Raw genomic sequence first — 42,426 nt, forward strand, 5'->3', positions numbered from 1 at the left:
AAAATGGCGGTCCGGACGGGACTCGAACCCGCGACCTCCTGCGTGACAGGCAGGCATTCTAACCAACTGAACTACCGGACCAAAGTTTTTTCGCGTTAGCGAAAATAACTATCCTTACCTTGCTTATGCAAAGAAAATGTATTTTACTCCCCTTAGATGATCTGCTAAACCAGCAATCTTTCAATTAGGAAATAAAATATGACCCATACGGGATTCGAACCCGTGTTACCGCCGTGAAAGGGCGGTGTCTTAACCGCTTGACCAATGGGCCATGACAAGAAAAATGGTGAGCCATGAAGGACTCGAACCTTCGACCCTCTGATTAAAAGTCAGATGCTCTACCAACTGAGCTAATGGCTCTCTAAGTATATATAAACACGACTCGAAGGCTTGATCAAAGCCTCTTTCGTGACAACGAAATTAATATTATCACAGTATGATTGTCGAGGGCAACAGTTTTTTTGGTTTTTTTGTCGAAAATTATTTCTCGGGGAATAATTTGGTCAATAATGGCTAATAGGGGAAATGATTTTCACTAAAATGGACGCCCACCACACAAAAAAGACCCGCCACCAAAGCAGCAGATCTCCATCCTAAACAATATCAATAAGTCAAACTAGCCGCCACAACCAATCCCACGACAATCGACGCTGAGAACAGGCTAAATCCTATGGCGATGTTTCCTTCTTCCACTTTCTTAGCAAGGCTTGTGCGTGGAGTCAGAACAAATTCGATGATCCAGTAGGCAATGACTTGGGTCGCGATTCCGATCAAGCCCCAAATAAACGCATCAAGTAAATTAAGGCTGTTCGCCCATACGGTGTAGATGACGATCGCGAGCCCGATGGCTTTTCCCCATAGTTTCAAGGCTACCGCAATGTTTCCTTCTTTAATTAACTTCGCTTCTGAGAATTTTGTGGTGAAGGCGAAGACAGTGACACCGAGGATCATTAGTCCAAGGCCTGTTCCGACGTGGGCCAGAAAGCTGAGTAGGGCTTCACTTGTTATGATTTGCATGTGTTTCTCTCCTTTTTATTTCTCCTGTATTCCTACAGACAGAAAGTATGATTCGTTATCAGTGATGGCGTTTCCGGCTCTAATCCCAATGGCGCCGGGATTGCCGTTGATGATGAAGCTTCCCACCATCAGGCTTGCTTCCTTTTCCCCTTCATCTGTTGTGATCACCGCGACAGGAAGGGGGCAGAATTGTTGATAGACAGGCAGCGTCTGTTTATACGTTTCATTTTTGTCTTCAAGTAACACCTTTCCTGACGCTTCCAGGATCTTGACTGTATCTCCTTCACGGCCGAATGCCGGTTTTTGTACGTACGTCATCCCGCTTTTCTCGAACGTTTCAGAGTCCAGATAGGTTGGAAGGAGGTAGCGGTCAATCCATTGATGTTCTTCTTCCGTGAAAAAGGTGCTTCCTTCTTCATGAAGTCCCCAGATGAGTGCCTGCACCCCTTTTGACTGCAGCAAAAAGGCCGATGGTGGGTTCAAGACAGCCAGCTTGTTGTCCAAAACCAATTGCATCAGTTCCTGTCCGACTTTTTCTTTTGTCAGTGGATCCTGATCGTCAACGAGATGCTCAATGGGATAGGTTTGCCGGTATAGGACATCGATTCGCTCCCCACCCGGTGTGAATAGTCCCTCGTCCCGTATTTGCAGCTGATCGAGGCTGACATATTCTGAAGGGACGTCGGCAAGCTTCTGGATATACTTTGTAGTGAGGTGATCTTCTTCATGATCGGCATGGGACGTAAAGACGATCTTTGCGTCGCCCTCCCTTTGAAGGGACTGCCAGGAAGATAAGAGACCGCGTTTCAATTCTTTGGATAACTGTTCTCCCATACCTGCATTCGGATTGGTGCAATCGAAATACTCACAGACCTTTTCATTTACATGATAAAGCTCTTTAATGAAAGTAGGCGTATCACTATTAAATTCTAATAGTTTTATATCTCCATTTGATACGACGAAATCAAATCTCCCAATGATACATTCTTGAGGTATGGACTTACATTTTATATATGAGAGGGATTCTTCAGGATATCCCAGTTCGAGAAGGGTTTCATCATCCAGCTCCCGAAGCAGATCTGCCGTTTTGTCAAAAATGGCGTACACACGCTTTGATGCTTCTTGTATGGCCAAAATGGTATCATGCGATGTCTGATGGATATCCAATAAAGCGTATTCTAAGTCATATAAATCATGCCAGAAATCAGGAATATCTTTATAGAATTCTCTTCTTTTATCACGGTGCATATTTACCCTCCAAATCCACCTTTAGAGCCGCTTCCTATACCTGATTTATAGCTCTTTGAGTAGGATTTATAGCTTGGTGAGCTTTTCAGCCCGGATTTATTTTTATAATACTTTCCTCCATAGAAATAGTGGCCGTAATGGGAGGATCGATCATCATCGCAGTAATAAGTCCCGCTCTCATCATCCCAATCCCAATCGTCACAGTCTACGTCCGTCGGTTCCGGCGGGAGGTCCTGGTTCCCACAGCCGCTGACAGATATCGCCATGACAGAGGCGGCCACTCCCGCCATCATTTTTTTCGTTTTGTTCATTTTCTTTCCTCCTCCAGCTTATATCCCGTTGCCTTTACATATAGTAGATACACATAGCGATCCTCATCTATCTCAGCAGAGTCGCGTTCCCATTCGACTCCGTCTATATAATAATAAACGGAACCGATGACGCTTAGAATATCAAGATGAAAATCATGATGTTCTATTTTTAGGATGGGATTATTTTTCCGTTGATTGAGCTCACGAATTTCAAGTACCAATCGTTCCGGTGGAAATAAAGGGTCATTCAGAGGTTCTTCCTCATAGGTTTCCACATAAATGACGAATACGTTGCCTTCTATGGAAGAAGAAAGCTGTCGATAGGTGACCCCTTCCTTCACAAAGAACTCACATTCCCTTCTTGCGAGAATCTGTTCAAGCTCTATATCGGGGTAGTGATAAATGGGCTCGAAGGTGTCGTTTCCTTTTCTCAATCGATATTCTAATATCGGTTCTTTCATTTCGTGGCAGCCTCCTACAATGATTTCTTTAAACTATACGAACCAGTAATGAAAAGGTTTCATTTTCCAGAAGTTCATTGGTATGATTGAACTATGATTTTTTAAAAAAGGAGGGTATGTATGATTATTTTCCAAAGGATTTGGAAGCAAATCACGAAGATGGACTTCGGGTTCATTTTTCTATTATCACTGATTATCGTCCTGATTGGAACCGTTGGCAGTCATTTTTTGGAACCTGAAACCTTTCCATCACTTTTCGACGGGTTCTGGTGGACGATGACGACCTTGACGACAGTCGGGTATGGAGATTATTTTCCCGTTTCGGTTGGAGGGCGGATGCTTGGAATTTTCCTCTTTATCTTCGGGATCGGGATCATCGGGGTATTGATCAGTAAAACCGTCGATTCAATCACCACGTTTCAGAAATTCAAAAGGGAGGGAAAATTAGTGTATACATATGAAGATCATTATATTTACATCAATTGGTCCAAGAAGACGGAAAGGGCCATTGAAGAGATTCTTGTCCATGTGCCCGATGCTGAAATTGTCCTTATCGACATGCTTCCCATCACTCCGATTGAGCATGAGCAGGTCCATTTCATCCAGGGGGATCCATCAGATGAAAATGTATTATTGAAGGCCAATATCTTTGAAGCGAAGCGGGTCGCCATCTTCTCCGATTCTAAAATCGAAGACCCTTCCCTTATAGATGGGAAGACTTTATTAATTGCTTCAGCTGTCGAAGGCTTATCCAAAACCCATGAGCGGGAGGTCCATACAATCGTAGAAGTATCGGAGGATCGGCATATTCCGAAATTCCAGCATATCGCCGTAGAGGATTTCATTCTTTCCAATGATTCAGTTTCACTTCTGATGGCGAAAGCTACCCTGCATCCCGGGACGACTGCCCTGTTCAGACAGCTCTTGAGTAAACGATACGGCAACAATATTCACGAATTCAGCGTGAAGGAAACATGGAAGACCGTCAAGCAGGCATCTGAGGAGCTACTTGAGAAAGGAGCCATTCTTCTTGCTGTAAATGACAATATGGATTTCAGCGATGCCATGAATCAGGAACTCCATCCGGAAGATACGTTGTATGTTGTCTGTCATGATCGTGTGTACGAACAATTGACACAATAAAAAAACTCTCAGCCTTGTTAGAAGGCTGAGAGTTTTTTCAAATTATTAATTCGGGCTCCATACGCTTCGAACGACATTCGTTTGAGAGCGGTCAGGACCGACTGAGAAGATGGAAAGAGGAATTCCTGTTAATTGAGAAACGCGCTCTAAGTAGTGACGTGCGTTTTCAGGAAGATCCGTCAGCGTCTTGCATCCAGTGATGTCTTCCGTCCAGCCTGGAAGCTCTTCATACACTGGCTCACATTCAGCTAAGATGTTCAGGTTAGCCGGGAATTCTTCCATGACTTCACCTTTGTATTTGTAAGCGACACAGATCTTCAATGTTTCGATACCCGTCAGGACGTCGATTGAATTTAGTGAAAGATCCGTTAGCCCGCTGACACGGCGTGCGTGGCGTACAACTACACTGTCGAACCAGCCGACACGGCGGGGACGTCCAGTCGTTGTACCGTATTCACGGCCGACTTCACGGATTTGATCTCCGATTTCGTTGTTTAATTCTGTAGGGAAAGGTCCGTCCCCAACACGGGTTGTATATGCTTTTGAAACACCAACTACGTGATTGATTTTTGTTGGGCCAACTCCAGAGCCGATGGTCACTCCACCAGCTACCGGGTTTGAAGATGTAACAAACGGGTATGTACCTTGATCGATATCAAGCATAACCCCTTGAGCCCCTTCGAATAAAACGCGACGGCCGTTATCGATGGCATCGTTTAATACAACGGATGTATCGACAACATAGTGCTTGATCTGCTGACCGTACTCATAGTACTCATCCAGGATGTCTTCAATGTTGAAGCCTTCTGTTTCATAGAACTTTTCGAAAAGGCGGTTTTTCTCTTCCAGGTTGCGTGCAAGCTTTTCTTCGAACGATTGACGATCCAGAAGATCTGCGATACGGATTCCGACACGTGCTGCTTTATCCATATAAGCAGGACCGATTCCTTTTTTCGTTGTACCGATTTTGTTGGCACCTTTACGTTCTTCGTCGATTTCATCCAGTTTCAAATGGTATGGAAGAATCACGTGTGCACGATTGCTGATTCTAAGATTGTCTGTTTTCACATCGCGATCGTGAAGATACTTCAACTCTTTCACAAGAGCTTTCGGATCGACAACCATCCCATTACCGATGACGGATGTTTTTTCGTTATAGAATATACCTGATGGAATTAAGTGTAATTTATATGTTTCACCGTCAAACTTAATCGTATGACCCGCGTTGTTCCCACCTTGGTAACGCGCGATAACTTCTGCATGTTCAGAAAGGAAGTCAGTGATCTTTCCTTTTCCTTCGTCTCCCCATTGCGTTCCTACTACTACTACTGAAGACATATTAAGCACCTCCGACGGGAATTAGTATTCCCTCTTTTATCAAACAAACTCATTTTATCAACACCCAATGTGAAAGTCAATGAAAACACGAACGTTTATTTAGTTGATTATATTTATGTTCGTATAATTTCGGGCTTTTGACCTAAAAAACCTTTGTTTGAGCAATTTGATCCTACTGGCTCTGTTCAATATGCATATTCTTGATTGTCAGGGGAATCACTCCCTTTCCGCGAACGTTCGGCAAATTTAAGTAATGTAACTCAACACAATCCAGCGAATGGATTTGTCCCGTTTAAGAAACGCATGCCATGAAAGTTGATTGTAGCGGAAGGTGCTCGACTCCTGCGGGAAACGCTGGACAGGTGAGACCCCACAGGGCGAAGCCCGAGGAGGCTCACCGCCAGCCCCGCGGAAAGCGAGTACCTGTAGCGGAGATCAACCAGCCACTTTCCTTTTTTAAATGGTATTAAGGCATGTTCAGTCAGATTTTATGGCGCAATATAAAATCTTTTGCTAATCTAAAATAAGCATTTTGAATTTTACATACAATTTAATACTGAGGTGACGATGATATGATAAAACGATTTTTCAGTTATTACCGTCCACATCGACGGCTTTTTTATATTGATTTTGCCTGTGCGGTGCTGGTTGGGCTTTTAGAACTGGGGTTTCCCATGGCGGTATCCTGGTTCATTGATTCCCTTTTGCCTGATGGAAACTGGAGTACTATTCTGGCTGTTTCGGCAGGTCTTCTGGTTCTGTATCTCTTAAGTTCCTCCATGCAGTTCGTGGTAAACTACTGGGGACATAAACTCGGGATCAATATTGAGACGGATATGAGGCGGGAATTGTTCCATCATGTACAGAGACAATCGTTCCGCTTTTTTGATAATACGAAAACAGGGCATATCATGAGCCGGGTGACAAATGACCTGATGGATATCGGGGAGCTTGCCCACCATGGTCCTGAAGACTTGTTCATCGCGGTCATGACCTTTATCGGGGCGTTTTGGATCATGCTGACGATCAATATGGAGCTTGCCCTGGTGGCGATTATCATTGTTCCATTCCTGGTGTGGCTGATTTCATATTCTAATATCAAAATGAACGCTGCCTGGACGAAGATGTATGGGAATATAGCGGACGTCAACAGCCGCGTCGAGGACAGCGTGTCCGGGGCCAGGGTGGTTCAATCGTTCACGAATGAATCCTATGAGATGGAACGATTCAACGAGAATAATCAATTTTTCCGCAAGTCCAAATTGAAAGCTTATAACGTGATGAGCGTCAATTTATCAGGGATTTATATTACGACACGTTTAATGACGTTGATCATCCTTGTATATGGAGCCTGGTTAAGCTTCTCCGGTGTCCTGTCTTACGGAGAACTTGTTGCCTTCATCCTTTATATCAATGTCCTGTTTAAACCGATCGACAAGATTTCCGCCCTTCTTGAGCTGTATCCGAAAGGAATGGCAGGATTTAAGCGTTTCACCGAGCTCATGGATATGGAGCCCGATATTGAAAATCGTCCACATGCCATTGAAGTTGCCACATTAAGAGGAGATATCGCCTTTGACGACGTGACCTTTGGCTATGAGCCTGACCGGCCAATACTGAACGATTTATCCTTTACCATCCAATCAGGGCAGACGGTCGCATTTGTAGGACCCTCCGGTGCAGGAAAGACGACAATTTGCTCATTGATTCCCCGCTTTTATGATATAGGAAGAGGAGCTATCACGATTGATGGCATCGATATCCGTGAGATGACGAAGGAATCCCTTCGTTCCCAGATCGGAATCGTCCAGCAGGATGTTTTCTTATTCACAGGAACGCTCAGGGAAAATATCGCCTATGGAAAACTCGATGCCACGCAGGAAGAAATCGAGGAAGCGACGAGACGTGCTCACCTGACGGATCTTATTGCCTCCCTTCCCGATGGATACGATACCCAGATCGGGGAGAGGGGACTGAAGCTGTCAGGAGGACAAAAGCAGCGCTTGTCCATTGCCCGGATGTTCCTTAAGAATCCGAGAATCCTGATACTTGATGAGGCCACTTCCGCACTGGATACAGAAACGGAAGCCATCATCCAGGAGGCCCTCAATGAATTGGCAAAAGACCGGACCACCCTTGTCATCGCCCACCGTCTTGCAACCATTCGGAAGGCTGACCGGATTCTCGTCGTGACCGAGGATGGGATTGCTGAAGATGGTACTCATGAAGAGCTCCTCTCTAGAGAAGATGGAATCTTTATGAGGCTTCATGCTCATCAGCATGCTACTATCCTATAAACAAAAAAATCCAGGCTATGCCTGGATTTTTTCTATTAAGCCGGAGCGTCGTCAAACCGCCGTTCCAGATTCACGAATTTGTTGTATTCTTTCACGAACGCCAAGGACACGTTCCCGACCGGGCCGTTACGCTGCTTGGCGATGATGATTTCAATGATGTTCTTGTTTTCAGCTTCTTTATCATAGTAATCTTCACGGTAAAGGAAGGCTACGATATCCGCATCCTGCTCGATACTTCCTGATTCACGGATATCGGACATCATCGGACGCTTATCCTGACGTTGCTCCACTCCACGGGAGAGCTGGGATAAGGCGATGACGGGCACTTGCAGTTCACGGGCCAATCCTTTCAGTGAACGGGAGATTTCCGAAACCTCCTGCTGACGGTTTTCGCCAGAACGGCCGCTACCCTGGATCAGCTGCAAGTAGTCGATCAAGATCATCCCTAGTCCGTGTTCCTGGGCAAGGCGGCGGCATTTGGAACGAATTTCCCCGACTTTGATACCCGGCGTATCATCAATATAAATTCCTGCATTTGAGAGGCTTCCCATGGCCATGGTCAGCTTTCTCCAATCTTCGTCTGTCAGATCACCGGTACGGAGATTCTGCGCGTTGATGTTGCCTTCTGCACACAGCATACGCATGACGAGCTGTTCCGCACCCATCTCGAGTGAAAAGATGGCGACATTTTCCTTGGCCTTTACAGCGACGTTTTGAGCGATGTTCAAGGCAAAGGCTGTCTTACCCATGGAAGGACGTGCTCCTACAATGATCAAATCATTTCGCTGGAATCCTGCCGTCATATGATCAAGATCGGCGAATCCTGTTGAAATACCCGTTACGTCGCCTTTTCGATTGGTCAAGGTTTCGATATTATCATACGTTCGCACGAGTACATCTTTAATATTGTGGAATGCCCCTGCATTTTTACGCTGGGCCACTTCCATGATGTTTTTTTCCGCTTCGCTCAGAAGGCTGTCCACTTCATCTTCCCGGGCATATCCATCAGAAGCGATATCGGTGGCCGTACGGATCAATCGGCGCAACAATGATTTCTCTTCCACAATCTTTGCGTAGTATTCGATATTAGCGGCCGTTGGAACCGAAGCGGCAAGTTCACTCAAATAAGCGACTCCGCCTACATCTTCCAGTTCTTTCGCAGCCGCAAGTTCCTCTGTCACCGTAATCAGGTCGACGGCTTTTCCTCCGTCACCCAGATTCAGCATGACATTGTATATCCGCTGGTGAGAATGGCGATAAAAATCCTCTGGAATCAATATTTCCGAGGTGGTCGTCAATGCACTGGGCTCAAGGAAAATGGCCCCTAATACCGCTTGTTCAGCCTCGATATTCTGAGGTGGAACCCGGTCCTGAAACATTTCATTCATTTATGCTCAAGCCTCCCTTACGACTTTCATGATCTATATAAAAACAGAATGGTATTCTACCGAAAAAATGTGATCAGGATAAAATCCAGATCACATTTTATATCAAACTATATTCATTTTAACATGTTTTGCTCAAAATGAAGTTACCAAATTTCGTATATTCTAATGGAAGACTATTCTTCCGTTACGTGCACCTTTAATGTTGCCGACACATCCGTATGCAGTTTCACTGGCACATTCGTGTAGCCAAGGGCGCGGATGGCGTCGTTCATTTCAATCTTACGTTTATCGATCTTGATGTCATGCGCTTTTTTCAACTCATCAGCGATTTGCTTGCTTGTGATGGATCCGAATAAACGGCCGCCTTCACCAGACTTCGCTTTCATCTCGACCGTAATGTCCTCTAATGTCGCTTTTAATTTTTTCGCCTCTTCCAGTTCTTCTTGAGCGACTTGCTTTTCTTTCTTCTTTTGACCCTCAAGTTGACCCATGTTCGCGTTTGTTGCTTCAACAGCTAAACCTTTTTTCAATAAAAAGTTATGTGCATAGCCGTCCGCTACGTTTTTCACTTCACCTTTTTTTCCTTTACCTTTAACATCTTTTAAGAAAATGACTTTCATATCTCTTTTCTCCCTTCAAAATAATCATTTAATGCTTCTTTAAGCTGCTCTTCCGCTTCAAGGACCGATACCTGCTTGATTTGGGTGGCGGCATTGGTCAAGTGACCTCCGCCGTTCAGGTTCTCCATGATGATCTGTACGTTAACATCACCCAGTGAACGGGCACTGATACCGATTGTATCAGGATCCCGCTTCGAGATGACGAATGACGCGATGACTTCATCCATGGTCAATAAGGTGTCTGCTGCCTGGGCGATAAGAACGGGATCATATATGACATCATCCTCCGCTTTTGCGATGGCGACCCCTTCACGGAAGAATTTGACCGATTCGATTAACCGTGAACGCTTGATGTACGTATCGACATCCTCTTTGAGGAACTTCTGAACGAGCACGGTGTCCGCTCCCTGAGCCCGCAGATAAGAGGCTGCATCGAATGTTCTCGATCCCGTCCTGAGCGTAAAGCTCTTTGTATCGACGATGATTCCTGCCAAGAGCGACGTAGCTTCGAGCATCGTGATTTTCTCGTGCTTCGGCTGATACTCGAGTAACTCTGTCACAAGCTCCGCCGTAGAGGAAGCGTACGGTTCCATGTAGACAAGCAGCGGGTTCTTAATGAAATCTTCACCACGGCGATGATGATCGATGACGACGACTTTATCCACTTTATTTAACAGCTTTTCTTCAATGACGAGAGAAGGCTTATGGGTATCCACCACAACGAGCAACGTATCGTCCGTCGCCATTTCAAGTGCTTCCTCAGGGGTGATGAAACGCGGATGAAGATCTGAGTTTGCTTTGATTTCCTTCATCAACCGTTTTACACCGTTGTCGATCTCATTAAAGTTCAGGACGACATAGCCTTCACGCTGATTCATCTGGGCCACTTTACGGATTCCGATTGCCGCTCCGATGGCGTCCATATCGGGATGCTTGTGCCCCATGATGATGACCTTGTCGCTTTCGATCATGATCTCCTTCAATGCATGGGAAATGACTCGGGCCCGGACCCGGGTGCGTTTTTCCATCGGATTGGTTTTCCCGCCATAGAATTTGACCTTTCCGTTGGTCTGCTTGATCGCCACCTGGTCTCCACCACGGCCCAATGCAAGGTCAAGACTTGACTGAGCAAGTGTCCCGAGCTCAGGAAGGGAAGAAACCCCTGTCCCGACACCTATACTTAATGTGAGGGGAACATTCTGCTTCGAAGTCGTATCTCTTACATCATCGAGGATTCCGAATTTTTCCTTCTCCAGCACTTGAAGGATCTTCTCATTTATGACGGCGATGAAACGCTCCGAAGATACCCTCTTCAAGAACACGCCGTATTCTTTGGCCCACTTATTCAAGATGGATGTCACGAGGCTGTTCAAGCTGCTTCTCGTCTGGTCATCCATGCCTTGTGTCAGTTCATCATAGTTATCTAGAAAGATGATTCCAATATTCGTTCGTTCATCATGATATTGCTTTTCTATTTCTTTCTGTTCTGTAACATCAAAGAAGTAGAGTAGTTTTTCTTTGAGCTTCAATACGACGTGATACTTTCTCTCATTAATCGTCACGATTTCCGAATCGACTTCCTGCTTGATTAATGGAACAAGAGATTCTGCCACATCGTATAGGGATCTTCCAACCACCGTGTCTTCATTGAAACATGAGGCCAGAAAAGGATTCGTCCATTCTATGTAATATTCATCATTGATCAGCATGATCCCAATGGGCATCTCCATGAGTGCTTCTTCCCCTACACGCTTTACACGATAGGATAGAGTGGAGATATATTCCTCTGTTTCGTCATGAGACCTTCTCTCGAAATAAAATGCGAGAAAATACACGATTCCAAAGACAATCAACCCTATTAACGAAATGATCCATTGGTAAAAGGCAACCGATACTAACAATAGAGCTGTCAATATAGCAAGTCCGTACAACGGGTAGCGGATCATTCGCTTATTAAAATAAGATGGCATGATTTCAGCTCCTGGAACTTAAATTTCTATGACTTACGTTGTAGGCGTTGTCTTAGATCAAATCCTAAGTCAATTATACCTAAAATTCGCACGAGATAAAGGAGAGGAATCGAAATGATTGTAATTAATACCAAAATTCCTTTGGACCATCCTTTCACATGAGCAAAGAAATAGATGAAAGACAGCCCTTGAACGGCCATTAACGACTGAAGCACATACAGGACATTGATCAATGCTGTATAAGCGTATGTCCCTTTCTCCGGTTGAAGGATCATGGAAAGTACAAGAGTAATCAAATAATACCAAAGAATGCTCTTAGGAAGCTTCCATTCCCTGAATGGTTTGAATACCGGCACATCTCTTCCCAGACGCTTCATGATCGGGAAATTGATTACGATAAATAACAAAGCCAAGACAACCGAGATCCCGACAAACAATGTCGGCATTAAGGTTTGAACGAGATCAATCGAGCTCTCCAGGCTATCGACCAGCTTTTTGTCCGGTTCCTGGCCAAGAGATTCAAATAAAGAATAATAAGCAGCCTTCGATTCTTTCAGGCTGTCTTCAATAATATTCACACCTAAGAATAGAATCGAAACGACGAATCCAATCACAATATTCAGGACAAGTGTCAGACTCGCTGCCATAAACAGTCTCATCTTATCTACTTTTGCTTTCACACACCAGCCAATGACGACACCGGTCGTAGCCACCATAAAGGCAACCGGCAGTGCAAGCAGTCCGCCAAATAAGAAAGAAAGACCAAGTGATCCGATCAATACAACCATCGAATTCCATAGCGAGTACTTGGAACTGAATAGTATAAGGGGGAGGGGCAGCACAAAAAATGCCAGCGTCCCAATAAGCGGAACATATAAACTCAATAACATTAACACAGTAAAGATGGCGAGCATCAGCGCACCTTCAGTCAACACACGGGGATTCCTCACTCAAAACGCTCCTTACGATAAAATAAACAACATACAATAGCACTATCATATCAATTTTAAAGATAGATTTCATCTTATGGGGACTCGGAAGACATGACAAGCCTATCGTGACTGCGACGGGTGGGTGCTTTTTGGAGAACTTGTGCCGCTTTCCGATAAACTTGTGTCAAAATTTGAGGATCAATGACTATGATCGTTTATCATCTTTATTTTGACAAAAAAGAGGGAAGCCCTCTCAACAATGCTACATTCTCCATCTACTCTAGTATGCACTCACTTTAAAAAGGAGTATACGTAGTAGATAAAGAATGGCAGTGTCGGGCCCCCCTCTATCGCAACTATGATATTTTAAATTGTTCGATCGATGTTTGAAGTTCTTGGCTTAAGTCCGTCAGGCGTTCAGCCGCTTCTGTAACGGATTGAACGGCCCTGACCTGCTCTTCTGTCGAAGCACTCATTTCCTCGCAGGAAGCGGCTGTTTGTTCGGCTGTTGCAGCCATCATTTGAATGACGTTGACCACTTCATCCTTTTCAAGGTTGAGCTGGCCTACTTCGTTATACATATTCTCGATTTCACGCTGCATGGATTTCATGAGGTGTGAAGTTTGATCGAATACGTGATTCGTCTTTTGAATCACATCACTTTGAACCTCGAATGTTTCTTTCGTTTTCAACATTTCATCCACTGCCTGGTGAGATCCCTGTTGAATTTCAACGATTGTACGCTTTACTTCTTCCGTTGCCTTTACCGACTGGTCTGCAAGCTTACGTACTTCCTCTGCTACCACAGCGAACCCTTTGCCGTGTTCACCGGCTCTTGCGGCTTCAATGCTCGCATTAAGGGCAAGCAGATTCGTTTGGGAAGAGATTTCAGTGATTGTCCCCATCACTGATTCAATCGTTTTCACTTTTGCTTCCAGGCTAATAATGACTTTCTCCATGGATGCGATATACTCACTTGAAGAATGGTAGGCATTTTCTAATTCTTTTACCTGATTTAACCCGGACTGGTTCATTTCATCGGCCTGACCAGCTAGTTGAGACATCGCTTTAGACTTTTCATACACCCCATCAATCCTGGTGCCAAGCTGCTCTGTCTGATGGTGGGCACGGTCTGAGTCAGCTGCTGACTGAGAGGCACCGCTCGCAATCTCAGAAACGGCACGTGCCATTTCTTCACTGGATGCATTCGTCTCTTCCGATACGGCACTTAATCCTTCCGCGGACTCACGCACGTTATAAATCGATGCCTGAACCACTTTAATTGTCTCTTTCATATTCAGGATCATCTTATTTAAATCCATCGCCAGTAAACCTGTTTCATCTTTCGTTTTGATTGAAGATTGAATGGATAAATCACCTGACGAAACGTTTGTGACCGTTTTTTGAAGGTTTTTAATCGGTTTTGTCATCATATTGGCTACAATAACTACCAATATGAGCATGATAACCAGTGTAACAAGCGCTGTAATAAGAAGTAAGCGTTCAATATCTTTCGAGGATTGGATGAGATCTTCCATACTATAAGCGGATCCCACTTTCCAGTTCGTCTTTGGAACTGTACTGTATACCAATACTTTTTTATCGCCTTCCAGCTCATATCGGATCGTGTCCGATTCTTTTTCTGATTTCAGCATTTTGCTGATGAATGGTAATGTAGAAAGATTCTCACCACGCTTGGTAGGATGAACAATGGCCGTACCGTCAAGACCGATTAAAAACGGGTAGCCGTTATACCCAATCTCCATTTTGGAAACCCTGTCGGTAAGTTTGGATAAATTGATATCCACACCCAGTACACCGACTACTTTATTTTCGGATACAATCGCCCTTGAAGCTGTAATGATGTATTCTTCCGTTGCCGTGTCTACATATGGTTCACTCCAAACGACACCGGCCCTTGCTTCTGCAGCGTTTTTATACCAGTCCCTGCTCGTGGGATCAAAGTCGCTTGGCAGTGATACAGAAGGAACGATTTTCAACTTCTTATTTGGTGATGCAAAGTAGATGGAAGTGGCTTCTTCATATAGACTCAGATAATTATCAAAGTCTGACTGGATATTGGCGTATAGTTCCGTATCAGAGGCTTCCTGATTTTTTTGCATCTGTGCCTTTGCATAGTCCTTCAAAGAGTTTGAGATAGAATATTGATCGATACTCTTTTCGTACTGTCCAAGGAACAGCTGTACGGAATTATTGAGTTCTCCCACAATCCCCTGAGTCTGACTGATGACCTCATCCTCCGTTTTCATTCTTGTCTGCCAGCTGGTAATAGAGATGATGACAGCCAAGGAAACCATAAATAAAATAGAGATGATGACAATAAGCTTCATTCTGATGGATGATAAAATAAAACCTTTCTTGCGGTCTGTCTTCATTTTGTTTCTCTTTTTCTTCAACGAAATTCCCCCTTTTACGACAAAAAGCCTCTATGTATACACCCTTATACATCGACATTTTTCTGCAATTCTTTATAGCCGGGGGAAAATCTGTATGTTAATAGACATAAAAAAAGCAGCAGAGACAAGTCTCTGCTGCTTTTCAATCGATGAAATTATTCACCAGTAACGTATGGAAGTAATGCCATTGTACGAGCGCGTTTGATCGCACGAGTCAACTTACGTTGGTACTTAGCGTTCGTTCCAGTTACACGACGTGGAAGAATCTTTCCACGTTCAGATACGAATTTCTTAAGAAGATCAACATCTTTGAAATCGATATGTGTAATTCCGTTTGCTGTGAAGTAGCATACCTTACGGCGTCTACGTCCACCTCTACGTCCTCCTGCCATTTGTTTCGCCTCCTATCTTGTTAGGTTTGATATCGTTCGTTTAGAATGGCAGATCATCATCGGAAATGTCGATCGGCTGACCGTCATTCGCGAATGGATCCTCATCTACACGTGTATAGTTGTTGTTATTATTGTTGTTGCGCTGTTGATTCTGATTCTGACTATACGGATTTCCTTGGTCGCGTTGACCTCCACCCGAATAGCCCGGACTTCCTCCACGATCGCCTTGATTCGCACTACGCGGTTCCAAGAACTGAACGCTTTCTGCTACGACTTCCGTCATAAACACACGGCGTCCATCCTGTCCTTCGAAATTACGTGTTTGAATACGACCGTCAACGCCAGCTAAGCTGCCTTTTTTAAGAAAGTTTGCTACATTCTCTGCAGGGCGACGCCATACAACGCAGTTAATAAAATCTGCTTCCCGTTCTCCTGATTGATTCGTAAAACTACGATTGACAGCCAGGGTGAACGAAGCAACAGCCACTCCACTTGGAGTATATTTTAATTCAGGGTCTTTGGTTAAACGCCCTACTAATACAACTCGGTTCATCATCAGAATCAACCCCTTCCTTCTAATTTACTGTTTCACGTGAAACAGATGATAGAAGTGTATATCTTAAAAAACGTACGGATTATTCTTCTTCTTTAACAACGATATGACGGATAATATCATCGCTGATTTTAGCTAAACGATCGAATTCGTTAACTGCATCAGAAGTAGCGCTCATCTTAACTAGTTGATAGAAACCATCGCGAAAATCGTTGATTTCATACGCTAAACGACGTTTACCCCAATCTTTTGACTCGATGATTTCCGCGCCGTTAGTTGTTAAAACGTTATCGAAACGCTCAACTACTGCTTTCTTTGACTCGTCGTCAATGTTTGGGCGGACAATGTACATAACTTCGTACTTTCTCATCTTAATGTCACCTCCTCGTGGTCTATGCGGTCCTTTCTTTGTGAAAGAACAAGGAGCAATGCGTTCATTACTCACGAAATAAAATTATAGCATAGGTTCTCTATTATTGCAATATGACGTAAAAAAAAGACTAGAATTGGGATTCTAGTCTTTTTAAGGTTAATCGTTGTTGCGTTTAAAGGAGCGAGTGCTGGTTGATTTCCACTCCAGGTGCTCGCTTTCCGCGGGGCGTGAGTTGAGCCTCCTCGGGCTGTGCCCTGTGGGGTCTCAACTTTCCCGCTATTCCCGCACGGGTCGAGCACCTTCCGTTACAATCAACTATGAGTGTGGGCTATAACTGAAATAGATCTAATACAAGTTTAAGAAAATAATTGTCTCTAAATGAGCCAAAGTTCATTTCACTCTCATCTTTGGTTAATACTAACCACCAGCCCTAACTGATTCTTTCGGAATACAGCACAACATTTTAAACACAAAGGTTAGATGAATTTCAGATAAACTTACACATTAAAACGGAAGTGGATGATGTCTCCGTCTTTTACTAGGTATTCTTTTCCTTCGAGGCGGACTTTTCCTGCTTCGCGGGCTGCTCCCATTGTTCCGGCTGCTACGAGGTCTTCATAGGAGACGGTTTCGGCACGGATGAATCCTCTTTCGAAGTCGGTGTGGATGACTCCGGCACATTGAGGGGCTTTCATACCTTCGCGGAACGTCCAGGCACGGACTTCCTGGACACCTGCTGTGAAGTACGTAGCAAGTCCCAATAGAGAATAGGTAGCGCGAATCAGCTGATCAAGGCCGGATTCTTCAATTCCTAATTCCTGAAGGAACATCGCCTTTTCTTCATCATCAAGTTCAGCGATTTCAGATTCTATTTTCGCGCAGACCACGATCACTTCTGCGTTGTCGTCTTTTGCAAATTCACGTACTTTCTGAACATATTCGTTGTCAGAAGGATCCACGATTTCGTCTTCACTTACGTTTGCTACATATAATACAGGCTTGGAAGTCAGTAAGTGCAGCTGTTTCACAAGCTTCATTTGCTCATCCGAGAACTCGACTGTACGGGCTGGCTGTTCTGCTTCCAAGGCTTCTTTGATTTTCACAAGGATGTCGTGCTCAAATACCGCTTCTTTGTCTTTTTGTTTCGCCATTTTCTGAACTCTCGTAATTCGCTTATCAACCGTTTCAAGGTCAGCGAGAATCAATTCAAGGTTGATGACTTCAATATCCGCAATCGGATCCACTTTTCCGGATACGTGTGTGATATTATCATCCGCGAAACAACGGACAACCTGACAGATCGCATCCACCTGACGGATATGGGATAGGAATTTATTCCCTAATCCTTCACCTTTACTCGCCCCTTTTACAATCCCGGCAATATCGGTGAATTCGAAAGCAGTAGGAACTGTCTTCTTCGGGTCTACAAGTTCCGTTAATTTATCAAGACGGTGATCTGGAACCTCTACGATTCCTACGTTCGGATCGATAGTACAGAAAGGGTAGTTGGCAGATTCTGCACCTGCTTTTGTAATTGCGTTGAATAGAGTGGATTTCCCGACGTTGGGTAGTCCAACAATACCAGCTGTTAATGCCATTTTGGTCACTCCTCATATATTCTTGTCTATTAAAAAATCCTTTAAGATCGAAAAACACGTAATCGGTCGAACCTTTCACAATTATAGAGATAATAGAGGGAAAAGACAAGTGACGCTTACAGGCTCCCGCAGAAAATACGCCATAAAAAAAGCACTCAATCATTTAGAAACGACTGAATGCTCTGAGGCGACACTATTTAGGGCGCAAGATGGATTAGGTCAAAAGGATTATGGGTAAAAAAAGAATACTTATTCTTCTTCACCGCTTGAAATGACTTTTTTCATCTTCTTTGCAAAATCTTTTCTGGGGATCATGACACTGTGACCGCACCCGACACACTTGATGCGAATATCCATCCCCATACGGATCACTTTCCAGCGGTTCGTACCACATGGATGAGGTTTTTTCATTTCGACAATATCATTTAAGGTGAAAGTCTTTGGCTCCACTACCTATTCCTCCTCATTCGCTTTCAAGTCTTCTTTGTTTCTCTTCACGCGGGTGAATCTCTTCTTCATCTTTACGTGAATACATTACCATACGAGGGAATGGAATTTCGATACCATGCGCATCCAGGCAAAGTTTCACTTCTTTACGTATCATCCTGGCCATATACCAGTGTCTCATTGGAACCGTTTCAGCGACGATTCGGATAACGACATCAGACGCTCCAAGAGTCTGGACCCCCAGCAGCTCGGGTGGATTCACCAGGTCCTCATATTTTTGAGGCAAGGAAAGGAGAAGCTCCTGCATCACTTTTTCAGCTTCTTCTATATTTTCTTCGTACGCAATGCTCACATCCACAACCGCAATACTATTATGGACGGAGAAATTCGTTACTTCCGTAATGTTTCCGTTAGGGAAGATATGAAGTTCCCCGGTCCAGCTTTTAATCTTTGTCGTGCGTAACCCAATTTCTTCTACGGATCCCTCAGCAGAACCGATACGCACGTAATCGCCCACTGAAAATTGATCTTCGAAAATGATAAAGAAACCGGTGATGATATCACGGACGAGATTCTGTGCCCCGAAACCGACGGCAAGACCGACAATTCCGGCACCGGCGATGAGTCCTTTTACATCGATTTCAAGGGTCGATAAGATTGTCATCAAACTAATGAAGTAAATCACATAGGTTAGCACATTTTCTAAGAGTTTTGATAAAGTGGTTTCCCGTCGCTCCGTAAATTTCAAAGGGGATCGTGATCGTACCTTGAATACGTTTCGGATTGCTGACCGACCTACTCTTAAAGCGATATAAGTAATCACCATAATGGCGATAATTTTTACAGCACCTGTACCAAGTGCGATCCACATTTCATTATCTATAATCTTTTGGGCAGCTGGACTATTTTTTATCGTTTCAATGGTTTCATCAACTTTATTATCTTTCGCACTCATATATCGAACCTCCACTTATCATTCAATAAGAAGTATTCCTTATTTTATCAACTTTCCCTCTCCTTGTGTAGATATAACCTCATAAAGAATAGTTTCTAGAAAATTTTTATTTTATGAAAAATCCGACCATATTATGTATGAAAAAAAGAAATCGTCCGTATACTGATAATACTTAAAAATTTGACTGTGGGATAAGGGGCCGGCGACTCAAAGGTCACCCCTTTGAACACATCTAAAGGAGTGGAAGCGATGAATCTGAAAAAAGGATTATTTGAACGAAGACCTGAACCCTATAGAGTCCTTCACCAGGAGGCGGGTGCGGCACAGGAGCTTTCCGTTCAATTGTCGTCGATGCTTCCCACTTATTATCGTACAAGACCCATCGTATTTGTCTGTATCGGTACAGACCGGTCGACAGGGGATTCATTAGGGCCTCTGGTTGGTACCTTGATAGAGGAACAGGATATTAAACCATTCCATGTGTACGGAACACTGGATGATCCGATTCATGCTGTCAATCTTGAAGAGAAGCTCAAGGAAATTTCAGCTAAACATATCAATCCCTTTATCATCGGTGTAGATGCCTGTCTCGGCCGGTTAAAGAGCGTAGGAGCCATTCAGTTAAATGAAGGTCCCTTGAAGCCGGGTGCCGGAGTGAATAAAGAGTTACCCGAGGTCGGTGAGATCCATCTGACAGGGATCGTGAATGTCAGTGGATTTATGGAGTTCTTTGTATTGCAAAATACACGATTGAACCTCGTTATGAAAATGGCCAAGACAATTGCCGAAGCCATTGTGCTGGCAGGTGATTCAGTGGAACGGCGAAATGCCGTAAGCATTGAAAAATGGCGGGAAGAATTGCAGCAATAAATGAAGGGAGATGACGGACTCACGTCATCTCCCTTTATGATTACATATATATCTGGTATGCGTGAATGATTCCGACGACGATGCCCACCACTATGATACCCGGAAGTAAATTGGCAACCCTGATTTTTGTTACACCGAGGAGATTAAGTCCGATCGCAAAAATCATAATCCCACCGGTCGAGGTCATTTCGACAATGTAGGCATCCATCAGCTCTTGAGGCACCCATTGGTGAATCTGCGTAGCAAATAAGGCGATAAAACCTTGATAAAGAACGACAGGGATAGCCGAGAACATGACACCGATCCCAAGTGTCGTCGTTAGTATCAGTGAAGTGAAACCATCAATGATCGATTTAGTCAAAAGAACGTCATGATCTCCCCTGATACCACTATCCAGCGCACCGATCACGGCCATGGCCCCAATAACAAAAATCAGGGTCGCTGTTACAAAACCTTGGGAGATCGAGGTTTCTTTCTTGCTGCCAAGCTTCTTCTCCAACCAGTTCCCTAAAGCGTTTAGTCTGTCCTCAAGATTCATCCACTCTCCCCAGGCAGCACCAAGGGCAAGAGAGATGATCACAATGAGAAAGTTTTCACTTTTCAGACCCATCTGTAAACCAAGAACGATGACAGCGAGCCCTATCGCTTTCATGACGGTTCCCTTCATATCTTCTGGTATGCGGTGCAAGATCTTCCCAAGGAGGGTCCCGATAATAATACATACCCCATTAACAAGCGTTCCTAATAGTACCATGACGTTTTCCCCTTATGTTTATTTCCCGAAGAATAGTTTTTATGTGTAACATATGGAAGAGGACTGTCTTAACACGGTATGAAGCATACCAATCAAGACAGTCCCATTCCCTTTTTCACTACTGAAGTAATTCCAGAATCCGATCCAGATCTTCTTTCGAGAAGAATTCGAGCTCGATTTTCCCTTTTTTCTTCGATTGTTTAATCGTGACCGTGGTACCGAAACGTTCGCGAAGAAGAGATTCCTGTTCTTGTATAAAGACGTCTTTTCGCTCGGATTTCTTTGTTTCACGTGGAACATTCTCATTCAATTCTTGGATGATTTTCTCTAACTGACGAACATTCAGCGATTCTTTCAGTATGCGGTTCACAACCGGTGATAAATTCTTTTTGTTCTTCAACCCAAGCAGGGCACGTCCATGTCCCATTGATAACTTCCCTTCGGACAGGAGTTCCTGAACGGGTGTCGGCAGGGAGAGTAAACGGATATGATTTGCGATATGTGGCCTGCTCTTCCCTAATCGTTTGGCCAATTCTTCCTGAGTAAGCTTCAGTTTATCCATGAGCATTTGATAAGCTGCTCCCTCTTCGATGGGGGTCAGATCCTCCCGTTGAAGGTTCTCAAGGACCGCTAGCTCCATCATTTGTTGATCGTTCAGCTCACGGACAACGACAGGGACCGTTTCTAATTTAGCTGCTGTCGCTGCACGATACCGACGCTCACCAACGACAATCTCATACCCCTTGATGGATTTACGGACAATGATTGGTTGAAGGATCCCGTGCTCCAGGATCGATTCTTTCAACTCTTCGATGGCCTGTGGCTCAAAGATTTTACGTGGCTGGTAGGGATTGGGCCTTATTTCTTTCAGGCTCACTTCCTGAACGGATTCTTCATTTTGAGTTGTTTGCATATTGGTGAAGAGGGCATTGATGCCCTTTCCTAAACCTTTAGCCATTCGCCGCCACTTCCTTTGCTAGTTCTAAATAAACTTCTGCTCCCCTTGATTTAGCATCATAAATGATAATCGGTTCACCATGACTGGGTGCTTCACTTAAACGAACATTACGTGGGATAATTGTGCGATACACTTTGTCTTGAAAATATTTCTTAACCTCTTCGATGACCTGAATTCCAAGGTTGGTTCTGGCATCCAACATGGTTAACAACACTCCATCGATCATAAGGTCATGATTCAGATGCTTCTGTACTAAACGGACCGTGCTCAACAGCTGGCTCAACCCTTCAAGTGCGTAGTATTCGCACTGAACCGGAATGACGACGGCATCTGATGCAGTTAATGCATTGATGGTCAGAAGGCCAAGTGATGGGGGACAGTCAATGATGATATAATCAAATTCGTCTTTAACCCTCTCCAGTGCTTTCTTCAGACGCACTTCACGGGATATGGTCGGGACCAGTTCAATCTCCGCTCCAGCGAGTGAAATGGTTGCAGGGACAATGGATAAGTTCTCTACCTTTGATTGTTTGATGGTGTCTTTAACGTCTACATCATCCACTAACACATCATAGATGCACTGTTGTACATCGCCTTTTTCCACACCGACACCACTCGTGGCGTTTCCTTGAGGATCGATATCTACGAGTAAAACCTTTTTCCCTATATAAGCTAAACAAGCCCCCAAATTGACGGATGTCGTGGTCTTTCCCACCCCGCCTTTTTGGTTTGTAACGGCTACAATTCTGCCCAAGGTTGTCACCTACCTTTTGACTTCCTGAAATTGACTTTATTTTTTACAGTATTCTTCTATTCTATCAAAATTCCTTGATAATTGTCTGTCAATTTTTCAAAAAAGACGGGTATCTCCATATATTGGAGAATATGATTTACTGACCTTCTCGCCTCTTTTGCACCAAAAAAGTGAGAAACCACACCGTTTCTCACTTTTAATCTGCTAATCTATTTTTTTTTGGGAATACGAATGGTGAATTGATAGAATTCCTCATGCTCTTCTTCTTCTGAATCGAGATTGATTCCGCTATCGGACACCATGGACAGGGATTGGCGGATTGTATTCACAGCAATCCTCATATCCTTGCTGAATGCCTTGCGTTTAGGCTGCGGCTTCTGATTCGTCCCTTCTTGCATCTTCACAACCCGGTCTTCGGTCTGTTTGACATTCAAACTCTTTTCAATGATCTCTTGAAGGAGCTGTATTTGCTTTTCCGGATTCTTTAAAGGAATCAAAGCCCTGGCGTGACGTTCTGTGATTCGTTTATCTAATAAGGCTGATTGAATTTCTTCTGGAAGCTTTAGGAGACGAAGCTTGTTCGCCACAGTTGATTGTCCTTTTCCTAAGCGTTGAGCAAGGGCTTCTTGAGTTAGATCATGTAACTCCAACAGTTTTCCATATGCGATTGCCTCTTCAATAGGAGAGAGCTCTTCTCTTTGTAAGTTCTCGATTAATGCAACAGAAGCTGTTTCTGTATCATTCAGATTCTTAACAATCGCCGGAACCGTTTCCCAGCCAAGCTTTTGAACGGCTCTGTAACGTCGTTCTCCCGCAATGATTTCAAACTGGTCATCATCGTATTGTCTCACCACGATCGGTTGGATAATGCCATGAGTGTGTATCGTTCGTGATAACTCTTCTATCTTTTCATCATTAAACACAGTCCTTGGTTGAAAGCGGTTCGGGACGATTTGTGAGACAGGTATCTTCCTCACTTCATCTCGATCTTCTTCCACTACATTCGACTCTTCAGATTCAACATCTTGCTCCTTTTCACCTAGGCCAAAAAAACGAGAGAAAGGATGCTTCATCTTCCTACACCACCTTTAAGAAACTCCCTTAATTAATATTCTCTAAATCAGGTCAAGTTCCTGCCTCTTAAAGTCGTCGGTTATACGATAGCCCACAAAGGCAGGAGGATGACCTTACTATTCTAACGGTAATTTATTGGGTGTCCCAGGTTTTCTGGGATATTTGTTAGGTGTTTCTTTCACTTTGTTGATTTTCACGATATTACGCTCGCTTTCCTCTTCCGGAAGAAGGAACGAATACATTTTGTCCGTTTGTCCACCAAGCGTTCCAATCGCTTTCTTTGCGTTCGACAGCTCTTCATTCACATTGGAAGCTTTCATGGCGACAAAGGATCCGCCCTTTTTCACAAGGGGAAGGCATAATTCACTTAAGACGGACATTCTCGCTACGGCTCTTGCTGTAACCATATCATATTTTTCACGATGTGCCTTATTTTTTCCAAATGTCTCGGCACGGTCATGATAAAAATTCGTGTTTTCAAGTCCTAACTCGTCCGATAAATGATTTAAAAATGTGATGCGCTTGTTCAAGGAATCAACAATTGAGATATGTAGGTGCGGGAAGCAAATCTTAAGTGGAATACTCGGAAACCCGGCACCCGCCCCAACATCACAAAGGGATTGAACTTCTGTGAAATCAACATAAAAGGCTGCACTGACCGAATCGTAAAAATGCTTTAAGTAGACATCCTCTTTTTCAGTGATCGCCGTCAGATTCATCTTTTCATTCCATTCAACCAGCAATTCGTAATAGCGCTCAAACTGTTGTAATTGCTGAGAAGATAGGGAAATCCCCTTCTCCTCGAGCATTGATTGAAATTCATTTACGTTCATGAAATTATCCTTCCTTTACCTCTATTGATCACCGGAAACCTTGGCGATTTTGCCCTGTTCAATGTAGACCATCAGAATGGATACGTCTGCAGGATTCACGCCTGAAATACGGGACGCCTGTGCAAGGGAAAGAGGCTGGACCTCGATCAATTTCTGTCTTGCTTCAGAAGCCAAACCGCTGATCGCACTGTAATCAATGTTCTCAGGAATTCGTTTATTTTCCATCTTTTTCATTTTATCGACCTGTTGAAGGGATTTTTCAATATAGCCCTCGTATTTCACTTGAATCTCCACTTGTTCCTCTACATCGGGATCAAGTTCGATTTCACTTGGGACGAGTGACTTAATATGACTATAATTCATTTCAGGCCGCTTCAGAAGGTCCGCTGCCAGTATCCCGTCTTTCAGCTCACTTCCCCCTGCATCACGAATGACACTTTGGGTTTCTTCAGTCGGCTTAATGCGGATGGCCTCAAGCCGTGCCTTCTCGGCAGAGATCGCTTCTTTCTTCGCTGAGAAGCGCTCATATCGATCATCTGAGATCAAACCGATTCTATGACCGATATCCGTTAAGCGAAGATCAGCATTATCGTGACGAAGCAACAAGCGATATTCCGCACGGGAAGTAAGAAGACGATACGGTTCGTTCGTCCCTTTCGTCACCAGGTCATCGATCAGAACTCCGATATAAGCATCAGAACGACTTAAGATGACTTCTTCTTTATCAAGGGCACGGCATGCGGCATTGATCCCGGCCATCAACCCTTGACCAGCTGCTTCTTCATAACCTGATGTCCCATTGATCTGTCCTGCCGTATAAAGGTTCTTGATCTTTTTCGTTTCAAGCGTCGGCCATAATTGTGTCGGTACGATAGAATCATATTCAATGGCATATCCGGCACGCATCATTTGTACGTTTTCAAGACCAGGTATCGTCTGCAGGATTTTTTGCTGCACATCTTCAGGAAGACTCGTAGATAATCCTTGCACGTATACTTCCTGCGTATTTTTCCCTTCAGGCTCGAGGAAGATCTGATGACGCGGCTTATCGTGGAAACGCACGACTTTATCTTCTATTGAAGGACAGTATCGCGGTCCTGTTCCCTTGATCATGCCTGAATACATCGGCGAACGATGAAGATTATCATCGATTAATTGATGAGTATTTTCATTCGTATACGTCAGCCAGCATGGCAGTTGATCCGTGATGTATTTGGTCGTTTCATAACTGAACGCACGGGGAACGTCATCACCCGGTTGAATTTCAGTTTTTGAATAGTCGATCGTTGAGCTATTCACACGTGGTGGTGTACCGGTCTTGAAACGAACCGTATCGAAGCCCAGCTCATGCAGATGATCAGATAGTCTGATGGAAGGCTGTTGGTTATTAGGTCCGCTTGAATATTTCAGGTCCCCTAAAATGATTTCACCACGCAGGAATGTACCTGTTGTGATGACAACGGTCTTGGCACGATAGGCAGCGCCGGTCATCGTCACGACACCTTTGCACTCATCATCTTCAATGATCAATTCCTCGACCATTCCCTGCAAGAGGGTCATGTTCGGTTCATTTTCAATTGTTCGTTTCATTTCATGCTGATACAGGAATTTATCCGCCTGTGCCCGTAATGCACGTACAGCAGGACCCTTTCCTGTATTCAACATCCGCATTTGGATATGCGTCTTATCTATATTACGACCCATCTCTCCACCGAGTGCGTCGATTTCCCTTACAACGATTCCTTTGGCCGGTCCACCGACAGATGGATTACACGGCATAAAGGCGACCATATCCAAGTTAATGGTGACCATTAACGTTTTCGCTCCCATACGTGCAGAAGCAAGTCCCGCTTCAACTCCGGCATGGCCAGCACCAATGACAATGACATCATATTGCCCTGCGTCATATTGCATGGTTTGTTATTTCCTCCTTGTAGGACGTTAAGTCCACATATAATAGTGTTTATTTTCCTAAGCAGAATTGAGAAAACAGCTGATCAATCAGGCTTTCATGAACGCTGTCCCCGATGATTTCACCTAACAGCTCCCATGTTCTCGTCAAGTCGATCTGAGCGATATCGATCGGTGTTCCCATTTCTACACTGTCTATTGCTTCGTTGATCGCAAGAGACGCTTGATTGAGTAAAGCGATATGACGACTATTGGATACATACGTCATATCCCCCGCTTCGATGGATCCTGCAAAGAATAAAGAAGAAATGGCTTCTTCCAGTTCGTCTATTCCCTGTTCCTCCAGTAAAGCCGTCGTCACCAGCTGGTGATTCTCGGAAAGATTCCTTACCTTATCTATATCAATCTTCTGAGGCAGATCCGTTTTGTTCACGATGACAATGACGTCCATCCCTCTCACCGCTTCAAACAACTGCTCATCTTCAAACGTTAATTCATCTGCATAGTTGAGTACGAGGAGGATTAGATCCGCTTCCTTCAGCACTTGCCTGGAGCGTTCCACGCCAATCCTCTCAACGATGTCTTCGGTTTCCCGGATCCCTGCCGTATCAACAAGGCGCAATGGAACGCCTCTTACATTGACATATTCCTCGATCACATCACGCGTTGTACCAGGGATATCCGTTACAATGGCTTTATTTTCATGAACAAGACTGTTCAGAAGGGAAGATTTCCCTACATTCGGCCGACCGATGATCACGGTTGAAAGTCCTTCTCTCAGGATCTTCCCTTGTTCGGATGTGCGGATCAAGCGGTCTATTTCATCCCGGACGTTTCTGGATTTCTCCAACAGCACGTTGTGAGTCATTTCTTCCACATCATCATACTCCGGGTAATCGATATTCACTTCCACATGGGCGAGGGTTTCGAGAATTTCCTGACGAAGCTTACGAATCAAATTGGAAAGGCGGCCTTCCATTTGATTAAGGGCTACATTCATGGCCCTGTCCGTTTTCGCACGAATGAGATCCATCACGGCTTCCGCCTGGGAAAGATCGATTCGGCCATTCAGGAAAGCACGCTTCGTGAATTCTCCCGGCTCTGCAAGTCTTGCCCCGTTCTTCAACACAAGCTGCAATACTTTATTGACTGACACAAGTCCTCCATGGCAGTTGATCTCGATAATATCTTCACGGGTGAACGTCTTCGGCCCCCTCATAACAGACACCATCACTTCTTCCACCACCTGTTCGGTGTCAGGATCGACAATATGTCCATAATGAATGGTATGGGAAGCGAATTCCTTCATTGAGCTCCCTTTCATTCCCTTAAAGACTTTATCACCGATATCAAATGCATGATCTCCGCTCAAACGCACGATGGCGATTGCTCCCTCTCCCATCGGAGTGGATATGGCTGCAATTGTATCGAACTCCATTATATTCACCTCTCTTATAGCTGATCTATTTATATAAAATGTATAGTAGAAAGCAACGTTTCCCCAAATTATTAGAATATCACAATCCGTATTAATACTAAAGAAAGGAAACCTTCTGTTCGTCGCCAATGTTATCCACAAAGATAACCTCTCATCTCTATTATTTTAACTTATCCACATGTGAATAACAATAAACCGGGATGAAAATAAGAATCGGCAGGAGGTGGGAAAGATGTAAGAGATCAAATACTGGAAATGAGTATGCTCTAATGATATCTGCCTTTCTACAAAATATGACAACTTGCGCCAGCTACCATACCAATAAAAAAAAACGATCCCCCGAAAGGAATCGTCTTTCATTATTTTGGCGCAATGACAATATATCGGTTAGGTTCTCTGCCTTCAGAATGGGTATCGACCCTTTTGGAATCCACTAATGCTGTATGAATCACTTTTCGTTCATAAGAAGGCATTGGTTCCAATGAAACGGAACGATTTGTGCGTAATGCCTTATCTGCCAGGCGTTCAGCTAAGGTTGTCAGCGTTTCCTTCCGTCTTTCGCGGTAGTTCTCCGCGTCTAACAGAATGGTGATGAACTGGCCAGATACCCGGTTGGCAACCAATTGTGACAAATGTTGAAGGGCATTCAACGTTTGTCCCCTCTTTCCGATTAAGAGAGCCATTTTTTCACCGGAAATATTGAACTCCACATCTCTTCCATCTCTCTTCACTTCGATGGTCGCTTCCACACCCATATCGCGTGCAACAGATAAAAGAAACTCTTTCGCTTCATTTACAGGGTCGATCGATTTCTTCACACGAACATGTGCCGGTCTTCCACCGAACAATCCGAATAATGCTTTTTTACCTTGATCAATGATGTCAATTTCTGCTTCTTCTTTGGTGATATTCAGTTGAGACAAGGCTGATTCAATGGCTTCTTCCACCGTTTGACCAGTCGCTTCTACTTCTCTCACTTTTTCTTTCCTCCCGAATTCCCACCAGCTTTGACTGCTTGCGCTTCTTTGATCTCAGGTCCCTTAATGAAGTAGGTCTGTGCAATCATAAATAGATTCCCGACTACCCAGTAAAGGGATAGAGCTGCAGGGAAGTTAATCGCAAAAATGATGATCATGACCGGCATGATATAAAGCATCATCGCCATTTGCGGATTTTGATTCGCCGTACCTGCCATCATAAGCTTTTGTTGGATGAACGTCGTTAAACCTGCTACTAAAGGTAAGATATAGTATGGATCAGGATTACCAAGATCAAACCATAAAAAGTTATGTGCTTTGATTTCCTGTGTTCTCACGATTGCATGGTAGAAACCAATCAGGATCGGCATTTGAACGATCAGTGGGAAACAACCCGCTAACGGGTTCACCCCGTGACTTTGGAATAAAGCCATCGTTTCTTGTTGTAGCTTTTGCTGAGTTTGTGCATCTTTCGAGCTATATTTTTCACGCAGTTTCTTCATTTCAGGTTGTAGTGCCTGCATGGCTTTTGAATTCTTCGTTTGCTTAATCATCAATGGCAGGATGGCCGTACGGATAAGCAACGTAACAATTACAATCGCCAATCCATAGGAACCACCCATGAAATCTGCAACCATTGTAATTAATTGTGATAAAGGATAGACAATATATTCATTCCAGATTCCACTGCTATCAGATGTGATCGGCTTATTGTAATCCGTACACCCTGATAGAATAGCCATTAGCCCAATGATTCCCATTAAGGCTATAATTCTCTTTTTCACCCTTATTTTCCTCCCAACTAATAACTTTCAAAAAATAAAATATAAACACGTACCATCATCCCGTACTAATAAAGTACAATCCCTCGTATTGTAACATCTTTTCGGGGACTTGTGATGACGAAACCTGTCATTCTCTCAAAATGTTATGACTTCTTCTTATCATATTTGCCATAAGAAGACCTTTTCAATACTTTTCCTCTTTTTAAAACATGGGTGAGACTCCCCTTCACCTCATGAAAATTCATTTCGGCCGCCGGTTTCCTGGCGATGATAAGATAGTCGTACTGATCGTGAACCTCATCTTGCAATTCCAGGAATACCTGCCTCACATACCGCTTGATTTGATTCCGGCATACAGCATTCCCGATTTTCTTACTGACGGAAATTCCAATTCGAAAGGGCTGAGGATCTTCCTTCTTTAATAGATACAAGACGAACTGACGATTCGCAACAGAAGTTCCTTTTTTAAAAATTTCCTGAAACTCTTTATTCTTCTTTACTCTTTGCTCTTTCCGCATGGACCACACCTATTTTTTCAAATTTGACTTTATCTAACCTCGACATTATTGGCTCATCCATATGAAATTATAAGTTCTTTTTACGGTAAATCAAAATACGAACGAGCCAAATCGATTATTTACTTAGTGGAAAGGAAAAAAAAGACCACTGAGTCAGTTCAGTGGTCTAGGCAGATAATACTTTTCTTCCTTTGCTGCGACGGCGAGCTAAAACATTGCGTCCGTTTTTAGAGCTCATACGTGCACGGAAACCGTGATTCTTTTTTCTTTTGCGGTTATTTGGTTGAAACGTTCTTTTCATCTATGACACCTCCCTGAAGGATATCTTTAAAAAGTTAAAGACATTCCTCACTATTATAAAGACGGTACCCATAAAAAGTCAACACTCAGATTATTTTTCTTTTGAAGTGTGGTCTGCAGATCATTTCTTCTTGCCATTAGCGAGTGCTGGTTGATTTCCGCTACAGGTGCTCGCTTTCCGCGGGGCTGGCGGTGAGCCTCCTCGGGCTTCGCCCTGTGGGGTCTCACCTGTCCAGCGTTTCCCGCAGGAGTCGAGCACCTTCCGCTTCAATCAACTATATGAGTTTTAGAGAACCCATCTAATAATTATATCTTCTAAGTTCCTTATTAATCAGACGTTAAATGTTGCGTTGGTCTTTTAATGTTTCCTCATCTTGAAAGTCTATCTTTTGTTTATAAAGATATTATCAGATCGTGAGGTTCTTTTGAAAGCACTTCAATTAATAACCACTTTCTCCTTCTACAAACCCTATCCCCATTTTCTATTCAGACTGCCTGTGGATAGGATTCGACATGGTTTTAAATTATCCACAACACATATTGACAACTTTTTCACAAGTTCTTGGGTTGTGGACAAAAACATTCCACAAGGGATGGGGGTTGTGGATAAAATTTAAAAAGCATTGCACCACTTAGGATATTTTGATATGATTATTGTGTTTTCACTCTTGATAACCGGGTTCACATAAATAACTTATCCACAAAATGTGGATATCATGTGGGTAACTTATACAGAGGGTTTGTAAAACGTTGTCCACAAGTGGTGGATATTGTCGAAAACCCATTTTCTTTCCTTATTATATATATTTCCACATTCAGCACTTTGTATATTTATAAAAATAACGACTGCTAAGGGAATGCATAGCACGTAATGGTTGTACAGACGTTATACAAAAACAAGAAAAGGAGGGATCAGGATTGGAGAATATCGGGGATCTTTGGAGCAAGGCCTTAGAAAATATCGAAAAAAAAATCAGCAAACCGAGTTTTGATACTTGGCTGAAATCCACTAAGGCCCATTCCATTCAAGGGGACACCCTTGTGATCACAGCTCCAAATGAATTTGCTAGAGATTGGCTGGAAGGTCGTTACTCACAGCTAATCTCAGGGGTTTTGTATGATATTACGGGCGAAGAATTAGTCGTGAAATTTATCATTCCCCAAAATCAGGAGCCGGAAGAGTTTGATATCCAAATACCGCCAAAGTCGATGAAAGATGACGATCAGCAGGATATCAATCAAAACATGCTGAACGCTAAATACACGTTTGACACGTTTGTTATCGGTTCGGGCAACCGGTTTGCCCATGCCGCTTCTTTGGCCGTGGCTGAGGCACCTGCAAAAGCCTATAATCCCTTGTTTATTTATGGGGGAGTAGGTCTTGGAAAAACCCACTTAATGCACGCCATCGGTCATTATGTACTGGAACATAATCCCGCAGCGAAAGTGGTTTATCTATCATCTGAAAAATTCACAAACGAATTCATTAACTCCATCAGGGACAATAAAGCAGTTGATTTCCGCAATAAATATCGTAATGTCGATGTTTTATTGATTGATGATATTCAATTTTTAGCAGGGAAAGAACAAACGCAAGAGGAATTTTTCCATACTTTTAATACGTTACATGAAGAAAGCAAGCAGATTGTCATTTCAAGTGACCGGCCACCGAAAGAGATTCCGACACTTGAAGACAGACTTCGTTCTCGATTTGAATGGGGATTGATAACAGATATCACACCTCCAGACCTCGAGACGAGAATTGCCATCTTACGGAAAAAAGCGAAGGCTGAAGGGCTCGATATCCCTAATGAAGCCATGCTTTATATAGCTAATCAAATCGATTCCAACATTCGTGAGTTAGAAGGCGCACTGATCCGTGTCGTCGCGTACTCATCTCTTATAAATAAAGACATCAATGCAGATCTTGCGGCTGAAGCGTTGAAAGATATCATTCCGAGCTCCAAGCCGAGAGCCATTACCATTGGGGAAATCCAGCGTGTCGTTGGTGAGCATTTCAACGTGAAGCTGGAGGACTTTAAAGCAAAGAAACGAACAAAGTCGATTGCGTTCCCTAGACAGATCGCCATGTATCTATCCAGGGAAATGACGGATTCCTCCCTCCCTAAGATCGGGGAAGAATTTGGCGGAAGAGATCACACCACCGTCATCCATGCTCATGAGAAGATCAGTACATTACTTGGAACTGATGCACTTCTTCAGCAGCAATTGAAGGAAATTCGCGAATCTTTAAAGGGCTGATTTCATACACACCCTAATTGGATAATGTGAATAACTGAGTCTTACTAGCACACAGTCTGTCCACATGTGGATAGGCTGTGTTTACGTTCGATTCACACACTTATCCACATATCAACAGGCCCTACTACTTCTATTACTATTTTTTAAATAAATTATTAGTATATGATTCAGTCCAAAAAATTATGTGCAAATTGGAGGAATAAATCATGAAATTCGTTATTCAAAGGGATCATTTAGTGCAAAGTGTCCAGGATGTCATGAAAGCTGTAACATCAAGAACGACGATTCCCATTCTTACTGGAATTAAAATCATTGCAACAGAAGACGGTGTCACTTTAACGGGAAGTGATTCCGATATTTCAATCGAGTCTTTCATTCCCAATGAAGAAGAAGGTTCGGAAATTGTAGAAATCATGGAAACGGGAGGAATTGTTCTTCAAGCCAAGTTCTTTAGTGAAATCGTGAAGAAATTACCGAAAGATACAGTGGAAATTGAAGTTCAAAATCACTTCCAGACCGTTATTCGTTCAGGTCAGGCCGAATTTAATTTAAATGGCTTGGATCCAGAAGAGTACCCGCATCTTCCACAAATCGAAGAAGGGAACGGTATTAAAGTTTCAACCGATCTTCTAAAAACGATGATCAGACAAACGGTATTCGCAGTGTCCACCTCAGAAACACGCCCTATCTTGACAGGTGTAAACTGCCAGATTGAAAACGGGGAACTGAGCTGTATTGCAACAGACAGTCACAGACTGGCCATGAGAAAAGCACCGATTGAAACGAATCACGATGCATCTTACAATATTGTCATTCCAGGAAAGAGCTTGAATGAGTTGAACAAGATCCTTGATGATACGGATGAGCCTGTAGAAATCGTCATTACGGAAAATCAAGTGCTATTCAAGGCAAAGCACCTATTATTCTTCTCAAGACTATTAGAAGGGAATTATCCTGATACAAGCCGACTGATTCCTTCAGACACGAAAACAGAATTGACTTTAAATACAAAAGAATTTTTACAAGCGATCGATCGTGCATCGCTGCTTGCGAGAGAAGGACGTAATAATGTCGTCAAACTTTCTACTATGGATGGTGGCGTCATTGAAATTTCCTCCAACACACCGGAAATCGGTAAAGTAATCGAGCAGGTGCAAAGTCAATCCATCGAGGGAGAAGAACTGAAAATCTCCTTCAGTGCGAAATATATGATGGATGCCCTAAAAGCGATTGAAGGGACCGAAATCTATGTGAACTTCACAGGAGCGATGAGACCGTTCGTACTGAAGCCGCTTCACGATGATTCCATTCTTCAGTTGATCCTTCCGGTAAGGACGTACTAAAAACCTAAAAAGCCAACACCTTCGAAACGTTCAGGTGTTGGCTTTTTAAATTTTAGGTTAAATAAAAGGATCTTTACGTATTGGATTTGAGGTTTTTCTTTAAACTGGTTAAAGAAACATGATTCATAAGTTGATTCTCGCTGCAGATGCTCGACTCCTGCGGGAAACGCTGGACAGGTGAGACCCCACAGGCGAAAGCCGAGGAGGCTCACCGCCAGCCCCGCGGAAAGCGAGCATCTGTAGCGGAAATCAACTAGCACTACCCTATCCATTTTTCGTTAGTTGTGACTTAACTCCATTTAGAGTAAAATAAGATATTAGAGACTTTATACGGAAAGTAGTGATTTTAGTGGCGAAAGAGATCACCATCGGAACAGAAATCATCACATTGGGACAATTCCTGAAGCTTGCTGAAGTGATTCAGTCCGGCGGTATGGCGAAATGGTTCTTAAGTGAATATGAAGTATACATAAACGGGGAACAAGACCAACGAAGAGGGAGAAAACTTACGGTTGGTGACAAAGTTGAAATACCTGAAGTAGGGGTCTTTGTGGTTGCCGGAGAATAATAAAGGGTGTTATGTCCATGTACATTGAACAATTAGAATTAAGAAACTACCGGAATTACGAATCCATCGACGTGAGTTTCGAGAATAAAGTGAACGTCATTCTCGGAGAAAATGCCCAGGGGAAAACCAATATCATGGAGTCGATCTACGTTCTGGCAATGGCTAAATCCCACCGGACCTCAAATGATAAAGATTTAATCCGTTGGGATCAGGAATATGCTAAAATAAAAGGTAGGATTCAAAAGTATAATGGTGCATTGCCTTTAGAGCTGGTCCTGTCTAAAAAGGGGAAAAAAGCGAAAAGCAATCACCTTGAACAGTCTAAATTGAGTCAATATGTCGGGAATATGAATGTTGTCATGTTTGCACCTGAAGATCTTCATTTGGTCAAAGGGAGCCCTCAAGTGAGGCGTCGCTTTATCGATATGGAAATCGGTCAGGTTTCTCCTGTTTATTTACATGATATTAGCCTTTATCAGAAAATATTACAGCAGCGGAACCATTATTTGAAACAATTGCAGACGAGAAAGCAAAAAGACCAGACCATGCTTGATGTCCTGACCGAACAGTTCATTGAAATGGCAGTGAAAATCACGAAGAAACGATTTGAATTCGTTCAGCTTCTGGAAAGTTGGGCTAAACCGATTCATTCAGGGATCTCAAGAAACCTTGAAACGTTGGAAATCGTATATAAACCGTCATTGGATGTATCAGATAATCAAGAATGGTCAAAAATGGTAGATATATATGAGCAGAAATTCAATGATATACGGGAGCGGGAAATCGATCGTGGTGTGACCCTGGTCGGTCCCCATCGGGATGATCTTCAATTCATTGTGAATGACCGGGATGTTCAAACATTCGGATCACAGGGGCAGCAGCGGACAACAGCCCTCTCGGTTAAGCTTGCAGAAATCGAGCTGATTCACTCTGAAATTAAGGAATATCCCATCTTACTTCTGGATGATGTCTTATCCGAACTGGATGATTATCGTCAGTCCCACTTATTAAATACCATCCAGGGGAAAGTTCAAACCTTTGTGACCACGACCAATGTGGATGGTATTGATCATCAAACCTTAAACGAGGCGACTACTTTTGAAGTGGAAGCCGGATCCATGAAAAGACTGAAATGAGGTGTTACCTTGTACATACATGTTGGAGAAGATGTCATGGTACGTACAGATGAAATCATAGCCATTATTGATAGAGACACCGTTCAATTTTCAGAGGAAATCCAACATTTTTTAAAAACGAAAGATAAAAACCTTTGCAATCTCGCGAAGGGTTCATATAAATCTCTTGTTATCACAACGGGTCAGTTGTATCTTTCACCACTGGCATCCAGTACATTGAAGAAACGATCAAAGAAATACTCAAACTATGAGAATTTATAATAGAAATATAAAGCCCTGAAGGTTAGAAAGTGTAGGTGAATCAGTATGACTATGGAACAACAGCAATCGCAAGGCGGATCTTATGATGAAAATCAGATTCAGGTTCTGGAAGGCTTAGAGGCCGTCCGGAAGAGACCGGGTATGTATATTGGATCAACAAGCGGAAGAGGTCTGCACCACCTGGTGTGGGAAATCGTCGATAACAGTATTGATGAAGCATTGGCAGGCCATTGTGATGAAATAGAAGTCATCATTGAAGAGGATAACAGTATCACCGTTACAGATAATGGCCGTGGTATTCCAGTCGGTATCCATGAGAAAATGGGACGTCCTGCCGTAGAGGTCATCATGACGGTCCTTCACGCAGGCGGTAAGTTCGGCGGCGGCGGATACAAAGTATCCGGAGGTCTACACGGAGTGGGGGCATCGGTTGTAAATGCCCTATCCACAGAACTTGAGGTTCATGTCCACCGTGATGGGAAGATTTATTACCAGAAGTTCGAAAAAGGCGTACCTAGCTTTGATTTAAAGGTCATTGGAGAATCTGATAAAACGGGAACGATCATCCATTTCACCCCGGATCCTGAAATCTTTACTGAAACGACGGAATACGACTATGACACATTGGCAAACCGTATCCGTGAATTGGCGTTCTTGAACAGAGGGATCCAAATCAGTATTGAAGATAAGCGCGGAGAGGGAAAAAGACGTGATTACCATTATGAAGGTGGAATCAAGTCCTACGTCGAGCATCTTAACCGTTCGAAGGAAGTCATCCACGAAGAGCCGATCTATATCGAAGGTGAGAAAGATGACATTACCGTTGAAATCGCCCTTCAATACAATGACGGATTCGCAAGCAACCTTTATTCATTCGCCAATAACATCCATACTCACGAAGGTGGTACACATGAGTCTGGATTCAAGACGGCTTTGACAAGGGTCATCAATGATTATGCCCGTAAAAATAATGTATTCAGAGAAAGTGATGCTAACCTTTCCGGGGAAGATGTCCGTGAAGGATTGACCGCCATCATTTCGATTAAACATCCTGATCCTCAGTTCGAAGGTCAGACGAAAACTAAACTCGGAAACTCGGAAGCAAGAACGATCACGGACTCTCTTTTCTCAGAGCATCTCGAAACCTTCTTACTTGAAAATCCGGTTGTTGCCCGAAAGGTCGTTGAAAAAGGACTTATGGCCGCACGTGCCCGACTGGCTGCGAAAAAAGCAAGGGAGCTTACCCGCCGTAAGAGTGCCCTTGAGATTTCAAGCTTGCCTGGTAAACTGGCGGACTGTTCTTCTAAAGACCCAAGCATCAGCGAAATCTATGTGGTTGAGGGTGACTCAGCCGGCGGTTCAGCCAAACAGGGCCGTGACCGCCACTTCCAGGCCATCCTTCCACTGCGTGGTAAAATCATCAACGTAGAAAAGGCACGCCTTGATAAGATCCTTTCCAATAACGAGGTCCGTGCAATCATCACGGCACTCGGAACAGGAATCGGAGAAGATTTCGACCTGGCGAAAGCAAGATACCATAAGATTGTCATCATGACCGATGCCGACGTCGATGGCGCACATATCCGTACGCTGTTATTGACATTCTTCTATCGTTATATGAGAAATATCATTGAAGCAGGCTATATTTATATCGCTCAACCACCGTTGTACAAAATACAACAAGGAAAGAAAATCGAGTATGCCTACAATGATAAAGAACTGGATCGTATCCTGGCAGAAATCTCACCGACACCTAAACCTGGAATCCAGCGTTACAAAGGTCTGGGAGAGATGAACCCTGAACAACTCTGGGAAACGACCATGGATCCGGAATCACGAACACTGCTGCAAGTGAGTCTTCAAGATGCGATCGAGGCCGATGAAACATTTGAAATCCTCATGGGTGACAAAGTAGAGCCTAGACGTAATTTCATTGAGGAAAACGCGGCTTACGTGAAAAACTTAGATATCTAACAGAAATCATTGACTAATGAAATAGTACAGGATAGACCACGTGCTATCCTGTCTTTTACATAGCGGACAAGGTAAAGAATAAGAAAGGTATAAACCTTTCTTTAAAAGGAGGTCCCTTTTACTATGGCGGAAACACCAAGATCGAATGTTAAAGAGATTAATATAAGTAATGAAATGCGCTCCTCTTTCCTGGATTATGCGATGAGTGTCATCGTGTCCCGTGCCCTTCCAGATGCACGTGACGGATTGAAGCCGGTCCATCGCCGTATTTTGTATGCGATGAATGACCTCGGGATGACGTCAGACAAAGCGTATAAGAAATCAGCCCGTATCGTCGGTGAAGTTATCGGTAAGTATCACCCCCACGGTGACTCGGCTGTTTATGACACGATGGTCCGGATGGCGCAGGATTTCAACTATCGTTATATGCTTGTGGACGGCCACGGTAACTTCGGTTCTGTCGATGGCGACGCAGCTGCAGCGATGCGTTATACAGAAGCGCGTATGTCCAAGATTTCGATGGAGCTCATTCGTGATATCAATAAAGATACAATCGATTATAAAGATAACTATGACGGCACAGAGCGGGAGCCGGAAGTATTACCTGCCCGTTTTCCTAACCTGTTGGTGAACGGTTCTTCAGGAATCGCCGTAGGTATGGCAACGAATATCCCGCCTCATAACCTTGGTGAAGTCATCGATGGGATCCTTGCATTAAGTAAAGACCCGGACATTACGATCCAAGAGCTGATGGAATTCATCTACGGACCTGATTTCCCTACTGCAGGATTGATTGTAGGAAGAAGCGGGATCCGTCGTGCCTATGAAACAGGTAAAGGCTCGATCACGATGCGTGCCCGTGTGGAAATCGAAACAAAGAGCAATGGAAAAGAGACGATCATCGTACACCAGATCCCTTATCAGGTGAATAAAGCGAGATTAATTGAGAAGATCGCGGATCTTGTCAGGGATAAGAAGATCGATGGCATCACAGATCTGCGTGATGAATCGGATCGAAACGGTATGCGGATCGTCATTGAAGTAAGAAAAGACGCCAATGCGAACGTATTACTTAATAATCTTTATAAGCAAACCGCCCTTCAAACAAGCTTTGGGATCAATCTTCTGGCACTTGTCGATGGACAGCCGAAGGTACTGAACCTAAAGGAATGTTTATATCACTACTTACAGCATCAACGCGTAGTCATTCGCCGCAGAACAGAATTTGAATTGCGCAAAGCGGAAGCAAGGGCCCATATCTTAGAAGGTCTGCGTATCGCCCTGGATCATATCGATGAAATCATCGCCCTGATTCGCGGAAGTCAAACGACGGAACTGGCGAAACAAGGATTGATGGAGAACTTCTCCCTATCCGATAAACAAGCCCAGGCCATCCTGGATATGCGTCTTCAACGTCTAACCGGTTTAGAACGTGAAAAGATCGAAGACGAGTATCAGGAACTGGTGAAATTGATCGCCGAATTAAAAGCGATCCTGTCAGATGATGAAAAGGTTCTTGAAATCATCCGCGAAGAGCTCATTGAAATCAAAGAGCGCTTCAATGATGAAAGAAGATCGGAAATCGTAGCAGGTGGCATCGAAAATATCGAGGATGAAGATTTGATCCCCAGAGAAAACATCGTTGTCTCTCTTACACATAACGGCTACATCAAACGTCTTCCTGTCTCTACCTACCGCAGCCAAAAACGTGGAGGAAGAGGGATACAGGGGATGGGAACAAATGATGAGGACTTCGTTGAACATTTATTGACAACGTCGACCCATGACACGATTCTATTCTTTACGAACAAAGGGAAAGCGTATCGTGCAAAAGGATATGAAATCCCTGAGTTCAGCCGTACCGCTAAGGGACTTCCAATCATCAATCTGCTTGGTGTAGAAAAAGATGAGTGGATCAACGCCATGATCCGGGTCGAAGAATTCGTGGACGATTGGTACCTATTCTTCACAACGAAGCAAGGTATTTCCAAGCGTACACCGGTATCGGATTTCGCGAATATCCGGACGAACGGACTGATCGCCATCAACCTTCGTGAAAACGATGAGCTGATTTCCGTTAAGTTGACCGATGGCGAGAAGGATATTATTATCGGTACGAAAGATGGAATGCTGATCCGTTTCCCTGAAACTGATGTCCGGTCTATGGGACGTACAGCTACCGGGGTTAAAGGCATCAACCTGAGCGATGATGATATCGTCGTCGGCATGGAAATCCTTGAAGATAAGAGCGATGTACTGGTAGTCACGGTCAATGGTTACGGAAAACGTACCCCAGCCAGCGAATATCGCATTCAAACACGTGGTGGTAAAGGACTGAAGACCTGCAATGTGACCGAGCGTAATGGAGAACTTGTCTCTGTTAAAGCCGTTACAGGTGAAGAAGACTTAATGATCATTACCGCACACGGTGTCCTCATCCGTATGGACGTGAACGATATTTCGACTACAGGTCGTAACACTCAAGGAGTCAAGCTGATCCGTCTTCAAGAAAGTGAATTCGTCTCAACCGTTGCAAAAGTTGAAAAAGAAGATGATGAAGAAACGGAAGCACCGGTCGAATCTGCTGAAGGAATAGAAAAGCAGGACATGGAAGAACAATCTGTTTCTGAAGAAAGTAATGATGACAGCGAAGAATAAATAATAGAGTAAGCTATTTTCAGGAATGGATCGTCCATTCCGAAAATAGCTTTTTTTATTTAGGGAATATTTATTTTTTGAAAATAACAACTATATTCTGCTGAATTTGGTAAAATAAACTAAAAGAATAAGACGTGAGGTGTATATAGTTGAAGGTCCATCGTGGCGAAATACAATTAGGTTGCATCGTAGCTGAAGATATCATGGGGATGGCAGTAAACCCGATCATTCCTAAGAATACGGTACTTACAGAAGAACACTTGAATATTCTTCAAGCATTCCATATAGATGAGTTATTCATAGAGAAAACAAAAGTGGACGGCAATCCTTTCAGGTCCCCCCTCATCCCGGATCCTTCTAATGAGGAGAACACTAAACATGAGCCTCTGGGTTTCATAGACCTGTATTTAACGACTGTAAAAGAATTCAAGAAAGAGTTCATGAATTGGCAGTCGGGCACAGCTGTTAACGTTGCGAGAGTAAGAGAAATCATATTGCCTGTCATTCAAATAGTGGAACAAGATCATACATACGTATACTCCCTCCCTCAATATTCAACAAAGAAGGAATATATCTATCATCACGCCGTCTCTGTCAGTATTATAAGCGCATTGATAGGGAAAAAGCTTGGCTTGTCTTCCGGTCAGATAAATCAAGTGGCCTTAGCGGGAGCACTCTCAGACTGCGGAATGGCTAAGGTGAGCCCACATATTTTATCCAAAGAACAACCCTTAACAGAGAGTGAATTTAAAGAAGTGAAGCTCCATACCGCAAATGGCTATAAAATGGTCAAAGATACCCCATTATTAAAAACGGAAACGAAGCTTGCCATCTTCCAGCATCATGAACGCTTCGACGGTTCAGGATATCCATCATCCGAAAAGAGTGATCGTATCCATCTCTATTCTCAAATAGCAGGAATCGCCGATGTGTTTCATGCCATGACATCAGAAAGAATGTATAGAAGCAGACAGCCGATCTTTAAAGTATTGGATATGATCAGTAAGGACTTATTTGGAAAGTTTGATATTAAAGTAGTGGAAGGACTTCTTCAATTGATGGGAGACTTAAGAACAGGTACCCAGGTAAAACTATCGACGGGAGAGTATGGGGAAGTCATCTATACTAAACCAGACGCCTTCATTAGTCCCATCGTTAAACTAAAGACAGACGAAATAGTAGATTTATCTAAGCAAAAGAATATCTATATCGCGGAAGTTTTCATGTAGAGAGCAACGACAATTCCCTATACGAATAAAAAAATCGCGTTTCACTTTGTTGAACTGCGATTTTTTTAATCATTACCTCTTGTAATCTTAGTTAATAGTGTGTATACTATTATTTGTTGTCCGAAAGGCATTACATAATTATCGAGAAAAAAACTTTTCTAAAATAATAAAAATACCTTGACGATAAACGAAGTAAATGATATATTATAAAGGTCGCTTCAAACGAAGCGCTTGCACATTGAACCTTGAAAACTGAACAAAACAAGACAATAACGTCAACGTTAATTCTAGATTTATTTTAAGAGCTATTCAAACTTTTATCGGAGAGTTTGATCCTGGCTCAGGACGAACGCTGGCGGCGTG

The 42,426-nt window shown here is 43.5% G+C and carries 38 protein-coding genes and 3 tRNA genes; 11 read left to right on the forward strand and 30 right to left on the reverse strand.

All coding sequences use genetic code 11. From position 1 onward, the window contains the following. Positions 1 to 4 precede the first annotated feature (4 nt). From SLH55_RS21425 to SLH55_RS21455, 7 genes are all read right to left on the reverse strand, one after another. Positions 5 to 81: transfer RNA gene (locus tag SLH55_RS21425), tRNA-Asp, on the reverse strand. Between the two features lie 118 nt (positions 82 to 199). Further along, positions 200 to 271, reverse strand: a tRNA-Glu gene (locus SLH55_RS21430). Positions 272 to 284: 13 nt separating this feature from the next. Continuing rightward, a tRNA-Lys gene (locus SLH55_RS21435) sits at positions 285 to 360 on the reverse strand. Positions 361 to 603: 243 nt separating this feature from the next. Then, positions 604 to 1,017, reverse strand: coding sequence for a DUF350 domain-containing protein (locus SLH55_RS21440; protein ID WP_219165553.1), 414 nt, complete (start codon positions 1,015 to 1,017; stop codon positions 604 to 606). A 15-nt stretch (positions 1,018 to 1,032) separates the two neighbouring features. Further along, positions 1,033 to 2,265 carry a glutathionylspermidine synthase family protein gene (locus SLH55_RS21445; protein WP_219165554.1) on the reverse strand — a complete coding sequence of 411 codons (1,233 nt, stop codon included), beginning with the start codon at positions 2,263 to 2,265 and terminating at the stop codon, positions 1,033 to 1,035. Positions 2,266 to 2,267: 2 nt separating this feature from the next. Next, complete coding sequence (locus SLH55_RS21450) at positions 2,268 to 2,576, reverse strand: hypothetical protein (RefSeq protein ID WP_219165555.1); 309 nt, start codon at positions 2,574 to 2,576, stop codon at positions 2,268 to 2,270. After that, complete coding sequence (locus tag SLH55_RS21455) at positions 2,573 to 3,037, reverse strand: hypothetical protein (RefSeq protein ID WP_320324425.1); 465 nt, start codon at positions 3,035 to 3,037, stop codon at positions 2,573 to 2,575. Before SLH55_RS21455 ends, SLH55_RS21450 begins: the two co-directional genes overlap by 4 nt. Before the next feature lie 120 nt (positions 3,038 to 3,157). On the opposite strand from SLH55_RS21455, the gene SLH55_RS21460 reads away from it, so the two are divergent. After that, complete coding sequence (locus tag SLH55_RS21460; protein ID WP_257474828.1) at positions 3,158 to 4,180, forward strand: potassium channel protein; 1,023 nt, start codon at positions 3,158 to 3,160, stop codon at positions 4,178 to 4,180. A 45-nt stretch (positions 4,181 to 4,225) separates the two neighbouring features. Here the strand turns inward: SLH55_RS21460 and SLH55_RS21465 are convergent, their stop codons facing one another. Then, positions 4,226 to 5,518, reverse strand: a complete 1,293-nt coding sequence (locus SLH55_RS21465) for an adenylosuccinate synthase (protein WP_219165557.1) — start codon at positions 5,516 to 5,518, stop codon at positions 4,226 to 4,228. Positions 5,519 to 6,090: 572 nt separating this feature from the next. Here SLH55_RS21465 and SLH55_RS21470 point away from each other — a divergent pair. Then, complete coding sequence (locus SLH55_RS21470; RefSeq protein WP_320324426.1) at positions 6,091 to 7,815, forward strand: ABC transporter ATP-binding protein; 1,725 nt, start codon at positions 6,091 to 6,093, stop codon at positions 7,813 to 7,815. Positions 7,816 to 7,850: 35 nt separating this feature from the next. Here the strand turns inward: SLH55_RS21470 and dnaB are convergent, their stop codons facing one another. The 11 genes from dnaB to SLH55_RS21525 all read right to left on the reverse strand — a co-directional run bounded on the left by dnaB (position 7,851) and on the right by SLH55_RS21525 (position 19,376). After that, positions 7,851 to 9,203, reverse strand: a complete 1,353-nt coding sequence (dnaB, locus tag SLH55_RS21475; RefSeq protein WP_034764791.1) for a replicative DNA helicase — start codon at positions 9,201 to 9,203, stop codon at positions 7,851 to 7,853. Positions 9,204 to 9,376: 173 nt separating this feature from the next. Beyond that, positions 9,377 to 9,823 (reverse strand): 50S ribosomal protein L9, encoded by a 447-nt coding sequence (gene rplI / locus SLH55_RS21480; RefSeq protein WP_219165559.1) that lies wholly within the window; start codon positions 9,821 to 9,823, stop codon positions 9,377 to 9,379. After that, positions 9,820 to 11,793: a DHH family phosphoesterase gene (locus SLH55_RS21485; protein WP_320324427.1), complete on the reverse strand. Its 1,974-nt coding sequence runs from the start codon at positions 11,791 to 11,793 to the stop codon at positions 9,820 to 9,822. The genes rplI and SLH55_RS21485 overlap by 4 nt, the downstream gene beginning before the upstream one ends. A gap of 26 nt (positions 11,794 to 11,819) precedes the next feature. After that, on the reverse strand, positions 11,820 to 12,743 hold the full coding sequence (locus SLH55_RS21490; protein WP_320324428.1) for a YybS family protein: 924 nt from the start codon (positions 12,741 to 12,743) through the stop codon (positions 11,820 to 11,822). A gap of 338 nt (positions 12,744 to 13,081) precedes the next feature. Continuing rightward, a complete protein-coding gene (locus tag SLH55_RS21495) occupies positions 13,082 to 15,142 on the reverse strand; it encodes a methyl-accepting chemotaxis protein (RefSeq protein WP_320324429.1) in 2,061 nt (686 codons plus the stop codon). Between the two features lie 155 nt (positions 15,143 to 15,297). Next, entirely contained in the window at positions 15,298 to 15,534 is a 237-nt protein-coding gene (rpsR, locus tag SLH55_RS21500; RefSeq protein ID WP_034764780.1) for a 30S ribosomal protein S18, read from the reverse strand. 40 nt (positions 15,535 to 15,574) lie between these two features. Beyond that, positions 15,575 to 16,090 (reverse strand): single-stranded DNA-binding protein, encoded by a 516-nt coding sequence (gene ssb, locus SLH55_RS21505; protein WP_034764778.1) that lies wholly within the window; start codon positions 16,088 to 16,090, stop codon positions 15,575 to 15,577. 79 nt (positions 16,091 to 16,169) lie between these two features. Further along, a complete protein-coding gene (rpsF, locus tag SLH55_RS21510) occupies positions 16,170 to 16,457 on the reverse strand; it encodes a 30S ribosomal protein S6 (RefSeq protein WP_034764776.1) in 288 nt (95 codons plus the stop codon). A gap of 500 nt (positions 16,458 to 16,957) precedes the next feature. Then, positions 16,958 to 18,058 (reverse strand): redox-regulated ATPase YchF, encoded by a 1,101-nt coding sequence (gene ychF / locus SLH55_RS21515; protein ID WP_320324430.1) that lies wholly within the window; start codon positions 18,056 to 18,058, stop codon positions 16,958 to 16,960. 249 nt (positions 18,059 to 18,307) lie between these two features. Further along, positions 18,308 to 18,508 (reverse strand): DUF951 domain-containing protein, encoded by a 201-nt coding sequence (locus tag SLH55_RS21520; protein WP_034764770.1) that lies wholly within the window; start codon positions 18,506 to 18,508, stop codon positions 18,308 to 18,310. A 13-nt stretch (positions 18,509 to 18,521) separates the two neighbouring features. Continuing rightward, complete coding sequence (locus SLH55_RS21525; protein ID WP_257474835.1) at positions 18,522 to 19,376, reverse strand: mechanosensitive ion channel family protein; 855 nt, start codon at positions 19,374 to 19,376, stop codon at positions 18,522 to 18,524. A gap of 333 nt (positions 19,377 to 19,709) precedes the next feature. Between SLH55_RS21525 and yyaC the strand changes: the two genes are divergently transcribed. Beyond that, positions 19,710 to 20,330, forward strand: a complete 621-nt coding sequence (yyaC, locus tag SLH55_RS21530; RefSeq protein WP_219165565.1) for a spore protease YyaC — start codon at positions 19,710 to 19,712, stop codon at positions 20,328 to 20,330. A gap of 40 nt (positions 20,331 to 20,370) precedes the next feature. Here the strand turns inward: yyaC and SLH55_RS21535 are convergent, their stop codons facing one another. The 11 genes from SLH55_RS21535 to rpmH form a co-directional block, all read right to left on the reverse strand. Then, complete coding sequence (locus SLH55_RS21535) at positions 20,371 to 21,084, reverse strand: DUF554 domain-containing protein (RefSeq protein WP_219165566.1); 714 nt, start codon at positions 21,082 to 21,084, stop codon at positions 20,371 to 20,373. A 118-nt stretch (positions 21,085 to 21,202) separates the two neighbouring features. Continuing rightward, positions 21,203 to 22,042, reverse strand: a complete 840-nt coding sequence (locus SLH55_RS21540) for a ParB/RepB/Spo0J family partition protein (protein WP_219165567.1) — start codon at positions 22,040 to 22,042, stop codon at positions 21,203 to 21,205. After that, on the reverse strand, positions 22,035 to 22,796 hold the full coding sequence (locus SLH55_RS21545) for a ParA family protein (protein WP_219165568.1): 762 nt from the start codon (positions 22,794 to 22,796) through the stop codon (positions 22,035 to 22,037). Before SLH55_RS21545 ends, SLH55_RS21540 begins: the two co-directional genes overlap by 8 nt. A 209-nt stretch (positions 22,797 to 23,005) precedes the next feature. Next, entirely contained in the window at positions 23,006 to 23,869 is an 864-nt protein-coding gene (gene noc, locus SLH55_RS21550; protein ID WP_320324431.1) for a nucleoid occlusion protein, read from the reverse strand. A 117-nt stretch (positions 23,870 to 23,986) separates the two neighbouring features. Continuing rightward, on the reverse strand, positions 23,987 to 24,703 hold the full coding sequence (gene rsmG / locus SLH55_RS21555) for a 16S rRNA (guanine(527)-N(7))-methyltransferase RsmG (protein WP_219165570.1): 717 nt from the start codon (positions 24,701 to 24,703) through the stop codon (positions 23,987 to 23,989). Positions 24,704 to 24,724: 21 nt separating this feature from the next. Next, positions 24,725 to 26,617 (reverse strand): tRNA uridine-5-carboxymethylaminomethyl(34) synthesis enzyme MnmG, encoded by a 1,893-nt coding sequence (gene mnmG, locus SLH55_RS21560; protein ID WP_320324432.1) that lies wholly within the window; start codon positions 26,615 to 26,617, stop codon positions 24,725 to 24,727. Between the two features lie 49 nt (positions 26,618 to 26,666). Further along, entirely contained in the window at positions 26,667 to 28,052 is a 1,386-nt protein-coding gene (mnmE, locus tag SLH55_RS21565; protein WP_219165572.1) for a tRNA uridine-5-carboxymethylaminomethyl(34) synthesis GTPase MnmE, read from the reverse strand. Positions 28,053 to 28,411: 359 nt separating this feature from the next. Continuing rightward, on the reverse strand, positions 28,412 to 29,029 hold the full coding sequence (gene jag / locus SLH55_RS21570; RefSeq protein WP_219165573.1) for an RNA-binding cell elongation regulator Jag/EloR: 618 nt from the start codon (positions 29,027 to 29,029) through the stop codon (positions 28,412 to 28,414). Further along, a complete protein-coding gene (spoIIIJ, locus tag SLH55_RS21575; protein ID WP_219165574.1) occupies positions 29,026 to 29,814 on the reverse strand; it encodes a YidC family membrane integrase SpoIIIJ in 789 nt (262 codons plus the stop codon). Before spoIIIJ ends, jag begins: the two co-directional genes overlap by 4 nt. A gap of 143 nt (positions 29,815 to 29,957) precedes the next feature. Then, entirely contained in the window at positions 29,958 to 30,332 is a 375-nt protein-coding gene (rnpA, locus tag SLH55_RS21580) for a ribonuclease P protein component (protein WP_206858308.1), read from the reverse strand. 166 nt (positions 30,333 to 30,498) lie between these two features. Next, the gene (gene rpmH / locus SLH55_RS21585) at positions 30,499 to 30,633 is read right to left on the reverse strand and encodes a 50S ribosomal protein L34 (RefSeq protein ID WP_034764748.1); all 135 of its coding nucleotides are present in this window, start codon (positions 30,631 to 30,633) and stop codon (positions 30,499 to 30,501) included. A gap of 917 nt (positions 30,634 to 31,550) precedes the next feature. On the opposite strand from rpmH, the gene dnaA reads away from it, so the two are divergent. The 8 genes from dnaA to SLH55_RS21625 all read left to right on the forward strand — a co-directional run bounded on the left by dnaA (position 31,551) and on the right by SLH55_RS21625 (position 42,063). Beyond that, positions 31,551 to 32,894: a chromosomal replication initiator protein DnaA gene (gene dnaA / locus SLH55_RS21590; RefSeq protein ID WP_219165575.1), complete on the forward strand. Its 1,344-nt coding sequence runs from the start codon at positions 31,551 to 31,553 to the stop codon at positions 32,892 to 32,894. A gap of 206 nt (positions 32,895 to 33,100) precedes the next feature. After that, the gene (dnaN, locus tag SLH55_RS21595; RefSeq protein ID WP_219165576.1) at positions 33,101 to 34,237 is read left to right on the forward strand and encodes a DNA polymerase III subunit beta; all 1,137 of its coding nucleotides are present in this window, start codon (positions 33,101 to 33,103) and stop codon (positions 34,235 to 34,237) included. Between the two features lie 349 nt (positions 34,238 to 34,586). Continuing rightward, positions 34,587 to 34,805, forward strand: a complete 219-nt coding sequence (gene yaaA / locus SLH55_RS21600) for a S4 domain-containing protein YaaA (RefSeq protein ID WP_206858297.1) — start codon at positions 34,587 to 34,589, stop codon at positions 34,803 to 34,805. Between the two features lie 17 nt (positions 34,806 to 34,822). Further along, a complete protein-coding gene (gene recF / locus SLH55_RS21605) occupies positions 34,823 to 35,941 on the forward strand; it encodes a DNA replication/repair protein RecF (RefSeq protein WP_219165577.1) in 1,119 nt (372 codons plus the stop codon). Between the two features lie 9 nt (positions 35,942 to 35,950). Beyond that, complete coding sequence (gene remB, locus SLH55_RS21610; protein WP_219165578.1) at positions 35,951 to 36,202, forward strand: extracellular matrix regulator RemB; 252 nt, start codon at positions 35,951 to 35,953, stop codon at positions 36,200 to 36,202. 51 nt (positions 36,203 to 36,253) lie between these two features. Continuing rightward, positions 36,254 to 38,176, forward strand: coding sequence for a DNA topoisomerase (ATP-hydrolyzing) subunit B (gene gyrB, locus SLH55_RS21615; protein ID WP_226677727.1), 1,923 nt, complete (start codon positions 36,254 to 36,256; stop codon positions 38,174 to 38,176). Positions 38,177 to 38,299: 123 nt separating this feature from the next. Continuing rightward, positions 38,300 to 40,834 carry a DNA gyrase subunit A gene (gene gyrA / locus SLH55_RS21620; protein ID WP_320324433.1) on the forward strand — a complete coding sequence of 845 codons (2,535 nt, stop codon included), beginning with the start codon at positions 38,300 to 38,302 and terminating at the stop codon, positions 40,832 to 40,834. Between the two features lie 149 nt (positions 40,835 to 40,983). Continuing rightward, positions 40,984 to 42,063 (forward strand): HD-GYP domain-containing protein, encoded by a 1,080-nt coding sequence (locus SLH55_RS21625; protein ID WP_219165580.1) that lies wholly within the window; start codon positions 40,984 to 40,986, stop codon positions 42,061 to 42,063. Positions 42,064 to 42,426 lie beyond the last annotated feature (363 nt).

The sequence above is a fragment of the Rossellomorea sp. YZS02 genome (genome assembly GCF_033963925.1).
Taxonomy (GTDB): domain Bacteria; phylum Bacillota; class Bacilli; order Bacillales; family Bacillaceae_B; genus Rossellomorea.

What these genes read in the sequence shown, in the direction of transcription:
- ssb (WP_034764778.1), bottom strand. Translation starts at nt 16,090, where the DNA reads ATGATGAACCGAGTTGTATTAGTAGGGCGTTTAACCAAAGACCCTGAA.
- SLH55_RS21445 (WP_219165554.1), bottom strand. Translation starts at nt 2,265, where the DNA reads ATGCACCGTGATAAAAGAAGAGAATTCTATAAAGATATTCCTGATTTC.
- SLH55_RS21460 (WP_257474828.1), top strand. Translation starts at nt 3,158, where the DNA reads ATGATTATTTTCCAAAGGATTTGGAAGCAAATCACGAAGATGGACTTC.
- yyaC (WP_219165565.1), top strand. Translation starts at nt 19,710, where the DNA reads ATGAATCTGAAAAAAGGATTATTTGAACGAAGACCTGAACCCTATAGA.
- rpsF (WP_034764776.1), bottom strand. Translation starts at nt 16,457, where the DNA reads ATGAGAAAGTACGAAGTTATGTACATTGTCCGCCCAAACATTGACGAC.
- rplI (WP_219165559.1), bottom strand. Translation starts at nt 9,823, where the DNA reads ATGAAAGTCATTTTCTTAAAAGATGTTAAAGGTAAAGGAAAAAAAGGT.
- SLH55_RS21525 (WP_257474835.1), bottom strand. Translation starts at nt 19,376, where the DNA reads ATGTGGATCGCACTTGGTACAGGTGCTGTAAAAATTATCGCCATTATG.
- mnmG (WP_320324432.1), bottom strand. Translation starts at nt 26,617, where the DNA reads ATGCAATATGACGCAGGGCAATATGATGTCATTGTCATTGGTGCTGGC.
- SLH55_RS21540 (WP_219165567.1), bottom strand. Translation starts at nt 22,042, where the DNA reads ATGGCTAAAGGTTTAGGAAAGGGCATCAATGCCCTCTTCACCAATATG.
- dnaB (WP_034764791.1), bottom strand. Translation starts at nt 9,203, where the DNA reads ATGAATGAAATGTTTCAGGACCGGGTTCCACCTCAGAATATCGAGGCT.
- dnaN (WP_219165576.1), top strand. Translation starts at nt 33,101, where the DNA reads ATGAAATTCGTTATTCAAAGGGATCATTTAGTGCAAAGTGTCCAGGAT.
- rsmG (WP_219165570.1), bottom strand. Translation starts at nt 24,703, where the DNA reads ATGAACGTAAATGAATTTCAATCAATGCTCGAGGAGAAGGGGATTTCC.
- rnpA (WP_206858308.1), bottom strand. Translation starts at nt 30,332, where the DNA reads ATGCGGAAAGAGCAAAGAGTAAAGAAGAATAAAGAGTTTCAGGAAATT.
- SLH55_RS21535 (WP_219165566.1), bottom strand. Translation starts at nt 21,084, where the DNA reads ATGGTACTATTAGGAACGCTTGTTAATGGGGTATGTATTATTATCGGG.
- recF (WP_219165577.1), top strand. Translation starts at nt 34,823, where the DNA reads ATGTACATTGAACAATTAGAATTAAGAAACTACCGGAATTACGAATCC.
- gyrB (WP_226677727.1), top strand. Translation starts at nt 36,254, where the DNA reads ATGGAACAACAGCAATCGCAAGGCGGATCTTATGATGAAAATCAGATT.
- gyrA (WP_320324433.1), top strand. Translation starts at nt 38,300, where the DNA reads ATGGCGGAAACACCAAGATCGAATGTTAAAGAGATTAATATAAGTAAT.
- mnmE (WP_219165572.1), bottom strand. Translation starts at nt 28,052, where the DNA reads ATGGAGTTCGATACAATTGCAGCCATATCCACTCCGATGGGAGAGGGA.
- rpsR (WP_034764780.1), bottom strand. Translation starts at nt 15,534, where the DNA reads ATGGCAGGAGGACGTAGAGGTGGACGTAGACGCCGTAAGGTATGCTAC.
- SLH55_RS21440 (WP_219165553.1), bottom strand. Translation starts at nt 1,017, where the DNA reads ATGCAAATCATAACAAGTGAAGCCCTACTCAGCTTTCTGGCCCACGTC.
- rpmH (WP_034764748.1), bottom strand. Translation starts at nt 30,633, where the DNA reads ATGAAAAGAACGTTTCAACCAAATAACCGCAAAAGAAAAAAGAATCAC.
- noc (WP_320324431.1), bottom strand. Translation starts at nt 23,869, where the DNA reads ATGAAGCATCCTTTCTCTCGTTTTTTTGGCCTAGGTGAAAAGGAGCAA.
- SLH55_RS21485 (WP_320324427.1), bottom strand. Translation starts at nt 11,793, where the DNA reads ATGCCATCTTATTTTAATAAGCGAATGATCCGCTACCCGTTGTACGGA.
- ychF (WP_320324430.1), bottom strand. Translation starts at nt 18,058, where the DNA reads ATGGCATTAACAGCTGGTATTGTTGGACTACCCAACGTCGGGAAATCC.
- SLH55_RS21465 (WP_219165557.1), bottom strand. Translation starts at nt 5,518, where the DNA reads ATGTCTTCAGTAGTAGTAGTAGGAACGCAATGGGGAGACGAAGGAAAA.
- SLH55_RS21470 (WP_320324426.1), top strand. Translation starts at nt 6,091, where the DNA reads ATGATAAAACGATTTTTCAGTTATTACCGTCCACATCGACGGCTTTTT.
- SLH55_RS21455 (WP_320324425.1), bottom strand. Translation starts at nt 3,037, where the DNA reads ATGAAAGAACCGATATTAGAATATCGATTGAGAAAAGGAAACGACACC.
- SLH55_RS21450 (WP_219165555.1), bottom strand. Translation starts at nt 2,576, where the DNA reads ATGAACAAAACGAAAAAAATGATGGCGGGAGTGGCCGCCTCTGTCATG.